At 75.3% G+C, this 56,886-nt stretch carries 53 protein-coding genes and 1 pseudogene (1 of these 54 only partly in view); 28 read left to right on the forward strand and 26 right to left on the reverse strand.

The window, feature by feature from the left end:
* Positions 1-133 precede the first annotated feature (133 nt).
* Positions 134-643: a phosphohydrolase gene (locus tag ACI79B_RS17605; protein ID WP_456929123.1), complete on the reverse strand. Its 510-nt coding sequence runs from the start codon at positions 641-643 to the stop codon at positions 134-136.
* Positions 644-839: 196 nt separating this feature from the next.
* Positions 840-1,346 carry a single-stranded DNA-binding protein gene (locus ACI79B_RS17610; protein WP_456929122.1) on the reverse strand — a complete coding sequence of 169 codons (507 nt, stop codon included), beginning with the start codon at positions 1,344-1,346 and terminating at the stop codon, positions 840-842.
* 150 nt (positions 1,347-1,496) lie between these two features.
* On the opposite strand from ACI79B_RS17610, the gene recD2 reads away from it, so the two are divergent.
* The 4 genes from recD2 (at position 1,497) to ACI79B_RS17630 (ending at position 6,771) form a co-directional block, all read left to right on the forward strand.
* Positions 1,497-3,737, forward strand: coding sequence for an SF1B family DNA helicase RecD2 (gene recD2, locus ACI79B_RS17615; protein ID WP_456929121.1), 2,241 nt, complete (start codon positions 1,497-1,499; stop codon positions 3,735-3,737).
* A 102-nt stretch (positions 3,738-3,839) separates the two neighbouring features.
* Positions 3,840-5,315, forward strand: a complete 1,476-nt coding sequence (locus ACI79B_RS17620) for a hypothetical protein (protein WP_456929120.1) — start codon at positions 3,840-3,842, stop codon at positions 5,313-5,315.
* A 66-nt stretch (positions 5,316-5,381) separates the two neighbouring features.
* Positions 5,382-6,431: a PD-(D/E)XK nuclease family protein gene (locus ACI79B_RS17625; protein WP_456929119.1), complete on the forward strand. Its 1,050-nt coding sequence runs from the start codon at positions 5,382-5,384 to the stop codon at positions 6,429-6,431.
* A gap of 73 nt (positions 6,432-6,504) precedes the next feature.
* Positions 6,505-6,771 carry a hypothetical protein gene (locus ACI79B_RS17630; RefSeq protein WP_456929118.1) on the forward strand — a complete coding sequence of 89 codons (267 nt, stop codon included), beginning with the start codon at positions 6,505-6,507 and terminating at the stop codon, positions 6,769-6,771.
* Between the two features lie 3 nt (positions 6,772-6,774).
* Here the strand turns inward: ACI79B_RS17630 and ACI79B_RS17635 are convergent, their stop codons facing one another.
* From ACI79B_RS17635 to ACI79B_RS17660, 6 genes are all read right to left on the reverse strand, one after another.
* The gene (locus ACI79B_RS17635; RefSeq protein ID WP_456929117.1) at positions 6,775-8,055 is read right to left on the reverse strand and encodes a class I SAM-dependent methyltransferase; all 1,281 of its coding nucleotides are present in this window, start codon (positions 8,053-8,055) and stop codon (positions 6,775-6,777) included.
* Positions 8,056-8,175: 120 nt separating this feature from the next.
* Positions 8,176-9,741, reverse strand: a complete 1,566-nt coding sequence (locus tag ACI79B_RS17640) for an adenylate/guanylate cyclase domain-containing protein (protein ID WP_456929116.1) — start codon at positions 9,739-9,741, stop codon at positions 8,176-8,178.
* Between the two features lie 198 nt (positions 9,742-9,939).
* Positions 9,940-10,431 (reverse strand): DUF5313 family protein, encoded by a 492-nt coding sequence (locus ACI79B_RS17645; protein ID WP_456929115.1) that lies wholly within the window; start codon positions 10,429-10,431, stop codon positions 9,940-9,942.
* 78 nt (positions 10,432-10,509) lie between these two features.
* Entirely contained in the window at positions 10,510-11,022 is a 513-nt protein-coding gene (locus ACI79B_RS17650) for a MarR family winged helix-turn-helix transcriptional regulator (protein WP_456929114.1), read from the reverse strand.
* Positions 11,023-11,784: 762 nt separating this feature from the next.
* Positions 11,785-12,795 carry an amidohydrolase family protein gene (locus ACI79B_RS17655; protein WP_456929113.1) on the reverse strand — a complete coding sequence of 337 codons (1,011 nt, stop codon included), beginning with the start codon at positions 12,793-12,795 and terminating at the stop codon, positions 11,785-11,787.
* A complete protein-coding gene (locus tag ACI79B_RS17660; protein WP_456929112.1) occupies positions 12,792-13,202 on the reverse strand; it encodes a metal-sulfur cluster assembly factor in 411 nt (136 codons plus the stop codon). The genes ACI79B_RS17655 and ACI79B_RS17660 overlap by 4 nt, the downstream gene beginning before the upstream one ends.
* 326 nt (positions 13,203-13,528) lie before the next feature.
* On the opposite strand from ACI79B_RS17660, the gene ACI79B_RS17665 reads away from it, so the two are divergent.
* The 4 genes from ACI79B_RS17665 to ACI79B_RS17680 all read left to right on the forward strand — a co-directional run bounded on the left by ACI79B_RS17665 (position 13,529) and on the right by ACI79B_RS17680 (position 20,580).
* Positions 13,529-15,676, forward strand: a complete 2,148-nt coding sequence (locus tag ACI79B_RS17665; protein WP_456929111.1) for a DEAD/DEAH box helicase — start codon at positions 13,529-13,531, stop codon at positions 15,674-15,676.
* A 67-nt stretch (positions 15,677-15,743) separates the two neighbouring features.
* Positions 15,744-17,660, forward strand: a complete 1,917-nt coding sequence (locus ACI79B_RS17670; RefSeq protein WP_456929110.1) for an acyl-CoA dehydrogenase family protein — start codon at positions 15,744-15,746, stop codon at positions 17,658-17,660.
* Positions 17,661-17,671: 11 nt separating this feature from the next.
* Positions 17,672-18,442, forward strand: coding sequence for an alpha/beta fold hydrolase (locus ACI79B_RS17675; RefSeq protein WP_456929109.1), 771 nt, complete (start codon positions 17,672-17,674; stop codon positions 18,440-18,442).
* The gene (locus tag ACI79B_RS17680; protein ID WP_457000224.1) at positions 18,439-20,580 is read left to right on the forward strand and encodes an FUSC family protein; all 2,142 of its coding nucleotides are present in this window, start codon (positions 18,439-18,441) and stop codon (positions 20,578-20,580) included. Before ACI79B_RS17675 ends, ACI79B_RS17680 begins: the two co-directional genes overlap by 4 nt.
* 70 nt (positions 20,581-20,650) lie before the next feature.
* Here ACI79B_RS17680 and ACI79B_RS17685 read toward each other — a convergent pair whose 3' ends face one another.
* The 5 genes from ACI79B_RS17685 to ACI79B_RS17705 all read right to left on the reverse strand — a co-directional run bounded on the left by ACI79B_RS17685 (position 20,651) and on the right by ACI79B_RS17705 (position 24,865).
* Positions 20,651-21,478, reverse strand: coding sequence for a class I SAM-dependent methyltransferase (locus ACI79B_RS17685; protein ID WP_456929107.1), 828 nt, complete (start codon positions 21,476-21,478; stop codon positions 20,651-20,653).
* A gap of 524 nt (positions 21,479-22,002) precedes the next feature.
* Positions 22,003-22,200 carry a DUF6186 family protein gene (locus ACI79B_RS17690; protein ID WP_456929106.1) on the reverse strand — a complete coding sequence of 66 codons (198 nt, stop codon included), beginning with the start codon at positions 22,198-22,200 and terminating at the stop codon, positions 22,003-22,005.
* Entirely contained in the window at positions 22,197-22,586 is a 390-nt protein-coding gene (locus tag ACI79B_RS17695; RefSeq protein WP_456929105.1) for a hypothetical protein, read from the reverse strand. The genes ACI79B_RS17690 and ACI79B_RS17695 overlap by 4 nt, the downstream gene beginning before the upstream one ends.
* A gap of 36 nt (positions 22,587-22,622) precedes the next feature.
* Positions 22,623-23,981 carry a circularly permuted type 2 ATP-grasp protein gene (locus tag ACI79B_RS17700; RefSeq protein ID WP_456929104.1) on the reverse strand — a complete coding sequence of 453 codons (1,359 nt, stop codon included), beginning with the start codon at positions 23,979-23,981 and terminating at the stop codon, positions 22,623-22,625.
* Positions 23,978-24,865, reverse strand: a complete 888-nt coding sequence (locus ACI79B_RS17705) for an ATP-grasp domain-containing protein (RefSeq protein ID WP_456929103.1) — start codon at positions 24,863-24,865, stop codon at positions 23,978-23,980. The genes ACI79B_RS17700 and ACI79B_RS17705 overlap by 4 nt, the downstream gene beginning before the upstream one ends.
* A 396-nt stretch (positions 24,866-25,261) precedes the next feature.
* On the opposite strand from ACI79B_RS17705, the gene ACI79B_RS17710 reads away from it, so the two are divergent.
* Complete coding sequence (locus ACI79B_RS17710) at positions 25,262-25,387, forward strand: hypothetical protein (RefSeq protein WP_456929102.1); 126 nt, start codon at positions 25,262-25,264, stop codon at positions 25,385-25,387.
* A 696-nt stretch (positions 25,388-26,083) separates the two neighbouring features.
* On the opposite strand, the gene ACI79B_RS17715 is transcribed toward ACI79B_RS17710, so the two are convergent.
* Positions 26,084-27,025 carry a PAS domain S-box protein gene (locus ACI79B_RS17715; RefSeq protein WP_456929101.1) on the reverse strand — a complete coding sequence of 314 codons (942 nt, stop codon included), beginning with the start codon at positions 27,023-27,025 and terminating at the stop codon, positions 26,084-26,086.
* Positions 27,026-27,076: 51 nt separating this feature from the next.
* Here ACI79B_RS17715 and ACI79B_RS17720 point away from each other — a divergent pair, with 51 nt between their 5' ends.
* The 6 genes from ACI79B_RS17720 (at position 27,077) to ACI79B_RS17745 (ending at position 31,552) form a co-directional block, all read left to right on the forward strand.
* Positions 27,077-27,271 (forward strand): hypothetical protein, encoded by a 195-nt coding sequence (locus ACI79B_RS17720; protein ID WP_456929100.1) that lies wholly within the window; start codon positions 27,077-27,079, stop codon positions 27,269-27,271.
* A gap of 33 nt (positions 27,272-27,304) precedes the next feature.
* Positions 27,305-27,706: a nuclear transport factor 2 family protein gene (locus tag ACI79B_RS17725; protein ID WP_456929099.1), complete on the forward strand. Its 402-nt coding sequence runs from the start codon at positions 27,305-27,307 to the stop codon at positions 27,704-27,706.
* 40 nt (positions 27,707-27,746) lie between these two features.
* Entirely contained in the window at positions 27,747-28,892 is a 1,146-nt protein-coding gene (locus ACI79B_RS17730) for an iron-containing alcohol dehydrogenase (protein ID WP_456929098.1), read from the forward strand.
* Between the two features lie 172 nt (positions 28,893-29,064).
* On the forward strand, positions 29,065-29,853 hold the full coding sequence (locus ACI79B_RS17735; RefSeq protein ID WP_456929097.1) for a hypothetical protein: 789 nt from the start codon (positions 29,065-29,067) through the stop codon (positions 29,851-29,853).
* Positions 29,850-30,791, forward strand: a complete 942-nt coding sequence (locus ACI79B_RS17740; protein ID WP_456929096.1) for an NAD(P)H-binding protein — start codon at positions 29,850-29,852, stop codon at positions 30,789-30,791. The genes ACI79B_RS17735 and ACI79B_RS17740 overlap by 4 nt, the downstream gene beginning before the upstream one ends.
* Positions 30,788-31,552, forward strand: coding sequence for a CPBP family intramembrane glutamic endopeptidase (locus tag ACI79B_RS17745; protein ID WP_456929095.1), 765 nt, complete (start codon positions 30,788-30,790; stop codon positions 31,550-31,552). The genes ACI79B_RS17740 and ACI79B_RS17745 overlap by 4 nt, the downstream gene beginning before the upstream one ends.
* Before the next feature lie 66 nt (positions 31,553-31,618).
* Here the strand turns inward: ACI79B_RS17745 and ACI79B_RS17750 are convergent, their stop codons facing one another.
* Both ACI79B_RS17750 and ACI79B_RS17755 read right to left on the reverse strand, forming a co-directional pair.
* Positions 31,619-31,762, reverse strand: a complete 144-nt coding sequence (locus tag ACI79B_RS17750) for a hypothetical protein (protein ID WP_456929094.1) — start codon at positions 31,760-31,762, stop codon at positions 31,619-31,621.
* 148 nt (positions 31,763-31,910) lie between these two features.
* Entirely contained in the window at positions 31,911-32,225 is a 315-nt protein-coding gene (locus tag ACI79B_RS17755) for a hypothetical protein (protein WP_456929093.1), read from the reverse strand.
* 289 nt (positions 32,226-32,514) lie between these two features.
* Here ACI79B_RS17755 and ACI79B_RS17760 point away from each other — a divergent pair, with 289 nt between their 5' ends.
* Positions 32,515-33,312 (forward strand): hypothetical protein, encoded by a 798-nt coding sequence (locus ACI79B_RS17760; RefSeq protein ID WP_456929092.1) that lies wholly within the window; start codon positions 32,515-32,517, stop codon positions 33,310-33,312.
* Positions 33,313-33,375: 63 nt separating this feature from the next.
* Here ACI79B_RS17760 and ACI79B_RS17765 read toward each other — a convergent pair whose 3' ends face one another.
* Complete coding sequence (locus ACI79B_RS17765; protein ID WP_456929091.1) at positions 33,376-34,413, reverse strand: NAD(P)H-dependent flavin oxidoreductase; 1,038 nt, start codon at positions 34,411-34,413, stop codon at positions 33,376-33,378.
* A gap of 155 nt (positions 34,414-34,568) precedes the next feature.
* Here ACI79B_RS17765 and ACI79B_RS17770 point away from each other — a divergent pair, with 155 nt between their 5' ends.
* From ACI79B_RS17770 to ACI79B_RS17785, 4 genes are all read left to right on the forward strand, one after another.
* On the forward strand, positions 34,569-35,966 hold the full coding sequence (locus tag ACI79B_RS17770) for an FAD-binding oxidoreductase (protein WP_456929090.1): 1,398 nt from the start codon (positions 34,569-34,571) through the stop codon (positions 35,964-35,966).
* 149 nt (positions 35,967-36,115) lie between these two features.
* Positions 36,116-37,279, forward strand: coding sequence for an MFS transporter (locus tag ACI79B_RS17775; protein WP_456929089.1), 1,164 nt, complete (start codon positions 36,116-36,118; stop codon positions 37,277-37,279).
* A gap of 60 nt (positions 37,280-37,339) precedes the next feature.
* Positions 37,340-37,744 carry a hypothetical protein gene (locus ACI79B_RS17780; protein WP_456929088.1) on the forward strand — a complete coding sequence of 135 codons (405 nt, stop codon included), beginning with the start codon at positions 37,340-37,342 and terminating at the stop codon, positions 37,742-37,744.
* Positions 37,745-37,853: 109 nt separating this feature from the next.
* On the forward strand, positions 37,854-38,765 hold the full coding sequence (locus ACI79B_RS17785; protein ID WP_456929087.1) for an NAD-dependent epimerase/dehydratase family protein: 912 nt from the start codon (positions 37,854-37,856) through the stop codon (positions 38,763-38,765).
* Between the two features lie 3 nt (positions 38,766-38,768).
* On the opposite strand, the gene ACI79B_RS17790 is transcribed toward ACI79B_RS17785, so the two are convergent.
* Both ACI79B_RS17790 and ACI79B_RS17795 read right to left on the reverse strand, forming a co-directional pair.
* Entirely contained in the window at positions 38,769-38,924 is a 156-nt protein-coding gene (locus tag ACI79B_RS17790; RefSeq protein ID WP_456929086.1) for a hypothetical protein, read from the reverse strand.
* Positions 38,921-39,571: a GntR family transcriptional regulator gene (locus ACI79B_RS17795; protein ID WP_456929085.1), complete on the reverse strand. Its 651-nt coding sequence runs from the start codon at positions 39,569-39,571 to the stop codon at positions 38,921-38,923. The genes ACI79B_RS17790 and ACI79B_RS17795 overlap by 4 nt, the downstream gene beginning before the upstream one ends.
* 190 nt (positions 39,572-39,761) lie before the next feature.
* On the opposite strand from ACI79B_RS17795, the gene ACI79B_RS17800 reads away from it, so the two are divergent.
* The gene (locus tag ACI79B_RS17800; protein WP_456929084.1) at positions 39,762-40,505 is read left to right on the forward strand and encodes an alpha/beta fold hydrolase; all 744 of its coding nucleotides are present in this window, start codon (positions 39,762-39,764) and stop codon (positions 40,503-40,505) included.
* 207 nt (positions 40,506-40,712) lie between these two features.
* On the opposite strand, the gene ACI79B_RS17805 is transcribed toward ACI79B_RS17800, so the two are convergent.
* Positions 40,713-43,595 carry a putative bifunctional diguanylate cyclase/phosphodiesterase gene (locus ACI79B_RS17805; RefSeq protein WP_456929083.1) on the reverse strand — a complete coding sequence of 961 codons (2,883 nt, stop codon included), beginning with the start codon at positions 43,593-43,595 and terminating at the stop codon, positions 40,713-40,715.
* 428 nt (positions 43,596-44,023) lie between these two features.
* Here ACI79B_RS17805 and ACI79B_RS17810 point away from each other — a divergent pair, with 428 nt between their 5' ends.
* The gene (locus tag ACI79B_RS17810; RefSeq protein WP_456929082.1) at positions 44,024-44,545 is read left to right on the forward strand and encodes a hypothetical protein; all 522 of its coding nucleotides are present in this window, start codon (positions 44,024-44,026) and stop codon (positions 44,543-44,545) included.
* A gap of 631 nt (positions 44,546-45,176) precedes the next feature.
* On the opposite strand, the gene ACI79B_RS17815 is transcribed toward ACI79B_RS17810, so the two are convergent.
* The 4 genes and pseudogenes from ACI79B_RS17815 to ACI79B_RS17830 form a co-directional block, all read right to left on the reverse strand.
* Entirely contained in the window at positions 45,177-45,863 is a 687-nt protein-coding gene (locus ACI79B_RS17815) for a response regulator transcription factor (RefSeq protein WP_456929081.1), read from the reverse strand.
* Positions 45,864-46,078: 215 nt separating this feature from the next.
* Positions 46,079-46,504 (reverse strand): ATP-binding protein, encoded by a 426-nt coding sequence (locus ACI79B_RS17820; protein ID WP_456929080.1) that lies wholly within the window; start codon positions 46,502-46,504, stop codon positions 46,079-46,081.
* 103 nt (positions 46,505-46,607) lie between these two features.
* Positions 46,608-46,829: pseudogene (locus tag ACI79B_RS17825) on the reverse strand (STAS domain-containing protein); the annotation flags it as partial.
* The gene (locus ACI79B_RS17830; protein WP_456929079.1) at positions 46,826-48,391 is read right to left on the reverse strand and encodes a PP2C family protein-serine/threonine phosphatase; all 1,566 of its coding nucleotides are present in this window, start codon (positions 48,389-48,391) and stop codon (positions 46,826-46,828) included. The gene ACI79B_RS17830 and the pseudogene ACI79B_RS17825, both read right to left, overlap by 4 nt.
* A gap of 350 nt (positions 48,392-48,741) precedes the next feature.
* Between ACI79B_RS17830 and ACI79B_RS17835 the strand changes: the two genes are divergently transcribed.
* From ACI79B_RS17835 to ACI79B_RS17845, 3 genes are all read left to right on the forward strand, one after another.
* Positions 48,742-49,200: a tyrosine-type recombinase/integrase gene (locus tag ACI79B_RS17835; RefSeq protein WP_456929078.1), complete on the forward strand. Its 459-nt coding sequence runs from the start codon at positions 48,742-48,744 to the stop codon at positions 49,198-49,200.
* A gap of 546 nt (positions 49,201-49,746) precedes the next feature.
* Positions 49,747-52,101, forward strand: coding sequence for a hypothetical protein (locus ACI79B_RS17840; RefSeq protein WP_456929077.1), 2,355 nt, complete (start codon positions 49,747-49,749; stop codon positions 52,099-52,101).
* On the forward strand, positions 52,098-52,463 hold the full coding sequence (locus tag ACI79B_RS17845) for a hypothetical protein (protein ID WP_456929076.1): 366 nt from the start codon (positions 52,098-52,100) through the stop codon (positions 52,461-52,463). Before ACI79B_RS17840 ends, ACI79B_RS17845 begins: the two co-directional genes overlap by 4 nt.
* 345 nt (positions 52,464-52,808) lie before the next feature.
* Here the strand turns inward: ACI79B_RS17845 and ACI79B_RS17850 are convergent, their stop codons facing one another.
* Entirely contained in the window at positions 52,809-53,912 is a 1,104-nt protein-coding gene (locus tag ACI79B_RS17850; protein WP_456929075.1) for a hypothetical protein, read from the reverse strand.
* Positions 53,913-53,949: 37 nt separating this feature from the next.
* Positions 53,950-54,762: a hypothetical protein gene (locus ACI79B_RS17855; RefSeq protein ID WP_456929074.1), complete on the reverse strand. Its 813-nt coding sequence runs from the start codon at positions 54,760-54,762 to the stop codon at positions 53,950-53,952.
* Between the two features lie 684 nt (positions 54,763-55,446).
* Here ACI79B_RS17855 and ACI79B_RS17860 point away from each other — a divergent pair.
* From ACI79B_RS17860 to ACI79B_RS17870, 3 genes are all read left to right on the forward strand, one after another.
* Positions 55,447-55,974: a hypothetical protein gene (locus tag ACI79B_RS17860; protein WP_456929073.1), complete on the forward strand. Its 528-nt coding sequence runs from the start codon at positions 55,447-55,449 to the stop codon at positions 55,972-55,974.
* Between the two features lie 89 nt (positions 55,975-56,063).
* A complete protein-coding gene (locus tag ACI79B_RS17865; RefSeq protein WP_456929072.1) occupies positions 56,064-56,513 on the forward strand; it encodes a hypothetical protein in 450 nt (149 codons plus the stop codon).
* Between the two features lie 299 nt (positions 56,514-56,812).
* Positions 56,813-56,886: the start of a hypothetical protein gene (locus ACI79B_RS17870; RefSeq protein WP_456929071.1), read on the forward strand. It continues 1,465 nt past the right edge of the window; the window shows 74 of its 1,539 coding nt (coding positions 1-74); its start codon is at positions 56,813-56,815; the stop codon falls past the right edge of the window.

The raw sequence follows: 56,886 nt of genomic DNA on the forward strand, positions 1-56,886 counted from the left end.
ACCCCACAGGCCCCCCCCCCCATGCGGGGGGGGGGCCCATTCTGCACTCCCCCACACGCATCGGGTGCGGGCGGTGCCGCAGCGGTGACACCGCCGGCACTTCCGTCCTGACGAAACCGCCCTGGTGTCCCCTTCAGACGAGGACGCGCCGGCCGTGGACGGGGTCCGCGGCCTCGGCCGCGAGCAGGATCCGCCGGGCGGGGCGGTACCGGCCCTCGCGCAGGCTGCGCGCCCGGGCCGGGTCGGTGGCCGCCTGCTGAGCGGCGGCCGCGAGCAGGTGCTGGTTCTCGGCCAGTTTGACCAGGCGGCCGAGCGGGTGTGCCGCGCACCGCCGGATGAGGCCGGCGATGTACGGCTCACCCGGACGCGGCGTCACGGCGTCGATCGCCTCGACGACGACCGCCGGAACACCCAGGGCGAGCAGCCGGGGGAGGTCGTAGCGGCGGGCAGGATCGGGATGGTCGCCGGTCGTCCGGGCGACGTCCTGCAGCACGCCGGCCATCTCCGCCTCCGGCCCGTGCGGCCGCAGTGACTCGGCGATCGGTCGCAACCGCGCCAGGTAGAGGTCCCGGCCGTGCTCGTCGGTCTGCCCCTCGTGGGCGGCCAGGGCGAGGAGGTGGGCGTCGGGAACGGTGAACGCCACGGGTCCGAGGCTAGGCGGTGCCCGGCACGCCGGGTCCCCGCGCGGGCCGTGTCGGGCCGCGCTCCGACGGGATCACAGTCGCCCGCACCGGGTGGAGCCCGCCCGGGCCCGCGCTCGAGGCAGCGGACCCGGGCGAGCCGGGCACCGGGACGGTGCCGGCCCCGCGGTCACCGACCGCGAGGCCCGCCGGTCCCGGTCAGAACGGCGGCTCCTCCTCGGCGAAGCCGCCGACCGGCGCCGCGGCCCAGGGATCGGGCGAGCTGCCCCGGCCGGCACCGTTGCGGCCGTCGTGGGGCGTCTGTCCGCCACCGGAGCCCCCACCGGGACCGTCCCCGGAGCGGGCGACCTTGGCGACGGTCGCCGTCGCATACCGCAGGGACGGGCCGATCTCGTCGACCTCGAGCTCGATCACGGTGCGCTTTTCGCCCTCCTTGGTCTCGAAGGAACGCTGCTTGAGACGCCCCTGCGCCATGACCCGCGAGCCGCGGGTCAGCGACCCCGCCACGTTCTCGGCCATCTGGCGCCAGCAGCTGCAGCGCAGGAAGAGCGCGTCGCCGTCCTTCCACTCCTGGGTCTGGCGGTCCAGGGTGCGTGGGGTCGAGGCGATGGTGAAGTCGGCAACCGCCGCTCCCGAGGGCGTGAAACGCAGCTCGGGGTCGCTGGTCAGGTTGCCGATGACGGTGATGACAGTGTCGCCGGCCATGATCCGGTCCTCCGTGTTGTCAGTGCATCGCTCAGGTGAGCGTCCGGAGGTTACGAGCACCGTCCGACAGTTCCGTGCGCTCCGCGGATTTCGTCATCGGGCGGTGTGACGATCGAGGGGAAGGACGGCGGAGCAGCGAGGGGACGGCAGGTGGCAGAGGCGCGGACGGGGGCGGTCCTGGAGGCGACGCTGGAGCGGATCACGTTCGCGAACGCCCAGACCGGCTACACCGTGGCCCGGGTGGACACCGGGCGCGGCGGGGACCTGGTCACGGTGGTGGGCTCGCTCCTCGGCGCCCAGCCGGGCGAGACGCTGCAGCTGCGCGGCCGGTGGGGCGCGCACCCTCAGTACGGCCGCCAGTTCCAGGTCGACGACTACACGACCGTGCTGCCGGCCACGGTGCAGGGCATCCGGCGCTACCTCGGTTCCGGGCTGGTCAAGGGGATCGGCCCGCGGCTGGCCGCGCAGATCGTCGACCACTTCGGGGCCGACGCGCTGCGGGTGATCGAGGAGCAGCCGGCCCGGCTGGCCGAGGTGCCCAAGCTCGGCCCCAAGCGCACCCGGCTGATCACCGAGGCCTGGGAGGAGCAGCGGGCCATCAAGGAGGTGATGGTCTTCCTGCAGGGCGTCGGGGTCTCCACCTCGCTCGCCGTGCGCATCTACAAGCAGTACGGCGGCGCCGCGATCGGCGTCGTCCGCACCGAGCCCTACCGCCTGGCCGCCGAGGTCTGGGGCATCGGCTTCAAGACCGCCGACACGATCGCCGCCGCGGTCGGCATCCCGCACGACAGCACCCAGCGGGTGGAGGCCGGCCTGCAGTTCGTGCTCTCCGAGGCCACCGGGCAGGGGCACTGCTTCCTCCCCGAGCCGGAGCTCACGGCCCGCGCGATCGAGATGCTGCAGGTCCCCGCCGACCTGGTGCGCCACTGCCTGGCCCTGCTGGTCGCCGACCAGGGGCTGATCCGCGACGAGCTGCCCGGCGCGCACGGCGCCCCGCCCACCGTGGCCCACTACCTCGTCCCCTTCCACCGCGCCGAGGTCTCCCTCGCCGCCGGGCTGCGGAGGCTGGCCACCGCCGCCGAGGACCGCATGCCCGCCTTCGCCACCGTCGACTGGGACGCCGCGCTCGCCTGGCTGCACCGGCGCACCGGCGTCGAGCTCGCGCCCGGCCAGCGGGACGCCGTCCGCCTGGCGCTGACCGAGCGGGTCGCCGTCCTCACCGGCGGGCCCGGCTGCGGCAAGAGCTTCACGGTGCGCTCGATCGTCACCCTCGCGAAGGCCAAGGGCGCGCGGATCGTGCTCGCGGCGCCGACCGGCCGGGCGGCCAAGCGGCTCACCGAGCTGACCGGGGTCGAGGCGGTCACCGTGCACCGGCTGCTGGAGCTGCGCCCCGGCGGCGACGCCGCCTACGACCGGGACCGGCCGCTGGACGCCGACCTGGTCGTCGTCGACGAGTCCTCGATGCTGGACCTGCTGTTGGCCAACAAGCTGGTGCGGGCGGTCCCGCCGGGGGCGCACCTGCTCCTGGTCGGCGACGTCGACCAGCTGCCGTCGGTCGGCGCCGGCGAGGTGCTGCGGGACCTGCTCGCCGAGGGCACCCCGGTGCCGCACGTGCGCCTCACGCAGGTCTTCCGCCAGGCCAGCCGGTCGGGGGTGGTGACCAACGCCCACCGGATCAACGCCGGCACCCCGCCGCAGGTGCAGGGCCTCGACGACTTCTTCCTGTTCGCCACCGACGACGCCGAGGAGGCCGCCCGGCTCACCGTGGACGTCGTCACCCGGCGCATCCCGGCCCGGTTCGGCCTGGACCCGCGCCGCGACGTCCAGGTGCTCACCCCGGTGCACCGCGGGCCGGCCGGCGCCGCCGGGCTCAACGAGCTGCTGCAGGAGGCGCTCACCCCGGCCCGGCCCGAGCGCGCGGAGAAGCGGTTCGGCGGGCGGGTGTTCCGCGTCGGGGACAAGGTCACCCAGATCCGCAACGACTACGACAAGGGCCGCAACGGCGTCTTCAACGGCACCCAGGGCGTCGTCACCGCGATCGACCCGGTGGACCAGAAGGTCACCGTGGTCACCGACGAGGACGAGGCGATCGACTACGACTTCGCCGAGCTCGACGAGCTGGTGCACGCCTACGCGGTCACCGTGCACCGCTCCCAGGGCAGCGAGTACCCGTGCGTCGTCGTCCCGCTGACCACCAGCGCTTGGATGATGCTGCAGCGCAACCTGCTCTACACCGCGGTCACGCGGGCCAAGCAGCTCGTCGTGCTGGTCGGCTCGCCCCGGGCGCTGGCCCAGGCCGTGCGCGCCGCGGGGTCCGGGCGCCGGCACACCGCGCTGGCCCACCGGCTGCGCGGGCGGGTGTCCTCCGACGACGGGCCGGAGCAGGGCTGACGCGATCAGCGGCACGGGGTGTCAAGCCGACACGCCGTTTTGTCGGTACCCCTTCCTAGATTCGGGGTCGACATCTTCCCCGTGTCATCCAAGGAGTCCGACATGGCCGTCCCTGGCCTCAAGACCCGCAAGCCCACCGGCCGCGTGCCGTGGCCGTGCATCCTCCTCGAGGGCGAGGAGAAGGCAGGCAAGAGCTGGGCGCTGGCCCAGTTCAGCAGCAGCGACCGGATCGGCGCGCTGTACTGGATCGACCTCAACGAGGGCGCCGGTGACGAGTACGGCGCGATCCCCGGCGCGAGGTACCAGCTCATCGAGCACGACGGCTCGTACGCCGCGGTGCTGGCCGCCGTCCAGGCGGTCAAGACCGAGGCCCGCCGCGCCTCCGACGCCGGCGAGCCGCCGGTCGTGCTCGGCATCGACACCGGCTCGGCGATCTGGGACGGCCTGAAGGACTGGGCCAGCGAGCGCGCCGCGAAGTCCGCCCGCAACCGCGAGCTGCTCAAGCGCGACCCCAACGCCGAGGTCACCATCAGCCAGAACCTGTGGAACGACGCCGGCGCCCGCTGGCGCAAGCTGCAGACCGAGCTGCTCACCTTCCCCGGGATCGTCGTCGTGACCGCCCGCGGCAAGGAGGTCACCGAGGTCGACTCGAACGGCCGCCCGATCGAGGGCCAGAAGACCTGGTCGGTGCAGACCCACCGGGAGTTCCCGTACGCGGCGTCCGTGTGGATGCGGCTGCGCCGCGGCCGCCGGCCGCTGATCGTCGGCGCGCGCAGCGTGCACGTGGGCATCAAGCCCAACGACGACCCGGCGCGTGAGGTCACCGACCCGAAGGCGACCGGCCGGCTGCTGGAGTGGCTGGTGTTCGACGCGCTCAAGTGCGACCCGGGCACCGCGCACGTGCGCGACCTCGTCTCCTTCCACGGCGGCGGACTGCTCGAGCACGAGCGCACCGAGGAGGCGCAGCCGGCCCGCCCGGCCGCCCGGGCCGGCGGCCGCGGCGAGCCGGACGCCGCCGACCTGGTCGCGCGGATCGACGACGCCCGCGACGACGACGAGCTGCGCGAGGTCTGGACCGTGGCCAACCGCAGCGGCCTGCTGCAGGCCGACGTCCCCACCCCCGGCGGCTCGTACACGGTCGCGGAGCTGATCCGCGCCCGGCACGAACAGCTGGTCGAGTCGTCGATGACGACCCACCCCGCCGGGCGGCGCCGGGTCGCGGCCGGCGACCCGTCGGTCCCGCAGACGCCCGCCTCGGTGCTGCAGGCCGCCCAGGCCGCGGCGGCGGCCGCCCAGGCCGCCGTCTCGGCTCCCCGGCCCGACGCCGAGGACGCCGCGCCGGCGAACCCGCTGCTGGAGTCCTCGCCCACCCCCGACGACCCGCGGGAGCGGCGCAACACCGCGGCCCGCCGGGGCGTGCTCGCCAGCCTGGAGAGCCTGGGCGTGACCGACGAGCAGATCGGCGCCCGGTTCGGCCGGTCCGTCGAGCACGTGGCGACCAAGCGGCTCACCGCGCTGGTGCGCGCGGTGATCGCCGAGCGCCGGGACGGCGACGACGGTCGTGCGGACGTCGCCTGAGCCGCGCGGCGGGGCGGGGCCGGACCTCCCGGCCCCGCCCCGCCGCCCCCGACCGGGAGCGGGACGGTGACCGCCGTCCTGCCCGCGCGGCCCAGCGCCGCCGAGCGGCGGGCCGCGCCCAGCCTGGCCGCGGCGGTCCGGGACCTCGACAGCCGCCGGGCCCGCTCCCGGCAGCGGATGATCGGCGCGTCCGAGGTCGGCGAGTGCCGGCGCCGGGCGGCCTACCGGATCACCCGGCGCCGGCCGACCAACGCCCGCGCCGGGCTGCAGGCCTTCATCGGCACCGAGCTGCACCGCGGGGTGCTGCGCGCGCTGCGCCGCCAGTACGGCGGGCTGACCGAGGTGGGCCTGCGCGGCGAGCAGGTCAAGGGCCGCTGCGACTGGTGGCACGAGCCGGTGGTGGAGGACCTCAAGACGACGTCGCGGTTCGGCTTCGAGCGGGTCCTCACCCGCGGCGTGCCGGTCCGGCACTGGTTCCAGGTGGCCCTGTACGCGTGGCTGTTGCGCACCGGGCAGACCGCCGACCGCCGGCTGCCGGCGGGGGACGGGCAGGACGTCGACGGGCTGCGCCTGCGATACCTGTCCCGCGACTCCGGCGAGGACGTCGTCTTCGAGGCCGACCACGACCCGGCACTGACCGCCGAGGCGCTCATGTGGCTGACCGACGTCTACGCCACCGTGGAGGAGGACGGCGTCGACGCCGTCCCGCGCGACGGGTTCGGTCCCGGCGTGGACGGCATGTGCGACTGGTGCCCGTTCCTCGACCTGTGCTGGGGCCCGCCGGTGGACCCCGAGACGGAGGGCGAGGTGTCCCGCCAGTCCCGGCTGACGGTCACCGACGCCGACTACGTCGAGGCCGTCCACGACTACGACGCCTGGCGGGCGGCGGAGAACGAGGCCCGGCGCCACAAGGAGTTCGCCCGCGAGCGGCTGCGGGGCCGGTCCGGGCCGGCCGGCGACCTGCACTGCGAGTGGTCCGGCGGCGGGATGCGCACGCAGGTCGACAAGGACGCCGCGGTGGAGCGGCTGGCCGAGCTCGGCGAGGTGGTGCCCACCCGGCGGACCCGCAGCGCGTCGACGATCCGGGTCACGCGGAACGGGATCCGGCCCGACTGAGGACCCGGTGGCGCGACGTCACCCCCAGGGTGCACCATCGAACACACGTTCGAACACCATCCCGGAGGCACTGATGACCACCGTCCCGACGTCCCACCTGTCCGCCGGGGAGCCGGTCCTGACCGGCGACGTCATCGGCACCGACTTCGGCCTCCCGCTGGTCCGGCCGGTCAAGACCGCCCGCGGGGGCCGGGTGCGGGTGGTGCGCTCGCGGTGCCGGGCGCACGGCGGCGTCGTCGTCTGGTTCACCGACGGCACCAAGACCCCGCCGCTGCACGGGCGCACCAGCTGGATCCTCGCCGAGCCGGGGCCGGGTGCGCCCGCGCGGGACGTCGCCTGAGGCTCACACCCAGGCGGTGCGCCGCAGCGGGGGCGGCGCACCGCCGGGGCGCTGCACGAGCACCTGGTCGACGCCCATGGTGCCCGCCTCGAACGCCAGCGCGCACGCCGCCATGTACAGCCGCCACACCCGGGCGCGCCCCTCGCCGGCGGCCGCGACCGCCTCGTCCCAGTGCTTCTCCAGCCGGGCCACCCAGGCGCGCAGCGTGAGGGCGTAGTGCCGGCGCAGCGCCTCGACGTCGAGCACCTCCAACCCGGCGTCCTCGAGCGCGCCGACGGTCTCCGCCAGGCCCAGCAGCTCCCCGTCGGGGAAGACGTAGCGGGCGATGAACGAGTCCGGGTCCGGCCGCCACCGCCCGTCGCGCCAGGCGATGGCGTGGTTGAGCAGCCGGCCGCCGGGGCGCAGCAGGTCGCGCAGGTGCGCGGCGTACGAGGGCAGCTGCTGCCGGCCGACGTGCTCGGCCATCCCGATCGAGGCGATCGCGTCGAAGGGGCCGTCGGCGACCTCGCGGTAGTCCTGCACCCGGACGTCGACCCGGTCGGTCAGGCCCGCCTCCGCGACCCGCTCGCGCGCCAGCACGGCCTGCTCGGCGGAGAGCGTGACCCCGACGACGTCGGCGCCGTACCGCCGCGCGGCGTGCAGCGCCAGCCCGCCCCACCCGCAGCCCACGTCGAGCAGGCGCATGCCGGGCCGGAGCCCGAGCTTGCGGCAGACCAGGTCGAGCTTGGCCTCCTGGGCGGCGTCGAGGCCGGTGCACTCGTCGGTCCAGACCGCGCACGAGTAGACCAGCGTGGGCCCGAGGACCAGGGCGTAGAAGTCGTTGCCGACGTCGTAGTGGTGGGCGATCGCGGCGGCGTCCCGGCTGCGGGAGTGCCGGGGCCCGGCCCGGCCGACGCGGGCCTCCTCCGCCGGCGGGGGCGGCGGCGGGCCGACGGCACCGAGCCGGGCGGCGGTGCGCAGCAGCGCCCAGCGCGCGGACGGGCGCAGCGGCGGGGCCGGTTCCCCCTGTCCCCACGTCGCGAGCACGCGCAGCGCGGTGAGGGTGGCGAACACGTCACCGGGGACGTCGACGTCGCCGGCGACGAAGGCGCGGGCCAGGCCGAGCTGGGGCGGGGACCACAGGACCCGGCGGAACGCCCGCCGCGAGCGGAGGACGACCACCGGCGCGCCGGGCGGGCCGGTCTCGCTGCCGTCCCAGGCCCGCAGCCGGACGGGGAGCCCGCCGTGGCCGAGGACCGTCGTCAGCGCGCGCGCCGCCCGGGGCGCGACCTCCCTGGTGCCCATGTCGGCTCCTCTCGCCGCGGCCACACCTCCTGCGCCTCCCCTCGCGCAGGAGGCACCGTGCCAGGGACCGTCCGGTCCCGCACCGGGTTCGACCACGCGGGGCGGGCCCGTCCGGGCCGGTCAGCGCGGGGTCCGGGCCGAGGGGGCGCCGCGCCTGCCCCCGGACCGCGGTGCCGGGACCGGCGAGGTCCGCAGGGGGAGCTGCACGAGGTAGGCGTCGACCGCCGCGTCCCTGCCCTTGAGCCGCAGGCCGGTCACCGGCACGAGGTCGACCGCGGCCGGCAGCTGGTCCCGCGTCCCGGTGCCGATGAGCACGCCGCCGACCGGGGCGTGCTGCTGCAGCCGGGCCGCGACGTTCACGGTGTCCCCGACGGCGGGGTAGACCAGGTAGCCGCTGCCGCCCATCTCGCTGAACACGACCGGGCCGCTGTCGACGCCGATCCGCAGCCCCGGCCAGTCGGGGTGCGCGGCGCGGATCCGCGCCACCTCGGCCTGCAGCGCCGCGGCCGCCTCCACCGCGCGCAGCGCGTGGTCGGGCTGGTCCCCGGCGCGGTTGAACGTCGCGAACACGCCGTCGCCGGCGAACTTCTCCACCTCGCCGCCGAACCGCCGGGAGATCAGCGGCGCGGCCCGCTCGTAGTAGGCCCGCAGCATGGCCGCGACGTCCACGGCGTCGTGCCGGGCGGTGAAGGCGGTGAAGCCCGCCAGGTCACCGACCAGCACCGACACCTCGCCGCGGTGCTCGCGCGTCGTCGGCAGGTAGAGGGTGCGGAAGCGCTCGTCGCGCCACTCCCGCCGGGCGGCGGTGAACACGAGGAGGTAGGCGATGACGATCAGCGCGTGCCACACCCACCAGGCGGGGTGCCACTTGCGCTCGCCGGCCAGCGCCACGCCGACCAGGGCCTCCGCGAGCAGGCCGTAGCAGGCCACGACGCTGAACAGGAGCAGCCCGAAGTGGCTCCGGTTGACCCACCAGAGGCGGACCGCGGCCAGCAGGTAGAGCAGCGCGCCGATCGCCGCGGCCACCGTGAGCGCGAGGTGCTCCCCGCCCTCGGCGGTCACCTGCTGCAGCGGCGGCCACTCGGCCACCGACCACAGCCCCCAGACGACGATCGCGCTGAACACGGCGCTCCGCAGCGCCTGCCGGTGGCGCGCCACCCACGCCTCGGTCGGCGGCCGGGCGTCCACCAGGGCCGACGCCGCGGCGAAGGGGGCGGCGACGAGCAGCCCGATCGTGATGGCGACGGTGAAGCCGGGCAGCGCGTCGTGGGTGAGCACGTGCTGGGTGCCGACGGCGTGCAGCGCCATGAAGCCGCTGGTCGCGAGGAACGCCAGGGACAGGAGCAGGACGCGCGCGTCCCCGCGTCGGCGGGCCGCCTCCCCGGCGACCAGCGACAGGCTGGCCGCCACGCCCCCGACGGTCAGGAAGACGGAGAAGTGCAGCGCCGCCCCGCTCCAGTACAGCCCCTCGAAGTCGCTGCGCAGCAGGAACACCAGCCCGGCCAGGGGGAGGGTCAGCGCGACCAGCACCATCGCCGCGACCGTCGGCCGGCGGCCGTGGACGGCGATCAGGTGGGTGAGGGTGCCCGGCGTGGTCCGGCCCGCGCCCGCGAGCGCCGGGGCGACGTCCTCCCGGCGGTGGCGGAGCGGCGACCCGGTCGCGGGGTCGCGGTGCCGGCCGGTCACCGCGCGTCCCCGGGACGGGCGCGCGGCCGCCCGCGCCGCGGGGGCTCCTCGCGGAGCCGGCGGCGTGCGCTCCCGGCCGTCGTGGCCGGTGCCGAGGCCACGGAGGGCAGTCTGCTCCCGGGACGGGGCGGGCACCAGCACCGCGCGGCACCCGCCCGCGGCCGATCCTGCTGGTCAGCGCACCCGGCGGCCCGGCGCCTAGCGGCTGGTGCGGTCGCGGTAGCGGGCGGCGCGCCTGGCCGCAGCGGCCCGGCGGCGCTGCCGGTCGCGCTCCTCGCGCACCTCCCACCGGGCCTCGCGGTGCGCGGCGGCGGTGCCGACCGGGTAGCCCGCCTTGACCACGCGGTTCTCGGTCGCCTCCACCATGTAGGCCAGCGAGTAGACCAGCCCGAGGGCGATGCCGCCGCCGGCCACGGCGATGCGCAGCCCCCAGCCGGCCGGCAGGACCAGCATGACCACCGCGATCGGGACCGCCATCTGCACGAGGCTGCGCACGACGTGCCGCGCCCACCAGGTGCTGGTCGTCGTGTCGAACAGGACCCAGCCGCGGTTGCGCCGGGGGAGTCCGCCGCCGAGGGCGTACCAGAGCCACCGGTGCGGGGTGGGGCGGACGACGGGGTCGGCAGGGGCGCCGGACCCCGGGCTGCGCTCGGTCATGTCGGTGGTGTGCTCCTGCTCGGTGACGGCCACGTCCCCATCGTCCCCCCGAACGCATGGTGCACCAAGCATTGGGGTGCCATGTGTCGGACCAGACAGTGGGAGAACGGGTCAGGCGGTGTCGCGTGCGGCCAGCGCCTCCTGCGAGGCGGCGATGACCCGGGTGAGGGCCCCGTGGAGGCTCATCAGCTCCTCGACGGGCATCCCGAGCCGCTCGACGATGCCGGCCGGGATGGCCTCGGCCTCCGCGCGCAGCGCCAGTCCCTCCTCGGTCAGCGCGAGCGCCAGGTTGCGCTGGTCCGCGGGGTCGCGCTCGCGGCGCAGCAGGCCCGCGGCCTCGAGCCGCTTGAGCAGCGGGGAGAGGGTGCCGGGGTCGAGCTGCAGCAGCCCCGACAGCCGCTTCACCGACAGCGACCCGTGCTGCCACAGCGCGAGCATCACCAGGTACTGCGGGTGGGTCAGGCCGAGTGGCTCCAGGACGGGGCGGTAGACGGCGACGACGTTGCGCGCGGCCACCGAGAGCGCGAAGCACACCTGACGGTCGAGGGCGAGCACGTCCTCCGAGGCGAGGGCGAGCAGCTCCTCGGACCCCAGGGGAGCCTGCGGCGTCTGGCTCGTGGTCACCCCGCCAGGGTAGGCCGTTGGGGCACCAACGGTTCGGCGACCGACGGTTGTCCGCCGGCCCGGGGAGCGCGCCGACCGGCCCGGGGAGATGGGTGGGGCGTCCCCGCGTCACGTCGTCGGTCCGCGCAGCGGGTGGTCACCAGGGCGGCGCCGACGAACGGTGCCTCCCAGCGCCTGCGGAACTCGGTGACGTGCTGCTCGGTGGGGAAGCACACGGCCACGGCGTGCTCGGCGCCGTCACGGCCGAGGGCCTCCGCCGCCCCCGCGTCGCACGCCGGCTCGACGAGGCCGGCGCCCGGCCAGAGCTGCTGCACGTCGGCGAGCACCTGCTGGAGCGCGGGGTTGCCGGGTGCCCCCACGGCGACGTAGGCGGCCCAGTAGCGGCCGCCGTGCACCGGGGTCGACTCGATGGGCCGGCCGGGCAGCCCCTCGGTCCCGTTGCCGGTGCCCGCGCCGCCGGCTCCGGCGTCGGTCGCTTCCTGGGCCCCGGTGCTGTCGTCACCGGTGCCCTCGTCACCGGTGCCCTCGTCACCCGTGCCCGCGTCACCCGTGCTGCCGCCGTCCGTGCCGCCGCCGTCCGTGCCGCCGGCGTCCGTGCCGCCGGCGGTGCCGCCCTCGGCCGGGTCGGCCGGGGACTGCCGATCTGCCCTCGCCCCCGTCTCCCTACGAGCACCGGCTCGTGGGGCGCGCCGCCCGGGACGCGGCCGGCAGCGACGCCGGACCGGCCCACCGGTGAGCGGTGCGCCGCCCGACCGGGCCGTCTCAGTGCGCCGGGGGACGGCCCAGCCGCGCCTTGGTCTCCTCCACGTCGAACCCGTGCAGGCGGAGCAGGTTCTCGCCGAGGATCTTCCGCTTGGCGACGTCGGTGAGCTGCGGGTAGCCGTAGCCCTCGCAGAGGTCCTGCGGGATGGAGAAGTCCATGAACGCCCGCAGCGCCCACTGCGGCTGCCAGATCGGCGCCTCCGAGCCGTAGACGATCTTGTCCTCGCCGCACCAGAACAGCAGCTTCCCGAGGATCTCGGCGAACCCGCGCGGCGACCGCACGATCAGGTTGATCGTCGCCGCCAGCGAGGCGTACAGGTTGGGCCAGCGGATCAGCTGCCAGCAGGTCTCGTCGATGAACGGCAGCCCGACGTGGAAGATCACGAAGTTGAGGTCGGGGAAGGCGGCCGCCGCGCCGTCCATGTCCCAGGTCTGGGTCGCCTCGACCGGCTGCGGCCCCAGCGGCACGCCCTTGTGCACGCCGATCAGGTTGACGCCGAGCTCCTGGGCCTTCTCGAACACCGGGAACGCGACCCGCGGGTCGTCCATCCGCCACGGGAACGGGGAGCCGTAGTCGTAGCGGACGTTGTAGAACTTGAACGCCCGGGCGCCGAACTCGCCGACCTGGCGCTCCATCAGGTCCAGCGCCCGGCGCCCCTCGAGCGGGTTGACCGATCCCCAGAACACCGTCCGGTCCGGGTCCCGCTGGGCGAGCTCGGCACACGTCTCCCACGGGGAGAGCCCGTCGCGGAACAGGTCGGTCAGCGGCAGCGGCATCGCGGCCAGCATGTCGGTGTCGGACTGCTCGTAGACCATCTGCCGGATGTCGGCGGGCGTCCACTCCCGGAGGAACTCCTCCGCCGACAGCGTCGGCTCGCCGTCGGGGGTCAGCGTCGTGTGGAAGGCGTACAGGTGGTTGGCGAACATCTGCCCCGGCGACCCGAACGCGTTCTTGGCCGTGAAGTTGAACGGGTGCGCGACCCCGTCGAACACGAAAGCGTCGCCGATCATGGTCGTCCTCCTGTGCTGGGGCCGAGCGGCTGGGGGCGGTGGGCGGAGAGGAAGGCGTCGCGGTCGGGGACGGCGACGGGGTCGGGGAGGGACCGCAGCCGGCGGGCGGCCGCGGGGGAGAGCCGGTCGGTCGTCCAGGCCTCGTCCCAGACGACCTCCACCTCGCAGGTCTCGACGCCGGGCTGCCGGCGGATCGCCGTCTCGACGTCGGTGACCACCCGGGCGGCGAACGGGCACCAGCCCGAGGTGAGCAGCAGCTCGACCCGGGCGTGGCCGTCGCGGACGTCGACCGACCGGAGCAGGCCCATGTCGACGACGGAGATGCCCTTCTCCCGGCAGCAGGGGTCGAACACCGTGGACAGCGCGCGGGCGGCCCACCCGGGCACCGCGGGGGACGGCTGCGTCATCCCGCCATGGTGTGACCTGTGCCACAGCCGGACCAGGGGTTCGGCCGCGACCGGCCCCGTCGGGCCTACGGGGTAGGGGGCGGGAACAGCGCGGCGCCCCGGGTGTTGACACCATGGAGGCCCCGCCCCCGGGACCGGAGCGGGCCGACCCACACCCGGCATCCCGCCGGCCGGGGCGCCCGGCCGGCCGATCGTGGCCTCCGGCGACCCCGGAGGCGTCCGCCGGACCCGGGGCACCGGTCCCGGCCGGAGCGTCCCCGCTCCGGCCGCGGGTCCGTGCGCCGTGCTGCCGCGGCGACCGTGCCCGGCACTGCAGAGGAGGATCCTTGGCTCGACCAGGCCAGCGCCAGTCAGGCGCTCGCCGCAGCGCCCCGCGCGACCAGCGGCGGGGCCGCCGTGACGACGACGTCGTCGCGGTGCTCGCCCGCACCGTCCGGGACGTGGAGGCGGCCGCCCGGCGCGGGCGGGTGACGCCCGCCGTCCGCACGCGGTTCCAGGCCGTCGCGCTGCTGCTGCGCGACGAGCGCGCCCGCGTCCGCGCGGACACGGGCCTCAGCGACGGCCGCCGGACCGAGCAGCTCAAGCGCCTGGACGGCGTCGCGACCATCCTCGCGACGACCGCCGTCCGCGACGCCGGGCTGCTGGCGTTGCTCGGCGAGGACGCCGTCGTCTCCGACGCGGCCCGGTCGCTCGTGCGCGAGATGCAGAAGGCGGCCGGCATCGAGCCGGTGCTCGAGGAGACCCCGCCGGCCGAGGAGCCGGACGCGCCCGCCGCGCCCCCGCGCCGCGCGGTGCCGCAGTCCGTGATCTCCCGGCAGCTGGCCAACCCCTTCCTGGCACCCGACTTCTCCGCCGCCCCCGTGCGCGCCCCGCGCCCGCAACGCCTGGCCGGCTGGGAGCTGCTCGGCCCGCTGCTGACCTCCTTCGAGCGCGCCGGCGGCGGCGCCCCGGCGTGCATGGACCTGCCCTTCCCGACCGACCGCTTCACCCCGCCCGGGCTGGAGCTGATGCCGCACCAGGGGCAGCTGGTCGCCGCGGCCGCGGCCGGGCACCGGACGTTCCTGCTCGCCGACGAGCCCGGCCTGGGCAAGACCGCGCAGGCGCTGCTCGCCGCGGAGGCGGCCGACGCCTACCCGCTGCTCGTCGTCGTGCCGAACGTCGTCAAGACCAACTGGGCGCGCGAAGCCGGCCGCTGGACGCCGCACCGCCCGGCCACCGTCGTGCAGGGCGACGGCGAGACGGTCGACGGCTTCGCCGACGTCGTCGTCGTCAACTACGAGGTGCTCGACCGCCACGTGGGCTGGCTCGGCGACTTCGGCTTCCGCGGGATGGTCGTCGACGAGGCGCACTTCATCAAGAACAAGACCTCGCAGCGGTCGCAGCACGTCCTCGCGCTGTCCGAGCGCATCCGGTCGCGCACCGTGCGGCCGCTGCTCATGGCCCTCACCGGCACCCCGCTGATCAACGACATCGAGGACTTCCGGGCCATCTGGCAGTTCCTCGGCTGGATCGACGACGCCAAGCCGCTCGGCGAGCTGATGGACGCGCTCGAGGACACCGGCCTGACGCCCGCCGACCGCGGCTTCTCCGCCGCCGCCCGGCAGTGCGTGATCGACCTGGGGATCGTGCGCCGCCGCAAGGTCGACGTCGCCGCCGACATCCCCGCCCGCCGCATCGCCGACCTCCCGGTCGAGCTGGACGGCGCGGCCGGCCGGTCGATCCGGGCGGCCGAGCAGGAGCTGGTCCGCCGGATGGTGCGGCAGTACGAGACGGCGCTCGCGGCGCGCACCTCCGGCGTCGTCGAGGGGATCGACGCCGACCTGGTGCGCCGGGTGGCCCGCTCCGAGCTCAAGGACGCCACCACGACGACCGGGGAGAACGTGTTCGGCATGATGCGGCGGATCGGCCGGGCGAAGGCCGGGCTGGCCGCCGACTACGCCGCCCAGCTGGCCCGCAGTGCCGGCAAGGTGGTCTTCTTCGCCAAGCACGTGGACGTCATGGACGCCGCCGAGGAGACCTTCGCCAAGGCGGGCGTGCGGTTCTCCTCCATCCGGGGCGACCAGACGCCGACGGCGCGGCAGCGGGAGGTCGACGCGTTCGTCACCGACCCCGACGTCCACGTCGCGGTGTGCTCGCTGACCGCGGCCGGCGTGGGGCTGAACCTGCAGGTCGCCTCCAACGTCGTGCTCGCCGAGCTGTCGTGGACCGACGCCGAGCAGACGCAGGCGATCGACCGCAGCCACCGCATCGGCCAGACCGAGCCGGTCACCGCGTGGCGGATCATCGCCGCGCAGACCCTCGACGCGCGGATCGCCGAGCTGATCGACACCAAGGCGGGCCTCGCCGCCCGGGCGCTGGACGGCTCCGACGAGGAGGTGTCCTCGTCGGCCGACGTGCAGCTCGAGGCGCTGGTCGCGCTGCTCACCGACGCGCTGCGGACGTCGTCCGCGCAGGAGGAGGCCCTCGGCGCCTGACCGCACCGCGCCGGTACCCGTGCCGGGGACCGTTGTCCCGGCGTGGGGACCGGCGCGATGCTGCCCCATGGCGTCGAACCCCACGTACGAGCAGTCGAAGCAGGTCGCCGAGGCCAGCCGTGAGGCTGCCTGGACCAAGCCGTCGTTCGGCCGGGAGCTGTTCCTCGGGAACCTCCGTCTGGACCTGATCCACCCCCAGCCGGAGCCCGACCCGGCCGCGGTCGAGAAGGGCGAGGCGTTCCTGGAGCGGCTCCGGGCCTTCCTCACCGAGCGCGTGGACCCGCGGCAGATCGAGCGGGACGCCCGGATCCCCGACGACGTCGTCCGGGGCCTGGAGGACCTCGGCGCCCTCGGGATGAAGATCCCCGAGGAGTACGGGGGCCTGGGGCTGAGCCAGGTCTACTACAACCGGGCGCTGGCCCTGGCCGGCACCTGGCACTCGTCGATCTCGACGCTGCTGTCGGCGCACCAGTCGATCGGCCTGCCCGAGCCGCTGCGGCTGTTCGGCTCCGAGGAGCAGAAGCGCGAGTGGCTGCCCCGGCTGGCCCGAGACCACCTCTCGGCGTTCCTGCTCACCGAGCCCGACGTCGGCTCCGACCCCGCCCGGATGAGCACCACGGCGGTCCCGACCGACGACGGCACCGCCTACCGCATCACCGGCACGAAGCTCTGGGCGACCAACGGCGTCATCGCCGACGTGGTGGTGGTCCTGGCCGTCGTCCCGCGGTCCGAGGGGCACCCGGGCGGCATCACCGCCTTCATCTGCCCCACCGACCGCGAGGGCGTGCGGGTCGAGCACCGCAACGCGTTCATGGGGCTGCGGGGCATCGAGAACTCGGTGACCCGCTTCGACGACGTCCTCGTCCCCGCGGGCGACGTCATCGGGGGCGAGGGCAAGGGGCTGCGGATCGCCCTCACCACGCTGAACACCGGCCGGCTGTCGCTGCCGGCGATCTGCGTGTCGACGGCCAAGTACGCCCTGAAGATCGCGCGCGAGTGGTCGGCCGAGCGCCGGCAGTGGGGGCGGCCGATCGGGGAGCACGACCCGGTGGCGCAGAAGATCAGCTGGCTCGCGGGCACGGCCTTCGGGCTGGAAGCGGTGCTCGAGGTGTCCAGCCGCCTGGCCGACGATAAGCGCAACGACATCCGGATCGAGGCCGCGCTGGCGAAGCTCTACGCCTCGGAGCTCGCCTGGACCGCCGCCGACGAGGTGGTGCAGGTGCGCGGCGGCCGCGGGTTCGAGACCGCCGAGTCCCTCGCCCGGCGCGGGGAGAAGCCGGTGCCGGCCGAGCAGATGCTGCGCGACATGCGCATCAACCGGATCTTCGAGGGCTCCACCGAGATCATGCACCTGTTCATCGCCCGCGAGGCCGTCGACCAGCACCTGCAGGTCGCGGGCGGCCTGCTCGGCGACTCCGGCCTGGCCGACAAGGCGCGGGCCGCGGGGAAGGCCGGTGCCTTCTACGCCCGGTGGTTCCCGACGCTGACCACGGGACCGGGCCGGCGTCCCGGCGCCTTCGCCGAGTTCGGCGACCTGGCCGGGCACCTGCGCTGGGCCGAGCGCTCCGCGCGCAAGCTGGCCCGCTCGACCTTCTACGCGATGGCCCGCCACCAGGGGCGCCTGGAGCGCAAGGGCCGGCTGCTCGGGCGGATCGTCGACATCGGCGCCGAGGTCTTCGCCGTCGCCTGCGCCTGCGTGTACGCCGACACCCTCGGGCGCGAGCGCCCCGAGCGGCGGCAGGAGGCGATCGAGTTGGCCGGCCTGTTCTGCGACCAGGCCCGCCGCCGGGCCGATCGGCTGTTCCGGGAGCTGTGGGCCAACGACGACGACCGCCAGTACGCGGCCGCGCAGCGGGTGCTCGCCGGCCGCTACGCGTGGTTCGAGGAGGGCGTGCTCGACCCCGCCGGCGACGGCCCGATGATGCCGGCGCACGCCCGGCCGGACGGGACGTCGGTCCCGGTGGAGGCGGCGGCCGCGCCGTAGGGGGCTGCCGGGTGGCGGTCCACCGGGTGGAGCACGGGAGCGGGCGGCCCGTGCTGGTGCTGCACGGCGCGGGGGTCGACCACCGCGAGGCCGAGGCGTGCTTCGAGCCGCTGCTCGCCGGCGTCCCCGGCCTCCGCCGGGTCTACCCCGACCTGCCCGGCACGGGCCGGACGCCCGCTCCCGCGACCCTGCGCAGCGCCGACGACGTCCTCGGCACGCTGCTCGCGTTCGCCGACGAGGTGACCGGCGGGCAGGCGTACCTGCTCGTCGGCCACTCGGCGGGCGGCTACCTCGCGCAGGCGATGGCCGCGCGGCGCCCGGCGCGGGTCGCGGGCCTCGCGCTGGTCTGCCCGCTGCTGCCGGGCGCGCGCGACGTCCCGGAGCACCGCGTCGTCGCGGGGCCCGGCGGCCTGGGCGACGACGTCTTCCGGAGCTACTTCGTGGTCCAGACCCCGGAGATGCTCGAGCGGTACGAGCGCACCGTCGCCCCCGCCGCCGCCCTCGTCGACGAGGCGGCCACGGAGCGGATCGGCGCCCGCTGGGAGCTCACCCCGGACGGCGCACCGCCCTACCCGGGCCCGACGCTCGTCGTCGCCGGGCGGCTGGACTCGACGGTCGGGTACGCCGCCGCCGTCCACCTGCTGGAGGTCCACCCGCGCGCCACGCTCGCCGTGGTCGACGACGCCGGGCACGCCCTGCCCCACGAGCGGCCGGAGGTGCTCCGTGCCCTCCTCGCCGAGTGGCTGGCGCGCGCCGGGCACCGGGATCGCGGCAGGACGTGACCGCGGGACCCGGCTCCCGGCCGGCCGGAGGAGCAGCCGCCCGGGCCCTGGCCCGGCTGCGGCGGCGCGACCCGTCGCTGGCCGCCGTCCGCCGGGCCGGCCGGGTGACCGTCGCCTCCTGCGCCGCGTTCTACTCCTGCCGGTACCTGCTCGACGCCCCGGTCGCCGCCGTCTACGGGGTGTTCGCGGCGGTCGCGCTCGGCAGCCTCTCCGAGGTCACGGGACGGCCGGCGGAGCGGACCCGGGTCTACGCCGGCAGCCTCGTCGCCGGCGCCGTGCTGGTCACCCTCGGCACCCTGCTCGCGGTCACCACCTGGACGGCGGTCCTAGGCATGCTGGCGGTGGGGTTCCTCGTCGCCTTCGCCGGCGTCGCCGGGCCGCGGGTGGCCGGCGTGGTCCGCGGGCTGCAGCTGTTCTACGTGCTGCCGTGCTTCCCGCCGTACGCGCCCGGCACCCTCGGCCAGCGGCTGCTCGGGATCGGGCTGGGCATCGCGCTCCTCGCCGCCGCCGACCGGGTGCTGTGGCCGGCCCCGGCGCCGGCGGACCCCGCCGTCCGCCTGGCCGACGCCGCGGGACGGGTGGCCGCGTACGCGCGGGTGCTCGCCCGCGAGCTGCGGGGCGGCGGCGGGGCGGAGTCGTCCGCGCCGCGGGCCGCCGCGTCTGACGCCGCGGCCGCCCTGCGGCTGAGCGCGCTGCCGGTCGCCGAGCGGCCGCTCGGGCCCGGCGTGCGCGACCGGTGCCTGGTACGGGCCGCGGCGGCGCTCCGCGTGGTCGCCGGCCGCCTGGGCGCGCTCGCGGACGCGTGGCCCGCAGGCGGGCGGCAGGTGCACCCCGCGACCGCGAACCTGGTGGCGGCCGTCGGGGACGCCGTGGCCGGTGCGGCGGCGGCCCTGCGCGACGCCGGGCCGCCGCCGTCGACCGGCCCGCTCGAGGCCGCGCTCGCCGCCCTCCGCGCGTGGCGCGGGCGGCAGCTGCCGGCGGTCGCCGTCGACCCCCCGGCGCTGCGGGCCGGCGTGGGCGCCGTCGCCGTCGCGGAGGCCGCCCGGAGCCTGGTGCTGACCGTCCGCGGCGCCGTCGGAGCCCCCGTCGCCGATCCGGCGGACGTCCCCGGCGACCTCTGGTTCCTCACCGCCTCTCCCGGCCGGCTGTGGTGGCAGCGGCTGCGCACGCACCTGACCCCGCGGTCGGTGTACCTGCAGAACGCCGTGCGGCTGGCGCTCGGCCTCGCCGCGGCCCGCGCCGTCGCCGGGGTCCTCGACCTCGCGCACGGCTTCTGGGTGCTGCTGGCGACGCTGAGCCTCATGCGGACCAGCGCGGTCGCCGACCGCTCGGTGCTGGCCCGCGCGGTGGCCGGCACCGCCGTGGGCGCGGTGGTCAGCGGGGTGGCGCTGTTCCTCGTCGGCGGGGACACGGCGGTCTACGCGTTCGCGCTGCCGGTCCTGATGGGGGGCTGCCTGGCGGCCGGCCCGCTGTTCGGGGTGGCGGCGGGACAGGCCGGGTTCACCGTCGTCGTCGCCCTGCTGTTCGCCCAGGTCGGGCCGGCGAACTGGCGCATCGCCGAGGTCCGCTTCGAGGACGTCCTCGTCGGCGGGCTCGTCGGCATCCTGATCGGCACCGCGGTGTGGCCCCGCGGGGGACGGGGGGAGCTGGTCCGGGCCGCCGGGGAGTGCCTGCGGGCGGGTGCGGCGGAGGTCGTCGCCGTCGTCGGCCAGCTGACCGGGGCGGGGCCGGCGCCCCCGACCGCGCTCGGCCGGCTGTCCGGGCTGCTCGACCACACCTACGCGCAGTACCGGTCGGAGCCGGCCCGGCCGGGGGGCAGGGTGGACTGGCTGGCCGTGCTCGGCGTGGTGCACCGCCTCGACCACTACGCCCGGACACTGCGGTCCCGGTACCCCGCGGCCGGGGCACCGCCCTGGGCGGCGCCCCCCCCCCCCCCCCCCCCCCCCCCCCCGCCGCGCAGCTGCGGACCGCGGCCGCGGACGTCGCCGCCGGCTACCGGGGAGCGGCGGCCGCCCTCGGCGCCGGCCGGGTGCCCTCGGCCCGGCCGGCCGTGCGGGTGGACCCGGTGCCCCGGGAGGAGCTCGCCGCGGCCCCGGACGACGCGCTGCGCCTGCTCGACACCTGGGGCTGGCTGCTGACGACGGCGGACGACCTGGCCGGCGTCGGCCGCGCCCTCACGCCCGCCGCCCCGGCCGCGGCGGCGCCCCGTCAGCGCTCGAAGCGGTAGTGCAGGACGACCGTCCCCCGGCGGGACCAGGCCGTGCTGTGCGCGGCGAGCCGGTGGTACAGCCGCAGCAGCGGCGGGAACAGGGCGACCTCGGGCTCCCGGCTGAGCAGGATCTCCCGGACCAGGTGCAGGCGCGGGTCCCAGCGTTCGAGCTCGTGCGGGTCGTCGACGCCGGGGAACCGGAGGAGCCCGGAGACCGCCCTCGTGCCGGGCACGAGCCGGGTCGCCCGCAGGGCGAAGCGGGAGTAGCTGTTGAAGGCGATCTCCCCGGAGGGGAAGTGGCCGGTCAGCCGGTGGAGCAGGGCGGTCACCTCGTCCCGGTCGAGGAACCCGACCAGGCCGTCGGCGACGACCACCGCCGGCCGGCCGGCAGGGACGGCGTCCAGCCAGTGCCCGTCCCGCACGTCCGCGGCGATCGTGCGGGTCCGCGCGCGGGTGGGCACCACGGCGTCCCGGGCGGCGACGACGGCGGGCAGGTCGACGTCGAACCAGTCCACGGTGGGCGGTGGGGCGATCCGCGCCCACCGGGTGTCCAGCCCGGCGCCCAGGTCGAGCCCGACGGCGTCCGGGTGGCGGTGCACGAAGTCGAGCGCGATCTCGTCGAGGCGCTTGGCGCGGAGCGCGCAGCTGGTGACCAGGTTGGCGTCGACGCGCACCCCGGTGGCGTCCGGGCCGAGCTCCCGCAGGATCTTGCCGGCCAGCGCGTCCCCCAGGACGGGGCGTGGCGAGCGGGCGTCCACCGCCCGGGAGTGGAGCGTCACGAGGAGGCTCTGCTCCAGCGGCGTGAGGGCCGCCAGGGTGGTGACCATCGGATCGGCTCCCCGAGATGTCGGGCACCCCCGTGGGACCAGCCAAGCCCTCCGGGGGCGCGCCGCTCCAGGGCACTTCGTCCCCGGGGCGGCGCAGGAGCGGCGCGGCGTCGGCTACCGGGCCAGACGCAGCGGGGCCGCGACCCGGGCGGGGGCGTCGGCCGCCGCCGATCCCCCGGGGAGGAGGACGAGCGCGGGACGGGACGCGGTCGCCCCGGGTCCCCCGAGCCGGGCCCGGAGGGAGGCGTTCGGGTAGCCGGAGGGCAGCCGGTGGCACCGCTCGGGGGAGGGCGATGGCGCCGGGGGAGTGCCGGGGTCCTGTGCCAGGTGGACGTAGCGGATGCCGTCCGCGGGGTCGTAGGTCCTCACCTGGTCCTCACCTCCTCCCGGATCCCGCCGGTGCGGTGGCCGTGGTGTGCGGGGGCGACACCTGCGGTGCGATCCGGACAGCCACAGTGTGGTCCGGGGGTGTGACAGGAAACGGGCCTCGCTCCCACCGCGGTCGAGCCGCCCGGACGGCGCGGTCAGCGCGCCAGGAAGTGCACGCCGAGCCAGGCCCACGCGAGGAGCACCGTCAGCCGGCCGGGGGTGGTGCGCATCGCCGCACCGAGCGCCTGCGCCAGGGGAGCCGGGGAGTCCCCCCGGCGGGCGGAGACCTCCAGGGACAGGCCGGCGGCCAGGAGCAGCACGACCGCCGTGACGGATCCCGCGGTGCCGGTCACGACCGCTCCGGCGGGACCGCGGGCCGGGTGAGCAGCCAGGCCCCGGCCCCCAGCCAGCCCAGGGTCGCCGCCGCCCGCGCGGCCGGGTGCGCGAGCAGCGGGTCGACGAGGTCGCTCAGGGCCGGCAGGTCGCCGTCGAGGAGGGCGGCCACCTCCCATGCCAGGGCCGCGGCCAGCCAGGCGAGCCAGGGCAGGGCCCGGCGGCCGACCCGCGGGGCCGCCGCGCCGGCGCGCGTGGCCAGCCCGGCGGCCAGCGCCAGGAGGCCGGTGCCGCCGACAGCCAGCAGCGCGCCGGTGGACAGCTCCCCGGACGCGGTCACGGCGGCGGTGCACCCGGCCGCCACGACCGCGGCCGCGACCCGGCGGGTGCGGGAGGGGGATCCCACCGGTGCATGCTCGCCCATCCCGGCGCCGGGCAGCGCTCAGCCGACCACCCAGGTGTCCTTGGCGCCGCCGCCCTGCGAGGCGTTGACCACCAGCTCGCCCTCGGTCAGGGACACCCGGGTGAGGCCGCCCGGGAGCACGGTCGTCTCGTCGCCGGCGCAGAAGGCGTACGGCCGGTAGTCCACGTGCCGCGGCACGAGCGCGCCGTCGACGACCGTGGGGTGGGTGGACAGCGCCACCGGCTCCTGGGCGATCCACTCCCCGGGGTCGGCCAGGACGGCGGCGCGGGCGCGCTCGAGCCGGCGGGCGTCCGCGCGCGGGCCGATGACCACGCCCCAGCCGCCCGAGCCCGAGCGCGGCTTGAGCACCAGCTCGGGCAGCCGGTCCAGCGCCTCCCGGCACCGCGCCGGGTCGCCGAGGTCGTAGGCGGGCTGCGAGCGCAGCCGCGGCTCCTCACCCAGGAAGAAGCGGACCAGGTCCTCGACGTAGGGGAACGTGCGCTTGTCGTCGGCGACGCCGGTGCCGAACGCGTTGACGACCGTCACCGTGCCGGCGCGCAGCGGACCCAGCAGCAGCTCGCCCAGCTCGTTGGGCCGGCCGTCGTCGCCGGTCAGCCGCTCCTCGCTGGTGCGCCGCCACAGCACGTCCACCCGGCGCCCGTCCGGCAGCAGCAGCCGGTCCCCGCGGGGGACGAGCTGCGAGGGCAGCACCACCGGCGCGCCGACCATCTCCCCGAACCGGTCGATCTCCCAGGGCACCGAGCTGCGCGGCCCGTCACCGAGCACGGCCACCACCGGGTCCGGCACGTCGGTGGCGGCGGCGAGCATCCGCCGCATCGCCGCGGCGGCGGCCTCCCGCACCGGCGCCGGGCCCGGCCGCACGCCGAGGCGCGGGGCCACCAGGTCCCGCGCGGCCAGCGCGAAGGCCAGCAGCGACGGCGTCCGCACGTTGTCCTCCAGGACGACGAGCCGCCCGTCGGCGCCGCGGACCAGGTCGGGCCCGGCCATGCCGATCCAGCGCCGCGGCGGCCGCAGGCCCGGGGCCAGGTACCGGTTGGTGTCGAGCACCGCGGCCGGGACGACGCCGGCCCGCACCGCCTCGCGCGGGCCGTGGGCGTCGGCGACGAGGGCCTCCAGCGCGCGCAGCCGCTGGGTGAGGCCCGCGGCCACCTCCTCCCACTCGGACCGCTCGAGCACCCGCGGCACCGGGTCGACGGTGAACGGGTGCGCCTCGCCGGCGGGGCCGTGCTCCATGCCGAGCCCGGCGACCGCGCGGGCCACGTCGGCGGCCAGCGCGCCCGGGCCGTACGCGCGGACGGCGGCCAGCGCCGGTGCCGCGTGCGGCCGGTCGGAGCCGTCGGGCAGCAGCGCCTCGTCCGGGCCGCCCTCCGGGCTCACGCGGCCGCCGCCGGGCGGTGCGCGGCCGCGCGCTCGGCGGCCGCGAGGGCGGCGCGGGCCACCCAGCGGCTCTGCTCCGGGTCGGTGACGTCGAAGCCGAAGGGCGCGTTGGCCTCCAGCGCGAGCAGCCGGCCGTCCGGCTCCACGAGCACGTCCACCCCCATCAGCCCGCCGCCGAGGGCGGCGACCATCCGCGAGGCCAGCTGCGCCATCTCCGGCGGCGCCTCGTACACCCGCGGGTACACCGTCCCGTGGGTGACCAGGGCGCCCTCCTCGCGCGACTTCTCGTAGACCAGGGAGGTGGCGGTCGGCGTGGCGAAGACGCGCGCGCACGCCGGCTCGGCGATCCACTCCCGCAGCAGCGACGTGCCGCGCCGGTGCCCGCCGGCCGCTTCGTGCTCCCGCCAGCCGGCCTCGACCCGGCGGGCGGCGTCGAGGTCGCCGACCAGCTCGATGTAGCGGGCGCCGTCGCCGAGGGAGGGCTTGAGCACCATCTGCCGCCCGGGCACCGGCCACTCCCGGACCCGGGCGAGGTCCCACGCGGCCGGCTGCGGCACCCCGGCGGCCGCCCACACGGCGTGGGTCACCAGCTTGTCGGCGGAGGCGACCAGCGAGGTGACGGGGTTGAGCAGCGGCACGCCGGCCGCCTCGAGCAGCGTGGCCAGCGCGAAGGTCGGCGCGTAGGCCACGACCTCCTCGACCAGCACGTGCGCGATCGCGAGGTCGTAGCGGCCCGGCGGCGGGCCGGTGACCGGCCAGTCGTCCGGCACCCGGGCCAGCCGCTCGACCTCCGCGCCCTCCGCCTCCAGCGCCCGCACCCACGCGGCCGCGTAGCCGGCGTCCTCGTACCAGTCCTCGTCGGTGATCACCAGCAGCACCCGCACGCCGCCCTGATGCCCGCACCGGGCCCGCCGAACCCCACGGACCCGACGCAGCAAGGACGCGACACACGGGACACCTGCCGGGGCGCCCGGCGGTCCTACGGTGCGGGTGCATGACGCAGGTGCTGGACCCGGCCTGGGACCCCGAGGCGCCGGCCGGCGCGGTGGCCGCCGCCTGCCGGGCCGCCGGCGTGCCGCGGGTGCCGCTGGCCGACCGGCACCGGCTGTCGGCCGCCACCCGGGCGGCGATGGTCGACCGGCGGGACCGGCACGGGCCCCGGCAGGCTCGGTGGGCACGGTCCGCTGACCCGCCGAGGAGGCACCCCGTGATCGACGACGTCGTCACCCCCTGCGACGACGCCGGGCGGATCGTCCGGTGCCGCGGCGGTTCCCCTGGAGGTGGGTGCGATCACCACGCTCGGTGGAGTCCCGCGGATCCACCTGGAACTCCCGACGTGGAACTCCATCGTCGGCGAGGGCCTGGACGAGCTCCTGATCGCCGCGAGGAGGTCACCGATGGCCTGACGCGGACCTCACGGCCCTGACCCACCTCGCCGGTCGGGCGGCCCCCGACGAGCTGCCCGACCTCGGCGCCCGGCTGCGGCAGGCGCACAGGTACCTCGCTGCCGGCCGCCCGGAGGCGGGCACCGCGGACGACGCCCTCCCGGTGTGACGCGACGCCGGCCGATCGCGGGTTCGCGACGGTCGGTGGTGCCGTCCGGGGCGAGCGGGCGCCCTCGGGGCAGCGGGACGCCGGGCCCCGGGTCAGCCCGGCCCGGGGTGGCCGCGAGGGTCGGGGAGCCGAGCAGCTCGCAGGCGAGGCACCGGGCACCGGCGAGGACGGCCTCCCAGGGCAAGTGCAGCCGCTCGAGCTGCTGCGGGGGGAACGCGTCGCACAACGAGGCGCCGTCCCCGTCGACCAGGTGGAGGCGATCGTCCGGGAGCTCCGCCCGGATCGCCCGGGCCACCGGGAAGAGGGAGGGGTGGGGCCGGACGGCCGCGGCGACCTGCCGGTCGAGGAGGGCCGGGCTCGGGGTGGGGGTCAGCATCGCGCCATCCAGTCGACATCTGAACGACGTCGCCGTGGACCGGAGCGACCGGGCTCCGCCGGGGACCGGGGCGGAGGGCCACTGAGCGGCCGTCTCCGAGGCTAGCCACCCTCCCGGCGTCGTGCCACGCGACCGGCAGGCGGCCGGGGGACGGGTCGGCGGACCGCCGGCGTCAGGGGGACAGCCCGAGCGTGACGACCGCGGCCGCGACGTCCTGCAGGGACGCGTTGTGGTCGCGGGCGTGCTTGCGCAGGACCGAGAACGCCTCCTCGACGGAGATCCTGCGCCGTTCCGCGAGCATGCCCTTGGCCTGCTCGATGACGACCCGGGAGGTTAGGGCGGTCTCCAGCTGCTCGTTGAGCTCGGCCAGCCGCGCCTGCGCCTGCCGCCGCTCGGTGACGTCCCGGATGTTGCAGATCCGGGCCCGGACCGCGGGGTCGTCGAGCAGGTCGGTCACGACCATCTCGACGTGCCGCCAGGAGCCGTCGGGGCAGCGGAGCCGGCACTCCAGCGTGCGGGACTCCTCGTCCCGCTCCCGGGCGGGCGGCCGCACGGCGGCAGGCCGGTCGTCGGGGTGCACAAGGTCCCACAGGTGCATCCCGAGGACACGGTCCTGGGGCCAGTCGAACAGCCGGGTGAAGGCCGGGCTGGCGTACGAGACGGCACCGCTGCGGGACAGGACGAGGACCGCGTCGGACGAGCGGGCCAGCAGCGGGCGCAGGGCGTTGCCCACGTCCGTGGACACCCCCACGATCCCGACGAGGCGGCCGTCGTCGTCCCGCACGCCGACGTCGGTGACGAGCGCGGAGAGGGTCGAGCCGTCCTTGCGGACGACGGTGAAGCCGCCGGACCAGGGCCTGCCCTCGCGCAGGGACCGCATGATCTCCTGGCCCTGCTCCTGCCCGGACTCGGGAACCGTCACCTCCGTGATGTCGCGGCCCAGGATCTCCCGGGCGGTCCAGCCGTACAGCCGCTCGGCCGCGGGGTTCCAGTGGACGATGCGGCCGTCGAGGTCGGTGGCGATGACCGCGTGACCCAGGGCGCGCAGCAGGCGGTCGGCATCCGCCCAGCCGGTCGTCACCGCAGCGGAGGCGGAGTCCTCGTCGCGGGCCACACACCACCACCCGATCGGATCGGCGGGCCGGCTCTCCCGCCCGGGAGAATCGTGCTGCAGCCGTCCGTTCCCGGCAAACCGCCGATCCGATCGGCGCGGCACCGCCGGCCCGGCGCGGTGGCCGCCGCCTGCCGGGCCGCCGGCGTGCCGCGGGTGCCGCTGGCCGACTGGCACCGGCTGTCGGCCGCCACCCGGGCGGCGATGGTCGACTGGCTGGACCGGCACGGCCCCCGGCAGGCTCCGTGAGCACGGCCCGCTGACCCACCGAGGAGGTCCCCCGTGATCGACGACGTCGTCGCCCGCTGGCACCGCTACCTGGACGAGAGGCCACCGGGCGCGCTCGACGACCTGCTCGCCGACGACGTCGTCTTCTGGTCGCCGGTGGTGTTCACGCCGCAGGAGGGGAAGGCGATCACGACGCGGTACCTGGAGGCGGCGGCCGACGCCCTCGCCGGCGAGGGTCCCGACGCGACGTTCCGCTACACGAAGCAGGTCGTCGCCGGGGACACCGCGGTGCTGGAGTTCGAGACGAGCGTCGGGGGCCGGTACGTCAACGGCGTCGACATCGTGCGCTGCGACGACGCCGGGCGGATCGTCGAGTTCCGCGTGATGATCCGCCCGCTGCAGGCGATCCAGGCCGTCCACGAGCAGATGGGCCGGCGTCTGGCCGCGGGCTCGTGACGGGCCGTCGCGCCGCCCGGGGACGCCCCGGAGGGCACCGGTGAGCGGGTTCGACGTCGCCGTCCCGCGCCGGGTCCTCTTCGGCCCGGGGCGCGCGGAGGAGCTCGCGGACCTGCTTCCTCCCCTCGGACGGCGGGTGCTCCTGTGCACCGGGCGGGACCCCGCACGGCACCGCTCCCTCCTGGGCGGCGTCGACCCGGTCGCCGTCGTCCCGGTCCCGCAGGAGCCGACCGTCGACGCGGTGCGGGCGGCGGCCCGCGAGGCCGGGGACGCCGGTGTCGACGTGGTCGTCGCGATCGGGGGCGGGAGCGTCCTGGACACCGGCAAGGCCGTCGCCGCCCTGCTCGGCAACGGCACCGACCCGCTCGACCACCTGGAGGTCGTCGGCCGCGGGCTGCCCCTAGAGCGGCCGGCCCTGCCCTCCGTCGCGGTCCCCACGACCGCGGGCACCGGTGCGGAGGTGACCGCCAACGCGGTGCTCTCCTCCCCGGAGCACGGCGTCAAGGCGAGCATCCGCGGGCCGCACCTGCTCGCGACCGTCGCACTCGTCGACCCGCTGCTCACGCTCACCTGCCCGCCGGCGGTCACCGCCAGCAGCGGGCTCGACGCGCTCACCCAGTGCCTGGAGCCCTACGTCTCGCCGCAGGCCACCCCGGTGACCGAAGCCCTCGCGGCCGCCGGGCTGCAGCGCGGTGCGCGGGCGCTGCGGACCGCCTACGAGGACGGCGGGGACCGGGCGGCGCGCGAGGAGATGGCGCTGTGCAGCCTGTTCGGCGGCATCGCGCTGGCCAACGCCAAGCTGGGGGCGGTGCACGGCGTCGCCGGCGTCGTCGGCGGCCTGGTCTCCGCACCGCACGGCGCCGTGTGCGCCGCCCTGCTGGCACCGGTGGTCGAGGCGAACGTCCGGGCACTGCGGGAGCGCGCACCGGCCTCGCCCGCGGTGGGCCGCTACGCCGAGGCCGCCCGGCTGCTGACCGGACGGGACGACGCGACCGTCGAGGACGCGGTGGCCTGGCTTCGCGAGACGGTGTCCGCGCTCGGCGTGCCGCCCCTCGGGGCGCTCGGCCTCCGCCCGGCCGACCACGCCGAGGTCGCCGCGAAGGCCGCGCGCTCCAGCAGCATGCGCGGCAACCCGGTGGTGCTCACCGACGACGAGATCGGCACGGTGCTGCGCGCGGCGTCGTGACACACCGCCCCGGCCCGGATCGTCCGCCCCGGATGAGGTGGTGGCGGGCCGGCCGCGCTGGGGTCGACACCGAGCCCGGCCGGCGCCCCGGTGGGTGCGTCCGCCGTCGGCCGCGCCGGGCCCACGCCACGGATCCGCACACGCCACGGACCCGCACCCCGGAGGAGCGCGGATGTCCCTCCCCAGCACGGACGTCGGCCGGACGGGCCACGGGGCGGACCCCGCGACGGCGCGGCGCCGCGGGCCCGTCGTCCGGATCGAGCTGCCCCCGCGCCCGCCCCACCGGACCCCCGCGAGGGCCGCGGCCGACCTGGTCCCGCAGGTCCTGGCGGTGCTCGGTGACCTGCCCCGGTTCGTCGTCACCCCGCTGCTGCGCCCCTGGCACCGCAGGTGGGGGGCCACCGCGGAGGAGGTCGCCGCGCCGATGCCCGGCGACGACCTGCTGCCCCGTGCCCGGTACCGGTGCACCCGGGCCGTCACCGTCGCCGCGCCCCCCGAGGCGGTGTGGCCCTGGCTCGTCCAGGTCGGCTACCGCCGCGGCGGCTGGTACGCCGACGACCTGCTCGACAACCTCGGGTGGCCGAGTGCCCGGGAGGTCCGCCCGGAGCTGCAGGACCTCCACGTCGGCCAGCACCTGGCCTGGGGGCCCCGCGCCTCGGAGCGCTCGTCGTTCCGGGTCGAGGACTTCGAGGCCCCGGAGTGGCTGCTGTGGCGGTCGCCCAACCGGACGTGGGCGTGGCGGCTGGTCCCGCTGGCCGGCGGCCGGACCCGGCTGGTCAGCCGGATGCACGTCGTGTACGAGTGGTCGCGCCCCGGGTGGGTCCTGGGCACGGTGCTGCTGTGCGAGGTCGCCGACTACCCGATGATGCGGCGGATGCTGCTCGGGATCCGGGACCGGGCCGAGACCGGCCGGCGGGACGGGTCGCACCGACCGCCCGCGCGGGTCACCCTGGACCGGTGAAGGTACTGGTCACCGGTGCGTCGGGGTTCGTGGGCGGCCGGCTGGCCACCGCGCTGGAACAGGAGGGCCACGACGTCCGGGCCATGACCCGCCGGCCCGAGCGGTACGGGGGAGCCGGCAGCCCGGTCGCCGGGGACGTCGGCGACGCGGCGTCGCTCGAGGCGGCGCTCGGGGGGTGCGAGGTCGCCTACTACCTCGTGCACTCCCTGGGCGACCCCGACTTCGAGCGCAAGGACGCCGACGCGGCACGGGCCTTCGCCCGCGCCGCCGCCGCGGCGGGCGTCGGCCGCATCGTCTACCTGGGGGGTCTGGGCCGGGACGCCGACCGGCTGTCGCGGCACCTGCGCAGCCGGCGCGAGGTCGAGCGGCTGCTGGGCGGCACCGGCGTGCCGGTCACCGTGCTGCGCGCGGGCATCGTCGTCGGCCACGGCGGGGTGTCCTGGGAGATGACCCGCCAGCTCGTGGCCCACCTGCCCGCCATGGTCACCCCCCGGTGGGTCAGCACGCGGACCCAGCCGATCGCGGTCGCCGACGTCGTCCGGTACCTGGTCGGCGTCCTCGACGCGCCGGAGGCGGAGGGGCGGGTGTTCGAGGTCGGGGGCCCGGAGGTGCTCACCTACCTGCAGATGCTCACCCGCGTCGCCGACGTCCAGAACCGGCACCTGTTCGTCGTCCCCGTGCCGCTGCTCAGCCCGCAGCTGTCCTCGCGCTGGCTGGCCCTCGTCACCGACGTCGACGTCGCCACCGGCCGGTCGCTCATCGACTCGATGAGCAACGAGGTGGTCGTCACCGACGACGCCATCCGCTCGGTCGTCCCCTTCGACCCGATGGACTACGACCACATGGTGCTCACCGCCCTGGTCGAGCGGGCGCGCGAACGCCGGCGACAGGTCGGGGAGCGGCGCGGCGGGTGGCTGAGCCGCGGAGCCCGGCGGTGACGCGCCGCCGGTCCGTCCGGGCACTGGAGGCCGGCATCCGGCGGGTGGCCGGGCCGCTGCTGCGGCAGGTGCCGCGGGACCACTGGGAGACCGACGCCGCGTTCCGGCGCCGCCGGCGGGTCACCGGCGCCGTCGCGGTGGCCGGCGCGTCACTGCTGGGGGTGTCGCTGTCCACGCCGCCGGGCTCCCCGCGGTTCTACGGGCTGACCCTCGGGGTCGCCGGCACCTGGGTGGCCGGGGGGCTGGCGTCCGGGCCGCTGCACCTGGGCCGCATGTTCGGGCCCGGGGACCGGCTGCAGCGGCCGCTGCTCACGCCGGTCGTCTCGGGGGTCGGCGCCTTCGGCGCCTTCTACGCCGCGGCGCTGGTCGCCCGGCGGATCCCGGTGCTGGAGCGGGCGATCGGCTCGGTGCTCCGCTACGCCGACCAGGGCTCGGCCCCGCTCGTCGCCACCACCACGCTGGCCAACGGCGTGGCGGAGGAGGTGTTCTTCCGCGGCGCGCTCTACGCGGCGGCCGGCGCCGAGCGCCCGGTGCTGGTCTCGACGGCGGTCTACGGCCTGGCCACCGTGGCCACCCGCAACCCGGCGCTCGTGCTGGCCAGCCTGCCGATGGGACTGCTGTTCGGGATCCAGCGCAGGATCACCGGGGGGATCCAGGCGCCGGTGCTCACGCACGTGGTGTGGTCCAGCCTGATGCTGCGCTGTCTCCCGCCGCTGTTCGCCGACCGCCTCGCGGCGGAGGAGCGGACGCCGTCGGCCTGACGGTGGCGGCCGGGGACGCCGCGTGCCGGACGGCCCGGGACGCGGGAGCACCGCGGGCGGGGCCGGTCAGCTCTTGGTCCTCCGCGGGTGCATCAGCCGCTCCATCTGGGCCGCGGCCCGCTGCTTCTCCTTGCGCTCGCTGCGCTTGGCCTTCACGGCCTTGCCCGACTTCTTCGTGGAGTGGTCGTCGTGGGGCGACTTGTCGGCCATCGGAGTGCTCCCTCGTCGACGGCGGGACGACTCTCTCTACCGCCGGTCGCCCGGCCGCGCCAGGGAGTCCGGCGCGTCCGCTCGACCCGTTCCCCGCCGGACCTCCGGGACGCCGCCTGCCGCGTCCGCCACGGCGCCCCGGCAGGGCTCAGCGCGGCCAGCGCACCTCGATGCGGGTGACGGAGACCTCGATCCACGACCCGGTGGGACGCGTGGACAGCGCCTCCCGGGCCGCCTGCTCGAGCACGTGGCGTGCCGCCTCGGCGGCCCGGGCGGTGACGGCCGCCGCGACCGCGAACGCCGACGCGGTGACCAGCGACCCGGCGGCCGTGCCGCGGGACAGCGCCGGGAGCAGGGACCGGACCGCGGCCGGCAGGGTGCCCCGCGGTGCACGGCGGCGGGGCACGCGGCTGCCGTCCGCCCGGTAGATCTCGCTCGGCTCGATCGGCTGCTGCCCGTCCACGGCGTCCCCTCCCGTCCCTACGCCCGATCCTCCCACCGGGTGCTCGCCGCGACGAGCGGTCCCCTGCGGCGGTGCCGGGATCTCGCGGGGACGAGAGGGGTCCCGATCGCGGACCGGGTCCCTACGCTGGTGTCGTGGGCAACATCGGCAAGGAAGTCCGCCGGATCGAGGTCCTGCCCGTGCCCGAGCCGCCCCTCGAACCGGCCGCGCCGGAGCGACCCGAGCCGCCCCGGACCCCGTCGCCCGTGAAGTAGCGGCGGTGGATCCCTACGGTGGCTTCGAGCCACGTGTGGGACAGATCAGAGCGCTGCGCACCTTCCGGATCGGCCCGGACGGTGCCCTCTACCCGCTGTTCTCCGACGAGCCCTGGCACGACGGCGCCAACCAGGCGCGCTGCCTGAGCAGGGACCGCCCGCCGCACCCCAGCCCGGCTCCGGACTGCACGTGCGGCTTCTACGCCTTCGGCGCGGAGCAGTGGGCCGGTGACCAGCCGCGCAGCCGCCACGTCCTCGCCGTGGTCGCCTGCTGGGGGCACGTCGTCGCGGGGACCCGTGGTCTGCGGGCCGAGTACTCCCGGATCGAGGCCCTGTGGCTGTCGGGTGCCGTCCCCGGGGACCTGACCGAGCGGGTCCGGCGGAAGCACCCCTCCGTGGCGGTCTACGAGGACCGGTCCCGGATGGTCGCGGAGCACCCGCCCACCGAGCTCGACTGCTACGAGCGGCCGGACCGGGGGAGTGGCCGCCCCGCCGGACGCCTGTGGTGGTCGGCGGCGATCGCCGCAGCCGTGCTGGGCGTCCTCCCGGCGGCCTGGCTCGGGGGTGCCTCCAGCGCCGCACTCCTGTCGGTCGTCCTGGGCACGGCCTTCGGGGTGGGTGCGCTGCCCCTCGCCCGGCACGGCGTCGACGTCGACGGGTCCGGCCGGCGCCTGCTGTGCCTGGCGACCTCGATGTGGCTCTTCGCCTCCTTCCTGGGTCCCCTCGGCGCGGTGTTCGTCCGGCTGCCCCTGCTGCAGGCGGCGTCGATCGTCGGGCTGCAGCACGTGTGCCTGCTCGTCGAGGCCCGCCGCATACCGGCGCAGATCCCCTGACCGCACGACTCCCGTGACCGCACGACGGCCGGCCGGGTCGGCGCCGCGCCGTCGCGCCGCCCGTCACGCCTGCTGGTCGACGGGCTCGCGCGCGGCGGGAGGCTCCGGGGCCCGCGGCCGCGGCGCCGGTTCGGCCGTGACCGCCCGTCCCGCCGTCCGCAGGGCCTCCTCGGCCTCGGCGACGATGCGGGCGACCAGCTCCCGGGCCGGGACGACGTCGTGGACGAGCTGCACCGACTGCCCGGCGAACGGGAGCAGGTCGTGGCCGCCGCCGGCCCGCACGCGGGCGCGCAGCTCGTGTCCCACGCGCTCCGGGTCGACCGTCTCCGGCGCCCGCTGCAGCCGGGAGACCAGCTCGGTCCGCAGCGCCCGCGGCGCGTACGGCTCCCCGATCTGCGGGAGGGTGAACCGGGGCATCACCCGCTCGCTGTGCGGGACCTTGACCGCGTCGGTGGCGTCCGCGGCCACGATCCGGTCCTTCCACTCCTGGTCGACGCCCATCTCGGGGGTGGCGAGGAAGCGGGTGCCCAGGCTCGCGCCCTGCGCCCCGAGCGCGAGCGCGGCGGCGAGGCCCCGGCCGTCGGCGATGCCGCCGGCGGCGACCACCGGCACGTCCCCGGCCAGGTCGACGACGGCCGGCACGAGGACCAGGGTGCTGACCCAGCCGGCGTTGCCGCCGGCCTCCGTGCCCTGGGCGACCAGCACGTCGGCCCCGGCCTCCAGCGCGGCCTCCGCGGCCCGCACGTCGCCGACCGCCTGGATCCAGCGGATCCCGGCGTCGTGCGCGCGGGCGACGAGGTCGGCGGGGACGCCCATGTGGAAGCTGATCGCCGCGGGCGCGAACTCGAGCGTGGCCGCGAAGGCCTCGGGGTCGAACGGCCGCCCGGTGTGGTTGACCGCGAAGGGGCGGTCGGTGCTCTCGCGCACCCGCTGCCACTGCGCGCGCAGCTCCGACGGCCGGCGCAGCGCCGTGCCGAGGCTGCCGAGGGCGCCGGCCCGGCAGGCCTCCACCGCCAGCGCCGTCTCGTCCCAGGGGCCGAACGGCGCGATCACCACCGGCACGGAGACGTCGAGCAGGTCGCACAAGCGGGTCCGCAGCATCGCGAGCTCCAGGACGAGGGCGGGACACGGAGTGTGGCCCCCGGCGGTCGACGGGGCCAGGGTGCCGTGCGCGCCGCGGGCCGAGGTGTCCCGGGTGCCCGGCAGAGGGACCCTTGGTCCCTGTCGCGCGCCTCCGACGTCCCGACACTGGTCCCATGACGACCACAGCGGCTCCGGTCAGCGCCACTGCCGTCGCCGGCCTCCGCGCCGCGCTGCACGGCGACGTCGTCACCGCCGCAGACGTCGGGTACGACGAGCACCGGAAGCTCTGGAACGGGTCGATCGACGGACGTCCCGCCGTCATCGCCCGGTGCACGGGCGCGGACGACGTGCGGACCGCCATCCGGTTCGGCCGCGAGCAGCAGCTGCCGATCGCCGTCCGCAGCGGGGGGCACAGCTTCCCGGGGCTGTCCACCTGCGACGGCGGCCTGGTGATCGACCTCCGGCGGATGAACGGCGTCCGGGTGGACCCGTCCTCACGGGTGGCGGCGGTGCAGGCCGGGGTGCTGCTGGGAGCGCTGGACGAGCGGACCCAGGAACACGGGCTGGTCGTGCCGGCCGGCATCGTCTCCCACACCGGCCTGGCCGGGCTGACCCTCGGGGGTGGCATCGGCTGGGTCATGCGCCGCTACGGCCTCACCGTCGACTCCCTGCTGTCGGCGGACCTGGTGACCGCCGACGGCGAGGTCGTCCGGGCCGGCGAGGACGAGAACGCGGATCTCTTCTGGGGGTTGCGCGGCGGCGGCGGCAACTTCGGGGTGGTCACCGACTTCCGCTTCCGCCTGCACCCCCTGGGGCCGCAGGTGGTGGCCGGGGCGACCTTCTGGTCCATGGACGACGCCGAGCGGGTCCTGCGCTCCTACCGCGACTGGGCGGCCGAGGGTCCCGACGAGCTGATGACGATCGTCGTCCAGCGGCTCGCCCCGTCCCTGCCCGTGGTCCCGCCGGAACTGGTCGGCCGGCCGGTGGTGGCGGTCGCCGCCTGCTACGCCGGCGACGTCGACGAGGGGCAGCGGGTCCTGGCGCCGATGCGGGGCTTCGGGTCGCCGGTGCTGGACGTCGTCGCGCCCAAGCCGTTCGTGGCGCACCAGCAGATGTTCGACCCCTCGTTCCGGCACGGCTGCTGGTACTCCGTCCGCTCCTGCGACGTCGCGGCGCTGAGCGACGACGTGATCGACGTCGTCGTCGAGCACGGCCGCCGGATCACGTCGCCGCTGAGCAGCGTGGCCCTGTGGCAGATGGGCGGGGCGGTCGCCCGGGTCCCGGACGACGCCACCGCCTTCAACGGCCGGTCCGCCGGCTTCACCTTCAACATCAACGGGAACACGGCGGGTCCCGACGGGTTCGAGGAGCAACGCCAGTGGGCGCGCGACTACTGGACGGCCCTGGCCCCGTTCCACACCGGCGTCTACGTCAACTTCCTGATGGAGGAGGGGCAGGCCCGCGTCCGGCAGGCCTACGGGGAGGCCAAGCTCCGGCGGCTGACGGCGCTGAAGCGGGAGTACGACCCGGCGAACGTCTTCCGGCGCAACCAGAACATCGACCCGGGATGACGTAGCGCCCTGACATGACGTAGCGCCCTGACATGACGTAGCGCCCTGACCGTCGACGCCGCGGCCGACGGCCCCGCCGGGACGCCGACGACCGTGTTCGGTGCTCACGCGCCGGGCCGCCGGGGAGGTGCCTCGTATCCTCCGCCGGCATGCGGACCACGGCGGCGGTCGACTCGGTCCGGAGCTGGGTGATGGTCGCCGCGGCGTTCGCCGCGATGTTCGCCTCGTTCGGGATCGCCTACTCCTTCGGCGCGTTCCTCGAGCCGATGGCGGAGGAGTTCGGCGCCGGTCGCGGCGCGACGTCGGTCTTCTTCGCCCTCACCTCGCTCACCTACTTCGGCCTCGGCGCCCTCAGCGGCATCGCGGTGGACCGCTACGGCCCCCGACGCGTACTGCTCGTCGGGGGGATCGCCCTCGGCGCCGGGCTGGCGGCGACGTCCCGCGCCGGTGAGCTGTGGCTCGGACTGGTCACCTACGGCCTGGGGGTCGGGATCGGGGTGGCCTGCGCCTACGTCCCGATGGTGGCCGTCGTCGGCGGGTGGTTCGAGCGGCGCCGGACGCTCGCGATCGGGGTGGCGGTCACCGGGATCGGCCTGGGCACGCTCACCGTCGCGCCGGTGGCCGCCGCGCTGATCGGTGAGCTGGGGTGGCGGGACACCCACCTCGTGCTCGGCCTGGCGGGCGCGGCGGTGCTGCTGGCCTGCGCCGCGGTCGTCAGCCGCCCTCCGGTGCAGGCCGGTCCCGCGGCGCTGACGCTGGGCGAGGCCGTGCGGAACCGCGACTACCGGCGGCTGTACCTGGCGTCGGGCCTCGTGTCCGTCGCGCTGTTCGTGCCGTTCGTGCACCTGCCCGGCTCCGCCGAACAGGCCGGGGTGGACCGGGTCGCGGCGGCGGTGCTGGTCGGGGTGATCGGTGCCGCGAGCACCGCCGGCCGGCTGGTGCTCGGGGCGGTCGCCGCGCGCACCGGTGCGTTGCGCGCGTTCCGGTGGTGCTTCCTGACGATGGGCGCGAGTTTCGCGCTGTGGGGCCTCGCGGGCGGGTACGGCGTCCTCGTCGCCTTCGCCGTCGTGCTGGGGATCGGCTACGGCGGCTTCGTCGCCCTCGGGCCCGCGGTGGTCGCCGAGCGGTTCGGCACCACCCGCCTGGGTGGCCTGCTCGGGGTGCTCTACACCAGCGCCGGGATCGGGTCCGCCGTGGGAGCTCCGCTCGCCGGGGTGGCCGTCGACGCCTCCGGGTCCTACGCGCCGGCCATCGCCGGGTGCCTCGTCCTCGGGATCGCCGCCTGGCTGACGACGCTGAGCGTGGCTCGCTGACGAGCACCGCGGCGCGCCGTCCGTGCCCGCCCGGGGCGGGAGAGCCCTACCGTCCGGCGCATGGCCCGGCGGTCGGCGCTCGTGACGCTCGCCTCGGCCCAGCTGGTCGCCCAGCTGGCCGGGCACGTGGTCGCCCTGCGGCGGCGACGGCACTTCGACGTGCCGTTCCTGACGGGCAGTCCCGACCACCTCGTCCGGGACTGGCTCTGGTTCGGCACGGCGTACAGCGCTCCTCCCTACCTGGTCGGACCCCAGGTGTGGGCCGTCGCCCGGCTGGTGCGGGGGCCGGATGACCGCGCCCGCCGGGTGCTCCGGTGGGTCGGCACCGGTCTGACGCTGGGCTACCTGAGCGAGCGGTGCAGCCGCGTCCGGGTGAGCCGGGACGGCGTCGACCGGGTCGAGACACCGATCGTCGTCACCGGGTGGGGCTGTGCGGCGGCGATGGCCGTCCTCGCCCGCCGGTGACCGTCCCCCGGGGACACGGCATCAGCCGTGGCCCCGCTCGAGCCTGTGACGCCGCGACGACGCGCCGTGCGACGAGCGCCGTCGTCGGCTCGCTGACAGGGTGGGCGCCATGGCCAGCGTCCCTCCCGTCGTCGTGGTGACCGGTGCGAACGGTCTGGTGGGCGCCGCGGTGTGCCGGGCGCTGGCCGAGCGGTCGGCGCAGGTGCGCGCCGTGGTCCGCCGCGCCGGCAGCGCGCCCGCGCTCGACGGCGTCACCGAGTACGTGGGCGACTTCGCCGACGAGTCCCTCGCCCGCGCGGTGACCCGGGGCGCCGACGCGGTCGTCACGACGGTCCACCCGATGGGCTCGCCGCGGGAGGTCCAGCACCGGGTGGGCGTCGAGGGCACGGCGGTCGTCGCCCGGGCGGCCCGCGACGCGGGCGTCGCCCGGCTGGTGCACGTCTCCACGGCCGGGGTCTACGACCGCTCGGCCGGCGTCGGGGACGTCGCCGAGGACGGTCCCCTCCTGCCCGAGGGCAGCGGCGACTACCCCGACACCAAGAACGCCGCCGACGCCGCGCTGGCGCGGGTCGGCGGGCTCACGACCGTGCTGGTCCGCCCGCCGGCGATCACCGGCGCCGGCGACACCTCGGTCTGGAACACGCTGCGACCGCAGGCGATCCGCGACGGCGGTGCACCCCGGGCCAACCCGTCGCAGACCTGGCCCTGGGTGCACGTCGAGGACCTGGCCGCCTTCGTCGCGGACGTCGCCACGGGTGCCGTCGCGACGTCCGAGGACCCGGAGCGGGGCCCCGTGGCCGGCGGCACGACCCCGGTCGTCGTCGCCGGCGAGCCCACGACGTGGGGGGACTACCTGGGCGCGGTGACCGACGCGCTGGGCGTCGCCCCCGAGTGGACCGACGAGCCGGTGTGGACGGGGCAGCTGCGCACCGACCGCGCGCGGCGGTGGGGCTGGGTGCCCCGGGTCGGCCTCGCGCAGGCGCTGGACGAGCTGCGGCGGGGTCTGACGCCGCGCGGGTGACCGTCAGCGCGGCGCGATGCGGAAGACCGGCCAGCCGATCTCGGTCCGCCAGGCGACTTCCCCGGCGGCGTCGTCGACCTCCGCTACCGCTTCGCGATGGACGGCGACCTCGTCGCGGAGCTGGTCATCGCCCCGTGACGACCGCCGTCCGGCGGTCACGCCCCGGCGCTCGGCAGGCTGTGCCAGGTGTCGTAGGCGACGGCGGCCGCGCCCTCGACGTCCCCGGCGGCGCAGAGCCGGATCAGCTCGTCGTGCCGGGTGACCGACGCCCGGCCGCGGAGGGAGCCGAACCGCAGCCGCTCCGCGCGGCGCACCGTGGGCGTGAACTGCTCGAGGACGGTCGCGAGCGCCCGGTTGCCGGAGATGCGCACCAGCACGCCGTGCAGCTCGTCGTCGATCCGGAGGGCGGCCTCGACGTCGCCGGAGTCGACGGCGGCGGCGAACCGGCGGTTGGCGTCGCGCATGGCGGCGAGGTCCGCGTCGGTGAGGACGGGGACGGCCTCGCGGACCGCGAGCTCGTGCATGGCCGCCACGACGTCGCGGGCGTCCCGGACCGCGCGGACGTCGAGCGGGCTCACGACCGTCGACCGGCCCGGCTGCGCCAGGACCAGCCCGCTCTGCGCGAGGCGCAGCAGGGCCTCGCGGACCGGCGTCCGGCTGACGCCGAGCCAGGCGGCGAGCTCCAGGTCCCTGAGCTGCTCGCCGGGGGTGAACGTGCCGTCGACGATCGCGTCGCGCAGGCGGCGGTAGACGTCGTCCCGCAGCAGGCTGCGGTCGACGCCGGGGTCGGTCGGGGGGATCGGCACGGGCGGACTTCCTGGTGAGCCGGGCGCACGGGGCGGGGGGCGAGACGGAACGAGGAAGCGCGGAAAGGAGCCTTCCTCGCCTCATCTGATGAATGCAATATATCGCATACCGGGTCGTTGACGGGGGTGCGCACCGGTGCGCGACCGGAGGGGCGCCGACGGAGCGCCCGCCGACCGAGAGGAAGCAGCCATGACCAGCAGCACGCTCGCGACCCGCGCCGTCCCGCCCACGGTGGTGCTCGTCCACGGGGCCTTCGCCGACTCGTCGAGCTGGAACGGCGTGATCGCCGAGCTCCGGCGGGACGGCTTCCCCGTGGTCGGGGTGGCCAACCCGCTCCGCTCGCTGGCCGGGGACGCCGCGCTCCTGCGCGACGTCCTGGACAGCGTGGACGGGCCTATCGTCCTCGCCGGCCACTCCTACGGCGGCAGCGTGATGAGCGAGGCGGCGGAGGGGCACCCGCGGGTGAGGGCGCTGGTGTACGTCGCCAGCTTCCTGCTCGACGAGGGGGAGAGCACCGGCGAGCTGGCCGGGAGGTTCCCGGGCAACGAGCTGGGGACGGCGCTGCGCCCGGTGCCCGTCCGCGGTCCCGACGGGCAGACCGCCGACGACCTCTACATCGAGCAGGACCGGTTCCACACGGTCTTCGCCGCGGACGTGCCGGCGGACGTCGCCGCGCTGATGGCCGTCACGCAGCGGCCCATCATCGGCGACGCCCTGGCGGACAAGGCGACGAAGGCGGCCTGGAAGACCGTCCCGTCCTGGACCCTCGTCACGCGCCAGGACCTGGCCGTCCCGGCCGAGGCCCAGCGGTTCATGGCCGAGCGGGCGTCGTCGCACACCGTCGAGGTGGACGCCTCCCACGCCGTGACCGTCTCCCGGCCCGACGTCGTCGCGCGGCTGGTCGACGAGGCCGCCCGCGCGACGGCCGCCTGAGGCTCGGGCCGGTCCGAGGAACGGCGAAGGCCCCGCGGTCGGTGACCGCGGGGCCATCTGCTGTGTCCGAGGGGGGACTCGAACTCCTGGCCCAGGCTGAGCACCGGGATGCCTCGTGGTGCCCTGAGCTGCGATCTCGCGACCCGACGCGGCCGTCGCCGATCTCGAGAACGCACCGGAGGACACCCAGATCCGCCGTCGGCAGTATCACGCGGAGCACCACGAGCCGGGTGACGGGAGGAGGGGGGACCTGGACGGGGACCACCTCTCCCGAGGGCGGGATGCGTGGTGTACGGCGTCGGGCTCGGCCGGACGTCCGAGCAGGTAGCCCTGCGCTCGGTCGCAGCCGATGCCTCGCACGGCCTGGAGCTGCCCGGGCGTCTCGATCCCTTCTGCGACCACACGGAGCCCGAGGCCGTGGGCGAGACCGACGATGCCGGCGACCAGGGGGGAGGGGCGGTCATCGGGGATGTGGTCCACGAAGCTGCGGTCGATCTTCAGCTCGGTGGCCGGCAGGTGGTTCAGCTGGGCCAGAGAGGAGAACCCGGTGCCGAAGTCGTCGATCGAGATCCCGATGCCGGTCGACCGCAGCCGGGTCAGGTGGCCGTGGCGGTCTGCCACCTCGGTCATCACCTGGCTCTCGGTCACCTCGAGGACCAACCGCTCGGGTGGCAGGCCTGTCTCGGCGAGCACCCGCTGCACGACGTCGCTGAAGTCGGCGTCGGTCAACTGCGCGGCGGAGACGTTGACCGCCACCTCCAGCTCCAGGCCCTCCAGGCTCCAGTCGGCGACGGTGCGGCAGGCCCGCCGGAGGACGTGCGCGCCGAGCTCGCGGATGAGCCCGCTGTCCTCGGCAACGGGCACGAACCGGCCCGGCGGCACCGCGCCCAGCACGGGATGCTGCCAGCGGGCCAGCGCCTCCACGGCGACGGTTCGGCCGGTCGCCACGTCGATCTGCGGCTGGAAGAAGACCTGGATCTCGCCGCGGTCGACCGCTCCGTGCAGCTCCGTCTCCAGCCGCAGACGCTCCGGCGACCGCGGGCCGGGTACGAGCGCGCCGGCGGATCGGCGCTTGGCCTCCCACAGGTTCGCGGTGGCCTGCTCGACGAGGCCGCACGCGGCCTCCGGTTGCTGCAGCAGCCGGCGCAGCGACCGGCCGCTGACCACGGCCGTTCCGATGGTGAGGCCGACGAAGACGGCCTCGTCCCCGGCGCTGACCGGCGGCTGGAGGGCGGTGCGTATCCCGTGGGCGATCTGCTCGGCTCGGCGGGGGCCGACACCGGGCAGCAGCATGATGAACTCGTCACCCTCGCGGGTGACGGTGTCCCCCTCGCGGACCGTCGCGGTGAGTCGGCTGGCGACCTGGCGCAGCACCCGGTCACCGGCCTCGCGACCGAGTCCGTCGTTGATCCGCTTGAGCCGGTCGACATCGGCCAGCAGCACGGTGACCGGTGCCCCGCCGGCGGCGGCGTCCTCGAGCGCGGCTTGCAGCCGGGCGTCGAACACCGCGCGGTTGGGCAGCCCGGTGAGCTCGTCGTGACTGGAGCGGTGGTCGAGCTCCTCGAGCAGCCGGGTCTTGTCGAGTGCGACACCGGCCAGGCCGGCCAGTCCCCACAGCCGCTCGCTCAGCGCCTCACCGAGCTCACGGGGCGGGGCGCGGTCCACCCAGTGCGCCAGGATGATGCCGACCAGGTTGCCGTCGACCTGGACCGGCACCGCGACGAAGGCCGCGACACCGAAGGCGTCGAGCACGTCCAGGGCCCACGCCGAGGAGCTGCGGTCGACCAGCAGCGGGGCACCGCTCGCGACGAGCTGGCACAGTTCGGGGCTGTCCTCGGTCGTCGCCACGAAGGCGGCGGCCCGGTCGGCGAGCTCCGCCGGCCAGCCGGCCAGGCCGGCCATCCACACCGACTGGGCGCCGGGCTCCCACAGGGCGACAGCCGAGCGGTCCGCGCCGCACAGCGCAGGGACGGCGTCGGCGATGGTCTGCGCGATGTGCGGGATCGAGCTCCGGCCGGCCAGGGAGCGGGCGACGGCCAGCAGCAGCCGGGCGGTCTCCTCCTGCTCTCGGGCCTGATCCAGCAGCGCCGCCGTCTGCAGGGCGGCAGCGGCCTGCCGGGCGTAGCCGGTCAGCAGCTCCACGTCCTGAGCGAGCAGTTCCTGGCCCGGCCACAGGACGACGGCGAGTGCGCCGTAGCTCGCCGTCGCGGTCGCCACCGGGACGGCGATCACGGTCGCCTCGGCCATCTGCTGCACGCCGGGCTCCAGACGCGTGTCCCCCAGGCGCTGGAGCAGGGCGCGTCCCAGGCCGCGTGCCCGCAGGTGCCGGGCGCCGTGCGGCAGCCGGACGTCCAGTAGGTGGCCGGGTCCGTGCACGACGCGGTCGGCCTGCTCGGTGATCCGCTGCAGGGTGGCCTCCAGGGTGGCGTCCGCAGGCAGGGCGTCGCTCGCCTCCCGGAGGGCACGCAGCTGCTCGTCACCGTGGCAGGCCGCGGTCTGCACCACCGGCTGTGGACGCCGGCGCCGGCGCCGCCACCGAGACGTCGACCTCAGCGGGTGCCAGGTGACGGTGTAGGTGCAGGCGGAGGCGCCATCGACCTGGCACGCCAGGTGCTCCACCCGTGCGGGCGGCAGGCCGAAGAGCACCGGTGCCTGCATCAGCAGGCCGATGTTGTAGTCGCAGTCCATCCGGCTGGGTCGGTGCGGGGCGAGCACCCGCCAGACCAGCTCCGCGCGCCGGTCCGACGACTCCGTGCAGCGGAACACCGCGGCGGTGTCGAACCGGGTGGAGATGCGCGACACCTGCCGTAGCACCGTCGCCGGGGAGCCCAGCGCGCGCACCGCACCGCGCAGCGCCGCCAGCGCGGGATCGGTCAGCGCCGCATCGGCCAGTGCCAGGCCGATCCGCGGATCGCCCACCTCCGCGGCGACGGCGTCGAACAGCCGCAGCTTCACCTCGTAGGACACCCGGCCCCGCAGGCTGTGCAGCCGGGCCGCGTCCCCGGCCAGCCCGGCCCGGCTCAGAGCCCGCTCCACCGCCTTCGGGCCACCCCGCTCGGCCGCCGCCCGCAGCAGCAGCCTGCTGGTCACGGTGGAGGTACCCGCCAGGACACCGTGAACGTCCACTCGCCCTCCTCGGGTTCGATCGCCGACGGCCGTGACCGCCGCCGTCCCCGCCGGGGACAGGCTCCGGAACTTCCGATCTGGGACATGTATCGACCCGATCCGTACCGAAATGAGCCCGCCGTGCTGCCGCGTCGCTCAGGAGAGGGAGACAGCCGGGGGCGCGGTGTGCGCCGTCATCCGTGCTCGCGGGTCCCAGCCGGGCAACCGGGTGCCCCGTGTCGGGGCGAACAGGTGCCGCTCGCCGTCATCGACCCGGCCGACCCGGACCTGCGCTCCCACCCCGCCAGCCGCGGATGGAGCTCACTCAGCACGCATCCGCCCGACGAGTCGTCCCGCTGCACTCAGGTGGACGCCCCCCTCACGGGGGGAGTGTGGTCGCGATCGGCTGTCGCGTGACCGCCTTCCAGGCCGCACCGCCGGTGCACGATGGCGCCATGCCCTCCGCGTCGGATCGAGAACCGCGCTCGGAACGACTGCGATCAGCCATCGTCCTCAGCACCACCGAGCACGCCTGCACCGTCTTCGCCGCGGAAAGGCAGGCCGAGGTTCCCTACGCGACGCCCTTCCCCTCGCCCCGGGCAGAGCGGGTGTCTCCCGGTCACCTCGTGGCCATCGCCACCGCGGCTGCCGGCTCGGACGTCGTCATCTGGCGCTGGTTCGACGCCGTCGTCCTGAGCTGCGCCGATGGGGTCATCAGGCTCTGGGAACCAGCCCACGGAACGGTGCTCGGCAGGCCCCGCACCTCGCGGCACGGGTACCGGCCGGGCGGGCGGGCCTACATCTCGGCCGGGCTGCCAGGGGCAGAGTGGTGGGTGGCCGGCCCCGTGGTCGACCGCGCGGAGGATGCCGCCGTCGAACTCGATGAGGTCCAGCGCTTCTTCACCAGTCACGGCCTGTGGGATCGCCTCACCTGACGTCGCCCGCCCCGGCGACTGGTGGTGATCACCAGCCCCGGTCTCCCGCGAGCACCACACTGTCTCCGTGAGGGGGTGGACGCCGGCACGGCTCGCGTCGGTGGACACCCGGATCCGATGGTCGTCCCAGCGGTCGCCCGTGCGCTACCGGACAGGTCGCCGACTCCGCACCACGGGGGACTCGGCCACCGGGAAGTGGAAACCGTCCCCCTGCAGCCTGCCCGGTGGGACAGGAGCGCGCAGTGCGCGGCCTCCCTGTCACGGTCCGAACGCAGCCCGCCGGTCGGACAGCGATCATCCTGATCGACCTCGGGAACGTGGCGAGAGGCCTCGGCACCTCCGCAGGCGCGATCTCGACGAAATCCTCCAGCAGTGGCCATCCACAGCCGGCCGCGGCGCCGTGCGGCAGGGGACCCGACCAGGCCGGCAGCTCGGTCGGCGTCCAGAGCGATCGGTCGGCGCCACGGTGAGGTCGTCGAAGACCGGCTCCGTGACACATCGGGTTCCGAAGGCGTCGACGGGGCACCCGTCAGGATCGACGAGGGAGAAGTCCGCGCAGTCGACCCCCTTCAGCCGCCCGCCACAGGGAGAGCGCGAGCACGCCGCGCAGCGGCGCGCTCCCGAACCCAGGTCACGGGAGACACCGGGGTGCCGGCGGCCGGCCCCCGGCGGCCTCGTGGTCCCGCATCCGGGTGGCCAGGACGGCGGCCTGGGTGCGGCGCTCCAGGCCGAGCTTGGGCAGCAGATTGGTGACGTAGTTCTTCACCGTCTTCTCCGCCAGGCCGAGGCGATCGCCGATCTGGCGGTTGGTGTGCCCTTCACCGATCAGCCGCAGCACGGCGCGCTCCCGCGCGGTGAGACCGGCCAGCGGATCCCGCCGCCGGGCGCCGGCTCCGGGCGAGAGCGCCGCCGTGACCTCTCGGGCGAACACGGTGCCCCCGGCGGCCACCCGGCGGACGGCGGCCGCCAGGGCCGGGCCGCGCACGTGCTTGACCAGGTAGCCCGACACCCCCGCCCGCCGGGCCGCCCCCACCGTGTCCGGGTCGACGTACTGGCTGAGCACGAGGCACCGCACTCCAGGAGCGTCCACCTGCAGCCGTGCGCAGGCGTCCGCTCCGGTGCCGTCGGGCAGCCGCATGCCGACCACGGCGACGTCGGGGCGCACGGCCCGGCCCCGGGCCACCGCTTCGGCGACCGAGGACGCTTCGGCGACGACCGACAGGCCCGGGTCGTCGGCGAGCACCCGGATCACGCCGCGGCGCGCCACCTCCTGCTCTTCCAGCACCAGGACCCGTACGACAGCCGTGTCCGACCGCACCGGCACCAACTCCTCACGGGATGTGGCTCACGGCACAGGATCGTCTGCTCGGGCGCGGGCCGCGACCCCGCCGCACTCCGAGCCGCACCGCGCCGGCTCGCCGCGGCGCCCTCGGACCGGAAGGCGCCCTTCGAGGAACGTCAGCGGATCAGCGGGAGATGCGCGGCGGCGGGGCGCTCGGGTGCACCCAGCGGGGGGCCTGCCGTGCGGAGCGGTCAGGCCGGGAGGACGCCGGGGTGGGTGCCGGTCCCGGACTCGTCCGGTCGGTCGGGGAGGACGGTCAGCTCGAACCACACGGTCTTGGCGCCGGTGTCCCGGCGGCGGTGGGCGCCCCAGCGGTCGGCGAGGGCGGCGACCAGGTGCAGGCCGCGGCCGTGTTCGTCGGTGATCGCCGGGGAACGGGGGATCGGCTGACCGGTGCCGGTGTCGGTGATCCCCACCCACAGTCGCCCGTCGGCGGCGTCGACGTCGACGGCGAACGGGGAGCCGCCGGCGTGGCGCACGGCGTTGGTGGCCAGTTCGGAGACCAGCACGGCGACCGTCTGGCCGAGCTGTCCGGGTAGGTGCGCGACGGCCTCGGTGGCGAAGCGGCGGGCCGCGGGCACCGAGGCGGCCACCGCGGGAAAGGTGCGGCGAGCCATGCTCAGCTCCCCTCGCGCAGGCCCAGCCGGCCGCCGAGGCCGAGGACCTGCAGTACGCGTCGCACCACGGGGTGGCGTGCACGGTCTCGACCGGGGCGAAGTGGTTGGCGATGCGCAGCAGCACCGCCACCCCCGACGAGTCGGCGAAGGTCAGCTCGGCGGCGTCGATGCGCACCGGCTGGGCGTGGCGGCGCAGCAGCTCGTCCAGGGCCGGGCGGACGTCCTCGGCACCGGCCAGGTCCAGCTCGCCGCCCAGGCGCACCAGCAGCGGGGCGCCGTCGGCGGCCTCGACCACGTCGAGCCGGGCCTGGGGGGTGCCGGTCATCTCGTCCACCGCATCCCCAGCAGCACGGTGTCGTCCTTCCCGCCGTCGGCGGTGAGCGCCTCCACCAGGTCGTCGAGGGCCTGCGGCAGCGGCTGGCCGTCGAGGGCGGCGGTGACGGCGCGCAGCCGGTCCAGGCCGGTGTCGATGACCTCGCCGCGGCGCTCGACGAGCCCGTCGGTGAACGCCAGCAGCGTGCCGGCGGGTGGCATGCGCACCTCGGCCGCCGGCGGCGGGGCGGGGTCGTCCACGCCGATCGGCGGGGTGATGGGCACCGCCAGCGACCGGGCGGAGCCACCGGCGAGGAGTACGGGTGGGAAGTGTCCGGCGCAGACCAGCCGCAGCCGACCGGTGTCGGTGTCGAGTTCGCCGAGCAGCACGGTGGCGAAGCGGTGGTCGGTGCCGACGTCGAGCAGCCGGCGCAGCTTGGCCAGCACGACGGTGATGTCGTCGCCCTGCGCGAGGTAGGCGCGCACCGCGAAGCGCAGCTCGGCCATCGTGGTGGCCGCCGGCAGCCCGCGGCCGGAGATGTCACCGACGACGAACACGCAGCACCCGGGCCCGCGGGTGATGACGTCGTACCAGTCGCCGCCGACGTCCAGCTCGTCGACGCCGGCGACGTAGCGGGCCGCGACCTCCAGCCCGTCCAGCCGGGGGACCGCGGGCAGCAGCGCGTGCTGCAGGGTGCCGGCGATGCTCCGCTGCTGCCGGTAGAGCCGCTCGTTGTCCGCTGCGAGCCGCTCGGCCTCCGCGCGCCGCCGCGCGATGGTGGCCGCCGTGGCGGCCGCGGCGGCGGCCAGTGCGGCGCCGACGCCGAGGACGATCCACGGCAGCGCCGAGGACAGGGCGCCGGTCAGGCTGGTCGGGGAGGCGCCGACGACGGTGATCGCGGTGTCGCCGAACGGCACCGAGGTGCGCGCGGTGTTCCCGCCGATCGGCACCGGCCCGGTGGAGTAGAGCAGGTCCTCGGTGCCGGTGCCGCGGCCGAGGTAGACGCCGAAGTCCAGGCCGCCGAACGCGTCGTCCGACGGCGGCACCTGGATGCGCCGGTCCGGCGGCAGCAGCGACTCCGCGTAGACGACCAGCCCGGTGGCGTCGCCGGCCGGGCGCAGCGCGTAGCCCAGCCGGGCCGGCTCGCCGGGCAGGATGCCGGTGACCGCCAGCGTGCCGTCGGCGGGCACGCCGGTGAGGAACGCAGGGAACCCGTCACCGTCGGGGGCGACCGGATCCGGACCGAGCGCCGCCAGTTGCTCGGTCTGCCCGTTGCCGATGCGCCACAGCGACAGCGACATGCCCTCCGAGTCGGCGACGCGGGCGGTGGCGAAGCGCTGGAACGCGCCGGGATCGGCGTCGGTGGCGGTGGCCACCTGCCCGGCGTCGGCCAGCTGGGTGGTCAGCACCGCGATCTGCGTGGTCAGCACCGTGCCGGCCTGGGCGACCTGCCGGTGCAGCAGGTCGGCCTCGGCGCGGGCGTTGACCTGACCGGCCAGCACCGCCAGCACCGTGGTGAGCGCGAGGACCACAGCGGCGACGAGCGCAGCGATCCGGCGCGGGGTGCCGATCATGGTGAGCGGAACCGTACTCCGGCGGGGTCTCGGCGGAGCCACGCCGACCCACCACTCCTCTGGAGCCCAGCCCCCCGTCGCCTCCGGACGGAGCGGCGCCGACGGTCAGGCGGCGGGCGCGATCGGCTCGGGCACCAGCGCGTGCCGGTCCAGCCGCAACCGGCGCAGCGCGCGCTGCAGGTCCGGTGCAGGACGGTGCACGGTCAACTGCCGGCAGTGGCGCACCGCGCGGCGGTAGGCCGTTCCGAGCGCCCGGAGGCCGGCAGTGCCGACCGCGGTGGCCCCCGCCAGGTCCGGGTGCCATCGCCGGGGGAGGCGACCAGCAGGGTGGTGACCGCCGCGGCGAGCAGGTGGGTGCTGCGGCGCTCGAGACGGCCGGCCACGCTCAGGCGACCGGGTCGACCCGCCGCTCCCGGGTCGTCGACCTCGACGCCGGCACCGTGGCCGCGCTCCGTGCCCACCGGATGGTCCGTGAGCAGATGTCACCCGGCCCGGTGCGGGACTCCGCGCTGGTGCTGAGCGGGCTCGACGGCAGCCACCGGCACCCGGAGCGGTTCTCCCGCCGCTTCACCGCCCAGGTGGCTCGCGCCCGCAAGGCACTGGGGGAGGAGCAGTTGCCGATCATCCGGCTGCACGATCTCCGTCACACGCACGCCACGCTGCTGCTCACCCACGGCGTGCCGGTGGAGGTCGTCTCCGAGCGCCTGGGGCACGCCGGCATCACCATCACGCTGACCGTCGACCAGCACGTCCACCCCGGCGCGGGACGAGAGGCCGCCGACCGCTTCGCGGCCCTGCTCGACGGCTGACCGGGCCGCGGAGCATCGAAGCGGTGTCACGAGGGCCTTGGGGGTCCGGACACGACAGCGCCCCGGGTCCCTGACCTGCAGGAACACCGGGGCGGTGCTGTGTCCGAGGGGCGACATGCTACATACGCACACGGCTGTCGGGCACTAACTAGGGACGCCCCCAGGCTGCTGAACTGCGAGAACACCCGGCGAGAGCCCACAACGCTGTCGCGACAGTCGGTCGCCCAAGTGGAAAGCGTGCGAGTCGCCGGATGCTGAGCGAGGACGCGATCACGCCGATGGTGGGGCCGTCACATCTGTGCTTCCGCGACGTCATCGTCCGTGAACTGGCCGATGTCAGGGTTGTGTCTTACCGTCCGTCACGCGACGCCACTGCGGCGTCGTGCCGCAAGACGACACGAAGCCTGCCAGTCACACGGGTGACCGGAGGGGGACACGTCGACCGGAACGGTCAGGCACCGCGTCCTGACGTCGCACCGCCGCCGGCAACCCGCCGGCTGACGGCGCCGTTCGCGGGGCGGCTCCGATCGCGACGGAGCACCCACCATGACGAGCACGATCCAGACGACAACGTCATCGCCCGAGCCGGAAAGCAGCGTCGAGGACATCTCCACCCTGCCGCTCTCGGCGCTGCCGCTGACCGTCCCCGGCGGGCAGGTCCCCGGAAAGACCATCAAGGCCCTGCGTGACCAGGAGTCGCTGCCACTCGACTTCGCCCTGCTCCTGGAGGCCGCGCAGGCGTCCAACTTGTTCAACTATCCGCTTCGCATCGATCGGTTGCGTTCGGCGTACGGCGAGGTTCGCGTCGCAGCGATGCACGTGAACACCTCCATCCCGACGCCCGCCCCCATGAACGTCCGCAACAAGGGCAAGCGGCGGCACGAGGTCCGCCGTCGCAAGCGCAGTGGGCAGCAGTACCACCCCGATTTGCCAGCGTTGGAGCCGAGTCCGACGAACGAGCCATGTCTCATCCAGCGGTGCGAGAGCCTGCAGCAGGTGCTGGACTGGAAGGCGTACGAGCGCAGTCAGTCCACGGACAACGCGCTGAAGGAGGACATCAAGCGTCTGGGCGTGCAGAAGCCGCCCTTGCTGGTCTTCACCCGACTGCTTCTGCCCGACGGAAGTCAGCCCGCGGCGCTCGTCGCCGCCGACGGCACCCGCCGCGTCACCAATGCGCAAGGCGGCATCGCAGACCTCGTTGGCACGCAGTACGACCTCAGCCTCGCCGCGCAGTTCGGCCCCGACGGTCGACCGCGCCCCATCACGGCGGAGGCTGTGAAGGACTTGCGTAAGTCGCTGACGTACCCCGGCGCCAGCGCGTCGGTGCCGCTGTTCCCGGCCAGCAACAAGGACACCGACGTCCGCGCATGGATCGAGGAGATCGAGCCCACCGACAGCACTTCCCCCTCGGTCCTCGCTCAGGGCGACGCCTCGGATGGTGCCAACGAGGCCCTGCTCCAGGCCGACCGCGAGCGCGTCGCCGCATTCCAGCGCTGCCGGACCATGCCCGCCCGCGTCATCGTCGGCTTCACCCCCTACCGGGACCGCAAGGGCCGCCTCGGGACGCTCCGCGACGCCGTCATGGACCTCGTTCGGCGCGAGCACATCGAGGTCGCGCGCGGCCAGGACTGGGCCCGTGGCGACAGTCAGACCGCCATCGGCACCGAGATCCTCACCCGCCTGTCGAACACCGCCGACCCGACTACCGGCGTCCAGCTCGTGAACCCGTTCATCACCAGCGCGATCGAGGCGAGCGCCGACACGGCGACTGATGCGCACGGCAACGTACTCATGCGAGACGCCCTGCATGCCACATTCATCCTCGCCGCCACCGTGGGCGCCCCCGCCGTGGACAGCCCGACGTGGCGCGCCGTCCTCGACGAGCTCGCCGTGTGGAAGCAGAACCCGCATCCCAAGACGCGCGCACTCATCGCCGCGGACCTGGCCCTGCCGTTGCTCGACGTCCCGCAGAAGGACTACGGGCAGATCGTCGCGGCGCTCGCCGGCCTGTTCATCGGCCGGGAGTGGCGGGCGCGCCCGGCCAAGATCAGCAACAGCGGCGCCAACGCGACGGGGGTGAACGGCTCCGCGAGCAAGAGCGCGACGCTGACCTGGCACGACCTGAAGGACCGCCCGCTCGTCGAACTGTACGACGGCGCCATCGCAGAACACGGCAACGGCGTTCTCGGCCCGTACAGCCTCGCGCTCGGCATGGCCGGCGGCATCGCCCTCATCGTCAACCCAGACGAAGCGCAGCAGGTCTCCAAGGACGGCAAGCTCGTCGCGTGGCGGCGTCTCACCCAGACCGGGCTCGGCGGCAAGGCCGGCAGCACGACGGCCAACCCCGAGGCCATCGTGCGGAAGATGCTGACGACCCCCCGCGGTCTCGAGCTGTTGTACAACGCGGCCCTGCAGGTCTCGACCCGGCTGGCGGGTACCCGCACCGAGCCCGTGACCCTCAACGTCACACTGGTCAACGGCCGCCCCGTCCCGCTCACCGAGTCGGTACTCCGCAGGGAGTTCGCGCCACCCGGAGACACGAACAGCGTGTCAACGTCCCCGACGTTGGGCTCTCATAAGGACCAGTACGACGTCGCGGTCCCGCAGTTCCTCAAGGACCTCACCGCTCTTGCCGACCGCGCTGAGAACCTTCAGACGATGCGCGAGCCCGGGAGCCAGCCGCTGTTCCAGCAGTACGGAATCCCCGCCGACACCGTCGCCGCGATCCGGCAGAAGGTCGAGGTCATCAACGACTTCGCCACGGAAGGCCGTGTGCACTGGCGCAAGAACCAGCACGTCGCGCTGGAGCCCGACCTCTCCGTCGTCGCCGATGAGGCGCAGGACTCCCTCGCTGGCATCGACGGTGGCGACACCCACAACACCATGGTGGGGCAGGAGTGAGCGTCCCCTTCGGACCCGACCAGTACGCCTTCGCGGCGGCGCTCGTCGCCACGCTCGGCGCCAATGTCACGGCGGTCCTCGCCCGGCCCTTCCGGCTCGCTGGAGTGCTGCCGGCAGTGAGCCCCTGTGTGTACTTCGCGGTCGATGAGGCAGGTGCGCTCCGGTACATCGGCAAGGTCCACCGCCAGCGTGGGGGGTTGCGAAGCCGGTTCAGCCGGCACCACGCCCGCACCGACAGCTGGCACGCCGTATGGATCCTGCCCTTCGACAACAGCAGTACGGACGCGCGAGTCACCGCGGCGGAGCGAACGCTGATCCAGTATTTGCAGCCGCCGGACAACGGGCTCTCTCGGCCAGCCTGAGGGCAATGACCGAGCCCCCCCGCTTCAGGCGGAGGGGCTCGGTCATGCCGGGCCACCGACCGCACCCACCGAACCACCAGGGCCACGGCCCGCTCGAGCCTCAGACGCCGTGGACGCGCAGCCCTGTGACCTGCCAGCTCGGACCGCCGTCGTTCGGCGCTGTGTCCAGGAGGCCCCTCGTCCAGCAGCCTTCGCCGGCCGGTCAAGTCATTGGCTGCGGAGCCGAGGGACGCGCCCACGCCGAGCACAACTCTTCTGTACCGGTTGCCGGGTGCATCTGCCGCGGCCGGTGTCGTGACCCGAGCCTCACTACCCGGTCGGCGTCCCCGACCCCGTCTAGGTCGATCAGCGGTCGGCGGGGTCGCCGTCGTCCCCCGCCTCCTCGTCGACCATGGGTCCGCCGCGGGCGGCCGGGTCGGCGTGCAGCCGGGTGCTGATCCGCCGTACGTGGGCCACCGCGTCATCGAGGATCCGTTCCACCACCGCCTCCAGGGGCAACCCGAGGGGTATGCCGAACGGGCGCGTGACTCCCAGCGCGTCGAGTCGGTTCCGCCGGGCGGTGACCGCCGGGAGATCTGCCTTGCGCACCCAGCGGTTCCAGCGCCCGGCCCAGATGGGGCTAGGCATCCCGTCGCCGGGCACCTTCGCCCAGAAGCCCGCGTCGTAGCCGATCCATAGGGTGTGGTTGAGGATCGTGATGTTCACGTACGGCGCGTAGCCCTTCTTCCTCACCGAGCTGACGGAGTCGTGCGTGACCCCCTCGTTCGACAACCGGCGCGGCAGCCTGCTGCAGATTTCATCGGCCACCTCGATGGCTTGCTGCACCAGTCGCCCGACTGCGACGTCCTCGACCGCCGCGGTGAAGGGGACGAAGTCGCTGATCCCCTCCAGCGCGAGGTCCAGGGCGACGAGTTCCTCGAAGGGACGCCCGTCTCGCGTCAGCACACCGCGGAGCAGGTCAGACCAGGACATCACCAGGACGGTGCGGCCGTCGACCTCCCCACGCGCGGCCGAGCCGACCGGCGACAGCCGGACGCCGAGTTGCCCTTCGGCCTGACCGGTTAAGGCCGGCACAAGGGGCTTGCGCGTGACGATCATGAGAGCTCCACCGGGCGGCAGCTGCTCCAGGTAGCGGCGGGCCTGGTCGTGGGAGGTCAGCACCGAGTCGATCTTGGTCTCGATGATGCAGCGGTCGGTGGTCGCCTCTGTGAGGAGGAAGTCGCGGTAGGACTTCTTCCCAGTCAGTGCGTCGACCTCGTACGCCTCGCGCTCGATCCGGCAGCGGCGAAGGTCGGCGCCGACAGAGTGGCTCAGGAACTCAAGAAAGGCCTCCCGCATCGCGCGGTCGCCGTCCAGCAGCGACTGGAGTAGGTCATTGGTCCGCACCTCCGGATTGCCGGACGTGCGGATGAGGTGGCGGAGCCCGTGGTGAGCGATCGATTCAGACATCGTGTCCCTCGTTCGGTGGCGGAGCTTGTAGAACGAGTCAGCTCAACGCCGACAGGGCCGCTTCACGCGGAACCAGGACGCGCCTGAACGTGGGATCGATGAAGCGACTCCCCGCCTCGAAGATTGCCGCTATGCCCAATTCCTCGAGCAGGTCGACCATGTCCTGCGGTGGCGCTTCGGGAAGGAGGACGGCCAGGCTCGGCCGCGGAGAGATCCGCCGGCGATAGTCCAGCAGCTGGCCGATCGCATACCGGATGTACTCCCGCGAACTTTTGGCCTTTGCCTCGATCAGAAGGTTCTGCGCGGGGTCGAACAGATCCACGCGAAGCGATCCAGATTCAGAGGGCAGGAGCACGCTCTTCATCTCGCGCCCCTTCTTCGCAAGCCAGGCGAGGTAGCGGTCCACGAGCTGAGCCTCGGACCGGACGATGGTTCGGGTGACTTCGTAAAGAGTCACCTCGGTTTCGGTGACGCGCATCTGCTCCGTGTCGACAAGCTTCGCGGCCGCACCGGCGGGAAGCTCCATGATCCCGGAGGGCAAGCCGGTCAGGAGTCGCGACCGCGCCTCAGCGGTCAGCCGCTCGCGCACCTCCGCGTCGCGGGCCATGGCGTTGAAGACAGCGAGTGCCTCACCCCTGACCGGCTTAAGGCCCGTTCCCGGATGCAGGGTGCCTTGGTAGTTCCCCAGCCTGCGGCTGATCGACCCGGGGGTGCGACCGGTCAGTTGGGCGAGCTGCAGGACCTCGGAGTCGCGGGCCCCGGAGCTATGCCCACGCCTGAGGTACAGGTCGGCAACCACGATGTACTCATCCAACGACCACAGAGAACCTGCCGGATCAGCTTCTGCCACGGCCGCATGGTGGCACGTCCGCACCGCATGCCCGGGTCATCGGACCAGGTTTGCGCCACGGTAGTCCTCCCATGTGGGGAGGCGCCGGTGCACCTGGACACGGGCCGCCGATAGACGCGCTGCAGACCTCCCAGCAGCTCCTATCCCGCGATGCGCGGCGGGAGTCGCTATCAACCGGGCCTCCTGGGTTTCGTCGTCGCCGAACCGACGGCCATGGTGAGGCCGGCGAGGGCCGCATCCGTAGCGGCTCCTTGATCAGCCGGCGCAGGGGGATCTCGCGAGCTAGCGCGAACGGGCAAGGCCGCCGCCTTCCTGACTAACGCCGGCGACGGGACCGCCTACGACGTGCATGTCCGGGTGCCAGAGGAGATGCGGGTGGTAGGGGCGCACACGGCCCGCGACTGAGCTACCCGGCAGGCAAGCAAGCTGCGGGTGGGGTTGTTGCGCCGAATGTCGGCCTCGCCCGGCAGTCGAGTCACCGTCCGCTGGCGTAATCAACCGGGGGGCCGAGAGAAGACCACTTCTGGTCCCGTGACGGCTCCTCGGCCGGTTACTGCTGCCACCGGCCCGCAGGGTTCGTCTGTCACGGGCACAGGCACTGACGGGTTCTCCCGTCACCTACGCCGACCTGGTCGCACGGGTGCGCGACGAGCCGCGCCGTGCTGTAGGCATCTCGGAGGCGATGTGTACGACAAGAACGGGAGCGCCGTGACGCGACAGGTGACTCGATGGGCGGAGGTCCCGCGGACCTCCGCCCTGTACGCGATGTACGGAGGGGAGACCGGCCGCACCTGGGTGGCCTATGTGGGAATCGCCGGGAACCTGAACTCCCGTCTCGTCCAGCACTTCGTGCGCCGTGACAGCAGTGTCGTCACCGGCACCTCCGCAGTTGGCATCAACATCGAGCACGTCCGCCATGTGGAGTGGTGGGAAGGTGACCTGCTCGACGACGACAACGCTCGGCACGCCGCCGAACTGATTGCGTTCGAGCTGCTCGACCCTGCGCTCCGCAGCCGCGGCGCCCCCCGCAAGGAGGCCTTGGAGCTTCGTGCGGATCCGGAATTCCGGCGCTCCGTCGAACGCTTGCTCGAAGGCGGGCCGACCGGCCGCCTGGCGCCGCCGAGATTGGTCGATGTGGCTACCACGCTTGCCCAACTCGAACTGCGACTGCAGCGGATCGAGAGACTCCTCGAGCTCACCGCGGACTCGTAGGTCAGCGGGCGAGATGGGTCGGCTGGGGAGCGTGCGCCTCGGTCACCCGTCGGGGTGGACAAATCGCACGACTCGGCCAGAGCCCTGCCGTGATAGCCGGCGCCACCCATAACGTCTGGTTCATCGATCAGCCAACCCCGGGAGGGTTTGTGTCCATTTTCAGCTTCATCGGAGGGCTGTTCAGCTCCGCCGAGGCTCTCTCGGATGACATCGACGAAGTGGCCCCCCGTAGCAGTCGGGCGGGCAAGGCGCAGAAGTGCGGCGTCTGCGGCGTTGAGGGACACAAGTCGCCCAGCCACAAGCCCGGCAAGGTGTACGCCCTCCAGCTCCAGGTTGCCGACCTGGAGCAGAAGGTGGACGAGGCGGAGTCTCGCGCGCGGGCAGCCGAGGACCGCGCGGACATCGCCGAGGGTGAAGCCCGTGTGCTGTGGGACCAGATCGCCGAACTGCGCCAGGAAGTGGCGAGCATGAAGGACCGGCTGGCTACGGCCGAGGCTTACGCGCAGGTCGTCACATACGGCGAGGGCACGCGCATCTGAAGGGGCCTTTCGGCCAGTTGCGGTCCGCTCTTGGGTGCCGTCTTAGGTTAGGCAAGTCACCGGCTTGCGGTGAGGTGCCATGCGTCTGAGGTTGGCGACGACCCGCTTAGGCCGTTGTCCATGTTGAGATCGTCACCGCAGCCGCGGCGCGGGGTGCCGGGGGATAGCTGGTCCGTCTTGATGTCGCTCCGCAGTATGTCGGTCCCTCCTGGTTAAGTGGCCCCGCCGGGCCCGGTTGCCCGGCTGGCCAACCGGGCTCCACCCACGCTGGCCATCCATGGACACGGGGGTGCCGCGGCATGCAGACGATCTACTCGGTGGCGGTCCGGATGGCAGGGGAGCCTTCGGGGACCTACGACCGCGTCGTCACCGG

It is taken from the genome of Geodermatophilus sp. SYSU D00879 (genome assembly GCF_054050375.1).

What these genes read in the sequence shown, in the direction of transcription:
- ACI79B_RS17840 (WP_456929077.1), top strand. Translation starts at nt 49,747, where the DNA reads ATGACGAGCACGATCCAGACGACAACGTCATCGCCCGAGCCGGAAAGC.
- ACI79B_RS17775 (WP_456929089.1), top strand. Translation starts at nt 36,116, where the DNA reads ATGCGGACCACGGCGGCGGTCGACTCGGTCCGGAGCTGGGTGATGGTC.
- ACI79B_RS17770 (WP_456929090.1), top strand. Translation starts at nt 34,569, where the DNA reads ATGACGACCACAGCGGCTCCGGTCAGCGCCACTGCCGTCGCCGGCCTC.
- ACI79B_RS17830 (WP_456929079.1), bottom strand. Translation starts at nt 48,391, where the DNA reads ATGATCGGCACCCCGCGCCGGATCGCTGCGCTCGTCGCCGCTGTGGTC.
- ACI79B_RS17610 (WP_456929122.1), bottom strand. Translation starts at nt 1,346, where the DNA reads ATGGCCGGCGACACTGTCATCACCGTCATCGGCAACCTGACCAGCGAC.
- ACI79B_RS17670 (WP_456929110.1), top strand. Translation starts at nt 15,744, where the DNA reads ATGGCGTCGAACCCCACGTACGAGCAGTCGAAGCAGGTCGCCGAGGCC.
- ACI79B_RS17630 (WP_456929118.1), top strand. Translation starts at nt 6,505, where the DNA reads ATGACCACCGTCCCGACGTCCCACCTGTCCGCCGGGGAGCCGGTCCTG.
- ACI79B_RS17765 (WP_456929091.1), bottom strand. Translation starts at nt 34,413, where the DNA reads ATGCTGCGGACCCGCTTGTGCGACCTGCTCGACGTCTCCGTGCCGGTG.
- ACI79B_RS17820 (WP_456929080.1), bottom strand. Translation starts at nt 46,504, where the DNA reads ATGGCTCGCCGCACCTTTCCCGCGGTGGCCGCCTCGGTGCCCGCGGCC.
- ACI79B_RS17620 (WP_456929120.1), top strand. Translation starts at nt 3,840, where the DNA reads ATGGCCGTCCCTGGCCTCAAGACCCGCAAGCCCACCGGCCGCGTGCCG.
- ACI79B_RS17850 (WP_456929075.1), bottom strand. Translation starts at nt 53,912, where the DNA reads ATGTCTGAATCGATCGCTCACCACGGGCTCCGCCACCTCATCCGCACG.
- ACI79B_RS17780 (WP_456929088.1), top strand. Translation starts at nt 37,340, where the DNA reads ATGGCCCGGCGGTCGGCGCTCGTGACGCTCGCCTCGGCCCAGCTGGTC.
- ACI79B_RS17750 (WP_456929094.1), bottom strand. Translation starts at nt 31,762, where the DNA reads ATGGCCGACAAGTCGCCCCACGACGACCACTCCACGAAGAAGTCGGGC.
- ACI79B_RS17800 (WP_456929084.1), top strand. Translation starts at nt 39,762, where the DNA reads ATGACCAGCAGCACGCTCGCGACCCGCGCCGTCCCGCCCACGGTGGTG.
- ACI79B_RS17655 (WP_456929113.1), bottom strand. Translation starts at nt 12,795, where the DNA reads ATGATCGGCGACGCTTTCGTGTTCGACGGGGTCGCGCACCCGTTCAAC.
- ACI79B_RS17785 (WP_456929087.1), top strand. Translation starts at nt 37,854, where the DNA reads ATGGCCAGCGTCCCTCCCGTCGTCGTGGTGACCGGTGCGAACGGTCTG.
- ACI79B_RS17660 (WP_456929112.1), bottom strand. Translation starts at nt 13,202, where the DNA reads ATGACGCAGCCGTCCCCCGCGGTGCCCGGGTGGGCCGCCCGCGCGCTG.
- ACI79B_RS17635 (WP_456929117.1), bottom strand. Translation starts at nt 8,055, where the DNA reads ATGGGCACCAGGGAGGTCGCGCCCCGGGCGGCGCGCGCGCTGACGACG.
- ACI79B_RS17735 (WP_456929097.1), top strand. Translation starts at nt 29,065, where the DNA reads ATGTCCCTCCCCAGCACGGACGTCGGCCGGACGGGCCACGGGGCGGAC.
- ACI79B_RS17685 (WP_456929107.1), bottom strand. Translation starts at nt 21,478, where the DNA reads ATGGTCACCACCCTGGCGGCCCTCACGCCGCTGGAGCAGAGCCTCCTC.